Annotated in this window: 49 protein-coding genes (2 of these 49 cut by a window edge); 26 read left to right on the forward strand and 23 right to left on the reverse strand. The window is 68.4% G+C overall.

Going from position 1 to position 56,804, the window contains the following annotated elements; translation table 11 throughout:
- Nucleotides 1-957, forward strand: the 3' portion of a protein-coding gene (locus ASD79_RS22205) for a trans-acting enoyl reductase family protein (RefSeq protein ID WP_056725727.1). 72 nt of this gene lie to the left of the window's left edge; 957 of the gene's 1,029 nt are visible here — the last part of the coding sequence; the start codon falls outside the window, past its left edge; it ends in the stop codon at nucleotides 955-957.
- Between the two features lie 43 nt (nucleotides 958-1,000).
- Here ASD79_RS22205 and ASD79_RS22210 read toward each other — a convergent pair whose 3' ends face one another.
- Nucleotides 1,001-1,720: a SprT family zinc-dependent metalloprotease gene (locus ASD79_RS22210; RefSeq protein ID WP_056725729.1), complete on the reverse strand. Its 720-nt coding sequence runs from the start codon at nucleotides 1,718-1,720 to the stop codon at nucleotides 1,001-1,003.
- 106 nt (nucleotides 1,721-1,826) lie between these two features.
- Between ASD79_RS22210 and ASD79_RS22215 the strand changes: the two genes are divergently transcribed.
- Nucleotides 1,827-2,138 carry a hypothetical protein gene (locus ASD79_RS22215; RefSeq protein ID WP_056725731.1) on the forward strand — a complete coding sequence of 104 codons (312 nt, stop codon included), beginning with the start codon at nucleotides 1,827-1,829 and terminating at the stop codon, nucleotides 2,136-2,138.
- A 10-nt stretch (nucleotides 2,139-2,148) separates the two neighbouring features.
- Here the strand turns inward: ASD79_RS22215 and ASD79_RS22220 are convergent, their stop codons facing one another.
- The gene (locus ASD79_RS22220; protein WP_056725733.1) at nucleotides 2,149-3,405 is read right to left on the reverse strand and encodes a polyhydroxyalkanoate depolymerase; all 1,257 of its coding nucleotides are present in this window, start codon (nucleotides 3,403-3,405) and stop codon (nucleotides 2,149-2,151) included.
- A gap of 88 nt (nucleotides 3,406-3,493) precedes the next feature.
- Nucleotides 3,494-4,087: an SCO family protein gene (locus ASD79_RS22225; protein ID WP_056725735.1), complete on the reverse strand. Its 594-nt coding sequence runs from the start codon at nucleotides 4,085-4,087 to the stop codon at nucleotides 3,494-3,496.
- A 54-nt stretch (nucleotides 4,088-4,141) separates the two neighbouring features.
- Between ASD79_RS22225 and ASD79_RS22230 the strand changes: the two genes are divergently transcribed.
- Complete coding sequence (locus ASD79_RS22230) at nucleotides 4,142-5,542, forward strand: ActS/PrrB/RegB family redox-sensitive histidine kinase (RefSeq protein WP_056725737.1); 1,401 nt, start codon at nucleotides 4,142-4,144, stop codon at nucleotides 5,540-5,542.
- An 89-nt stretch (nucleotides 5,543-5,631) separates the two neighbouring features.
- On the forward strand, nucleotides 5,632-6,189 hold the full coding sequence (locus ASD79_RS22235; protein WP_007671868.1) for an ActR/PrrA/RegA family redox response regulator transcription factor: 558 nt from the start codon (nucleotides 5,632-5,634) through the stop codon (nucleotides 6,187-6,189).
- Between the two features lie 158 nt (nucleotides 6,190-6,347).
- Here ASD79_RS22235 and ASD79_RS22240 read toward each other — a convergent pair whose 3' ends face one another.
- From ASD79_RS22240 to ASD79_RS22250, 3 genes are all read right to left on the reverse strand, one after another.
- Nucleotides 6,348-7,133, reverse strand: coding sequence for an SDR family oxidoreductase (locus ASD79_RS22240; RefSeq protein WP_056725739.1), 786 nt, complete (start codon nucleotides 7,131-7,133; stop codon nucleotides 6,348-6,350).
- A 278-nt stretch (nucleotides 7,134-7,411) separates the two neighbouring features.
- Nucleotides 7,412-7,696 (reverse strand): 4a-hydroxytetrahydrobiopterin dehydratase, encoded by a 285-nt coding sequence (locus tag ASD79_RS22245; protein ID WP_056725742.1) that lies wholly within the window; start codon nucleotides 7,694-7,696, stop codon nucleotides 7,412-7,414.
- A 29-nt stretch (nucleotides 7,697-7,725) separates the two neighbouring features.
- Nucleotides 7,726-8,367 (reverse strand): HAD-IA family hydrolase, encoded by a 642-nt coding sequence (locus ASD79_RS22250; protein WP_056725744.1) that lies wholly within the window; start codon nucleotides 8,365-8,367, stop codon nucleotides 7,726-7,728.
- A 130-nt stretch (nucleotides 8,368-8,497) separates the two neighbouring features.
- On the opposite strand from ASD79_RS22250, the gene ASD79_RS22255 reads away from it, so the two are divergent.
- The 4 genes from ASD79_RS22255 to ASD79_RS22265 all read left to right on the forward strand — a co-directional run bounded on the left by ASD79_RS22255 (nucleotide 8,498) and on the right by ASD79_RS22265 (nucleotide 11,948).
- Nucleotides 8,498-8,911: a hypothetical protein gene (locus tag ASD79_RS22255; RefSeq protein WP_056725746.1), complete on the forward strand. Its 414-nt coding sequence runs from the start codon at nucleotides 8,498-8,500 to the stop codon at nucleotides 8,909-8,911.
- An 82-nt stretch (nucleotides 8,912-8,993) separates the two neighbouring features.
- On the forward strand, nucleotides 8,994-9,098 hold the full coding sequence (locus tag ASD79_RS25260; RefSeq protein ID WP_235524556.1) for a hypothetical protein: 105 nt from the start codon (nucleotides 8,994-8,996) through the stop codon (nucleotides 9,096-9,098).
- Nucleotides 9,099-9,320: 222 nt separating this feature from the next.
- On the forward strand, nucleotides 9,321-11,324 hold the full coding sequence (locus ASD79_RS22260) for an AsmA family protein (protein ID WP_056725748.1): 2,004 nt from the start codon (nucleotides 9,321-9,323) through the stop codon (nucleotides 11,322-11,324).
- A 348-nt stretch (nucleotides 11,325-11,672) separates the two neighbouring features.
- Nucleotides 11,673-11,948: a YjhX family toxin gene (locus ASD79_RS22265; protein WP_056725751.1), complete on the forward strand. Its 276-nt coding sequence runs from the start codon at nucleotides 11,673-11,675 to the stop codon at nucleotides 11,946-11,948.
- A gap of 168 nt (nucleotides 11,949-12,116) precedes the next feature.
- On the opposite strand, the gene ybaK is transcribed toward ASD79_RS22265, so the two are convergent.
- From ybaK to ASD79_RS22300, 7 genes are all read right to left on the reverse strand, one after another.
- Nucleotides 12,117-12,596 carry a Cys-tRNA(Pro) deacylase gene (gene ybaK / locus ASD79_RS22270; protein WP_056725753.1) on the reverse strand — a complete coding sequence of 160 codons (480 nt, stop codon included), beginning with the start codon at nucleotides 12,594-12,596 and terminating at the stop codon, nucleotides 12,117-12,119.
- A 46-nt stretch (nucleotides 12,597-12,642) separates the two neighbouring features.
- Nucleotides 12,643-15,111, reverse strand: a complete 2,469-nt coding sequence (locus tag ASD79_RS22275) for an exo 1,3/1,4-beta-D-glucan glucohydrolase (RefSeq protein WP_056725754.1) — start codon at nucleotides 15,109-15,111, stop codon at nucleotides 12,643-12,645.
- A gap of 371 nt (nucleotides 15,112-15,482) precedes the next feature.
- Nucleotides 15,483-16,985, reverse strand: a complete 1,503-nt coding sequence (locus ASD79_RS22280) for a tryptophan halogenase family protein (protein WP_056725756.1) — start codon at nucleotides 16,983-16,985, stop codon at nucleotides 15,483-15,485.
- A 65-nt stretch (nucleotides 16,986-17,050) separates the two neighbouring features.
- Entirely contained in the window at nucleotides 17,051-20,017 is a 2,967-nt protein-coding gene (locus tag ASD79_RS22285) for a TonB-dependent receptor (RefSeq protein ID WP_056725758.1), read from the reverse strand.
- Nucleotides 20,018-20,228: 211 nt separating this feature from the next.
- Complete coding sequence (locus tag ASD79_RS22290) at nucleotides 20,229-21,011, reverse strand: SGNH/GDSL hydrolase family protein (RefSeq protein WP_235524557.1); 783 nt, start codon at nucleotides 21,009-21,011, stop codon at nucleotides 20,229-20,231.
- Nucleotides 21,008-24,469 carry a glycoside hydrolase family 2 gene (locus ASD79_RS22295; protein ID WP_056725761.1) on the reverse strand — a complete coding sequence of 1,154 codons (3,462 nt, stop codon included), beginning with the start codon at nucleotides 24,467-24,469 and terminating at the stop codon, nucleotides 21,008-21,010. The genes ASD79_RS22290 and ASD79_RS22295 overlap by 4 nt, the downstream gene beginning before the upstream one ends.
- 57 nt (nucleotides 24,470-24,526) lie before the next feature.
- Nucleotides 24,527-25,450: an ROK family protein gene (locus tag ASD79_RS22300; RefSeq protein WP_056725764.1), complete on the reverse strand. Its 924-nt coding sequence runs from the start codon at nucleotides 25,448-25,450 to the stop codon at nucleotides 24,527-24,529.
- A gap of 170 nt (nucleotides 25,451-25,620) precedes the next feature.
- On the opposite strand from ASD79_RS22300, the gene ASD79_RS22305 reads away from it, so the two are divergent.
- Nucleotides 25,621-26,844: an ROK family transcriptional regulator gene (locus ASD79_RS22305; RefSeq protein ID WP_056725766.1), complete on the forward strand. Its 1,224-nt coding sequence runs from the start codon at nucleotides 25,621-25,623 to the stop codon at nucleotides 26,842-26,844.
- Between the two features lie 192 nt (nucleotides 26,845-27,036).
- Here the strand turns inward: ASD79_RS22305 and ASD79_RS22310 are convergent, their stop codons facing one another.
- The 3 genes from ASD79_RS22310 to ASD79_RS22320 all read right to left on the reverse strand — a co-directional run bounded on the left by ASD79_RS22310 (nucleotide 27,037) and on the right by ASD79_RS22320 (nucleotide 31,155).
- Entirely contained in the window at nucleotides 27,037-28,632 is a 1,596-nt protein-coding gene (locus ASD79_RS22310) for an FAD-dependent oxidoreductase (RefSeq protein ID WP_056725767.1), read from the reverse strand.
- Nucleotides 28,633-28,829: 197 nt separating this feature from the next.
- Nucleotides 28,830-29,864: an aldo/keto reductase gene (locus ASD79_RS22315; protein WP_056725769.1), complete on the reverse strand. Its 1,035-nt coding sequence runs from the start codon at nucleotides 29,862-29,864 to the stop codon at nucleotides 28,830-28,832.
- 127 nt (nucleotides 29,865-29,991) lie between these two features.
- Entirely contained in the window at nucleotides 29,992-31,155 is a 1,164-nt protein-coding gene (locus tag ASD79_RS22320; RefSeq protein WP_056725771.1) for an MFS transporter, read from the reverse strand.
- A 100-nt stretch (nucleotides 31,156-31,255) separates the two neighbouring features.
- Here ASD79_RS22320 and ASD79_RS22325 point away from each other — a divergent pair, with 100 nt between their 5' ends.
- A complete protein-coding gene (locus ASD79_RS22325; protein ID WP_056725773.1) occupies nucleotides 31,256-32,185 on the forward strand; it encodes a LysR family transcriptional regulator in 930 nt (309 codons plus the stop codon).
- 16 nt (nucleotides 32,186-32,201) lie between these two features.
- On the opposite strand, the gene ASD79_RS22330 is transcribed toward ASD79_RS22325, so the two are convergent.
- A complete protein-coding gene (locus ASD79_RS22330) occupies nucleotides 32,202-33,119 on the reverse strand; it encodes an alpha/beta fold hydrolase (RefSeq protein WP_056725777.1) in 918 nt (305 codons plus the stop codon).
- A gap of 237 nt (nucleotides 33,120-33,356) precedes the next feature.
- On the opposite strand from ASD79_RS22330, the gene ASD79_RS22335 reads away from it, so the two are divergent.
- A complete protein-coding gene (locus ASD79_RS22335) occupies nucleotides 33,357-34,727 on the forward strand; it encodes an FAD/NAD(P)-binding protein (RefSeq protein ID WP_082585079.1) in 1,371 nt (456 codons plus the stop codon).
- Here the strand turns inward: ASD79_RS22335 and ASD79_RS22340 are convergent.
- Complete coding sequence (locus tag ASD79_RS22340) at nucleotides 34,699-35,532, reverse strand: LysR substrate-binding domain-containing protein (protein ID WP_056725780.1); 834 nt, start codon at nucleotides 35,530-35,532, stop codon at nucleotides 34,699-34,701. The two genes, ASD79_RS22335 and ASD79_RS22340, sit on opposite strands and share 29 nt — an antisense overlap.
- A 214-nt stretch (nucleotides 35,533-35,746) precedes the next feature.
- Between ASD79_RS22340 and ASD79_RS22345 the strand changes: the two genes are divergently transcribed.
- The 12 genes from ASD79_RS22345 (at nucleotide 35,747) to ASD79_RS22400 (ending at nucleotide 48,322) form a co-directional block, all read left to right on the forward strand.
- Nucleotides 35,747-36,472, forward strand: coding sequence for an ABC transporter permease (locus ASD79_RS22345; protein ID WP_235524559.1), 726 nt, complete (start codon nucleotides 35,747-35,749; stop codon nucleotides 36,470-36,472).
- Nucleotides 36,469-37,323, forward strand: a complete 855-nt coding sequence (locus ASD79_RS22350) for an ABC transporter ATP-binding protein (protein WP_056725786.1) — start codon at nucleotides 36,469-36,471, stop codon at nucleotides 37,321-37,323. The genes ASD79_RS22345 and ASD79_RS22350 overlap by 4 nt, the downstream gene beginning before the upstream one ends.
- Nucleotides 37,320-38,531, forward strand: coding sequence for an acyl-CoA dehydrogenase family protein (locus ASD79_RS22355; protein WP_056725790.1), 1,212 nt, complete (start codon nucleotides 37,320-37,322; stop codon nucleotides 38,529-38,531). Before ASD79_RS22350 ends, ASD79_RS22355 begins: the two co-directional genes overlap by 4 nt.
- Nucleotides 38,528-39,478 (forward strand): D-isomer specific 2-hydroxyacid dehydrogenase family protein, encoded by a 951-nt coding sequence (locus tag ASD79_RS22360; protein WP_056725793.1) that lies wholly within the window; start codon nucleotides 38,528-38,530, stop codon nucleotides 39,476-39,478. Before ASD79_RS22355 ends, ASD79_RS22360 begins: the two co-directional genes overlap by 4 nt.
- 11 nt (nucleotides 39,479-39,489) lie before the next feature.
- Entirely contained in the window at nucleotides 39,490-40,347 is an 858-nt protein-coding gene (locus ASD79_RS22365) for a class II aldolase/adducin family protein (RefSeq protein WP_056725797.1), read from the forward strand.
- Entirely contained in the window at nucleotides 40,347-41,351 is a 1,005-nt protein-coding gene (locus ASD79_RS22370; RefSeq protein ID WP_056725800.1) for an ABC transporter substrate-binding protein, read from the forward strand. The genes ASD79_RS22365 and ASD79_RS22370 overlap by 1 nt, the downstream gene beginning before the upstream one ends.
- Before the next feature lie 123 nt (nucleotides 41,352-41,474).
- Nucleotides 41,475-43,658 (forward strand): TonB-dependent receptor, encoded by a 2,184-nt coding sequence (locus ASD79_RS22375; protein ID WP_056725803.1) that lies wholly within the window; start codon nucleotides 41,475-41,477, stop codon nucleotides 43,656-43,658.
- A gap of 4 nt (nucleotides 43,659-43,662) precedes the next feature.
- Nucleotides 43,663-44,289 (forward strand): cysteine dioxygenase, encoded by a 627-nt coding sequence (locus tag ASD79_RS22380; RefSeq protein WP_056725805.1) that lies wholly within the window; start codon nucleotides 43,663-43,665, stop codon nucleotides 44,287-44,289.
- On the forward strand, nucleotides 44,286-45,878 hold the full coding sequence (locus ASD79_RS22385) for a rhodanese-like domain-containing protein (protein ID WP_056725807.1): 1,593 nt from the start codon (nucleotides 44,286-44,288) through the stop codon (nucleotides 45,876-45,878). Before ASD79_RS22380 ends, ASD79_RS22385 begins: the two co-directional genes overlap by 4 nt.
- A gap of 8 nt (nucleotides 45,879-45,886) precedes the next feature.
- Nucleotides 45,887-46,528, forward strand: a complete 642-nt coding sequence (locus ASD79_RS22390; protein ID WP_056725808.1) for a glutathione S-transferase family protein — start codon at nucleotides 45,887-45,889, stop codon at nucleotides 46,526-46,528.
- A 92-nt stretch (nucleotides 46,529-46,620) separates the two neighbouring features.
- Nucleotides 46,621-47,715 (forward strand): LLM class flavin-dependent oxidoreductase, encoded by a 1,095-nt coding sequence (locus ASD79_RS22395; RefSeq protein WP_056725810.1) that lies wholly within the window; start codon nucleotides 46,621-46,623, stop codon nucleotides 47,713-47,715.
- Nucleotides 47,716-47,719: 4 nt separating this feature from the next.
- Nucleotides 47,720-48,322 (forward strand): flavin reductase family protein, encoded by a 603-nt coding sequence (locus tag ASD79_RS22400; RefSeq protein WP_056725812.1) that lies wholly within the window; start codon nucleotides 47,720-47,722, stop codon nucleotides 48,320-48,322.
- Nucleotides 48,323-48,499: 177 nt separating this feature from the next.
- Here ASD79_RS22400 and ASD79_RS22405 read toward each other — a convergent pair whose 3' ends face one another.
- Both ASD79_RS22405 and ASD79_RS22410 read right to left on the reverse strand, forming a co-directional pair.
- Nucleotides 48,500-49,423: a hypothetical protein gene (locus tag ASD79_RS22405; protein ID WP_056725814.1), complete on the reverse strand. Its 924-nt coding sequence runs from the start codon at nucleotides 49,421-49,423 to the stop codon at nucleotides 48,500-48,502.
- Nucleotides 49,424-49,707: 284 nt separating this feature from the next.
- Nucleotides 49,708-50,490 (reverse strand): hypothetical protein, encoded by a 783-nt coding sequence (locus ASD79_RS22410; protein WP_156400630.1) that lies wholly within the window; start codon nucleotides 50,488-50,490, stop codon nucleotides 49,708-49,710.
- A 183-nt stretch (nucleotides 50,491-50,673) separates the two neighbouring features.
- Here ASD79_RS22410 and ASD79_RS22415 point away from each other — a divergent pair, with 183 nt between their 5' ends.
- Both ASD79_RS22415 and ASD79_RS22420 read left to right on the forward strand, forming a co-directional pair.
- Nucleotides 50,674-51,255, forward strand: coding sequence for a hypothetical protein (locus ASD79_RS22415; RefSeq protein ID WP_056725820.1), 582 nt, complete (start codon nucleotides 50,674-50,676; stop codon nucleotides 51,253-51,255).
- Between the two features lie 201 nt (nucleotides 51,256-51,456).
- Entirely contained in the window at nucleotides 51,457-52,758 is a 1,302-nt protein-coding gene (locus ASD79_RS22420) for a site-specific integrase (RefSeq protein ID WP_056725821.1), read from the forward strand.
- A 482-nt stretch (nucleotides 52,759-53,240) separates the two neighbouring features.
- On the opposite strand, the gene ASD79_RS22425 is transcribed toward ASD79_RS22420, so the two are convergent.
- Entirely contained in the window at nucleotides 53,241-54,689 is a 1,449-nt protein-coding gene (locus ASD79_RS22425) for an ATP-binding protein (RefSeq protein WP_056725824.1), read from the reverse strand.
- A gap of 117 nt (nucleotides 54,690-54,806) precedes the next feature.
- The gene (locus ASD79_RS22430; protein WP_200952346.1) at nucleotides 54,807-55,460 is read right to left on the reverse strand and encodes a hypothetical protein; all 654 of its coding nucleotides are present in this window, start codon (nucleotides 55,458-55,460) and stop codon (nucleotides 54,807-54,809) included.
- Between the two features lie 56 nt (nucleotides 55,461-55,516).
- On the opposite strand from ASD79_RS22430, the gene ASD79_RS22435 reads away from it, so the two are divergent.
- The gene (locus ASD79_RS22435) at nucleotides 55,517-55,759 is read left to right on the forward strand and encodes a hypothetical protein (RefSeq protein WP_056725828.1); all 243 of its coding nucleotides are present in this window, start codon (nucleotides 55,517-55,519) and stop codon (nucleotides 55,757-55,759) included.
- A 539-nt stretch (nucleotides 55,760-56,298) separates the two neighbouring features.
- Here the strand turns inward: ASD79_RS22435 and ASD79_RS24155 are convergent.
- On the reverse strand, nucleotides 56,299-56,804 hold the 3' portion of the coding sequence (locus tag ASD79_RS24155; protein ID WP_156400631.1) for a hypothetical protein. The gene runs 127 nt beyond the window's last position; 506 of the gene's 633 nt are visible here — the last part of the coding sequence; its start codon lies off the right edge, out of view — the gene reads right to left on this strand; the stop codon is at nucleotides 56,299-56,301.

Here is a 56,804-nt window from a genome sequence, read left to right on the forward strand (position 1 = left end):
GGCCGCTTCGTGGTTGCGGAGCTGTCGCGACGCGGTTTCGCGGTCATCGCGATCGGGCGCGACGCGGCGAAGCTGGCGGGGGCGGACTTTCCGGCGGACGTCAGGCAAGAGGTCGCCGACCTCGAGGACGCCGCCGCGCTGGCTCGCGCCCTCGACGGGGCCGGCGCGGTCATAAACTGCGCCGGGCCGTTCCTCGACACGGCCGAACCCCTGGCCTCGGCGGCGCTGCGGGCGCGCATCCATTATCTCGACGTGACGGCGGAGCAGGGCAGCGCCCAGGCGGTCTTCGAGCGATATTCGGCGGCCGCGGAAGAGGCCGGCGTCGTCGTCATTCCCGCCATGGGCTTCTACGGCGGCCTGGGCGACCTGCTGGCGACGGCCGCGATGGGCGACTGGACCCGCGCCGACGAGGTCCGTGTCGGGATCGCCCTGGACAGCTGGCAGCCGACCGAGGGGACGCGCGTCACGGGGCGGCGCAACACGGCCCGCCGGCTGACGCTCTCCGAGGGGGAACTGCGGCCGCTGGCCGATCCGGCCCCGAACACCGTCTGGTCGTTCGCCGGATCCTTCGGCGCGCAAGAGATGATCGAGTTGCCGTTCACCGAGACAATCCTGATCGGCCGCCATCTCCAGGTGTCCGAGCTCCACAGCTATTTGAACACCGCGCCGCTGCGCGATCTTCGCGACGCCGCCACGCCGCCGCCGGTCCCGGCCGATGCGTCCCGGCGCTCGGCGCAAACGTTCCGCGTCGAGGTCGAAGTCCGCCAGGGCGGCACGGTGCGTCGGGCGGCGGCCCGCGGGCAGGACATCTATGCGGTCACCGCGCCCCTGGTGGTCGAGGCCGTGGAGAGAATCCTGAACGATCCGACGGCGCGAGGCGGCGTCTTCGCGCCGGGCGCGCTTTTCGACGCCCAGGATTTCCTGGCGGCGCTGGCCCCCGATATCCTGTTGGCCTGATCGGCCGCCCGCGCTTCCGCCCGCCGGAAGGGGCGGCGCCATCTCAGGCGGAGATGGCGTGCAGTTCGGCCGCGTGGGCCCGCAGCCAGGCCCGGTGCGGGGCCGGGTCGCCAGCCAGCCGCTCGCACAGCGCCCAGAACCTTGGCCCATGGTTGGCCTCGATGAGGTGGGCGCATTCGTGGGCCGCGACATAGTCGGCGACCGCGTAGGGCGCGAGCACCAGCCGCCAACTGTAGCGGATCGCCGCCGGCGCGCCGGCGCGGGCCGGGCGGCAGGAGCCCCAGCGGGCCTTGGGGTCGGCGATGGCCACTGACGGCGTCGGACGGTCCAGGGCGGCGGCGTGGTGGGCGGTGCGTTCGGTCAGGCTGGCCAGGGCCTCGCGCTTGGCCAGTCGCAGAATCCGCAAGCTCCAGGCCGCGTCGTCGGGAGCGATCAGCGCCTCGTCGGTCATCCTGGGCCGGCCAGGGCCGACCTCCAGGCGGTAGGGCTGGCCCAGCAGGCGCAGGGTTCCACCGGGGGCGATGACCTGGCGGCCGGGCAGGGCGGCCAGCTGGCCGGCGATCCATTCGGCCTTCTCGTGGGCGAAGGCCACGGCCTCGGTCAGGCGACGCGGGGTGGGGGCCAGGGCCACCACCTCGGACTTGGCGCGGTCGACCCGCAGCGAGATCCGCCGGGCCCGGCCGTCGACCTTCAGCCGCACCGCGCAGCCGCGCACGTCCAACCGGTCACCGTCGGCATAGCGCTGCGGGCGGAAGAGATTCATGTGCTCTAGATCGCCCCTTGCCGTGCGTCGCGCAAGACGCGCGACCTTGACCAGGCCCCAGGATGCCCGATGATCCGTCCCGCGATGCCAGGCCGTGGAGACGAGGATGGCGGCGATCGATCCCGATAGCGCCAGGGCGCGCGCCAGGCGCTGGCGGTTGACGGTCTGGTATCTGGCCTGCGCCCTCGGCGCATTGCACGTCTATTTGCATTGGATCGACTGGCCGTCCCGTCCGATCTGGGAGCCGCAGGCCCCGCTTTGGCGCTCCCAGCTGATCGTCAGCCTCTGCCTGGCCGCCGCCGGCGCCGGGCTCAGGCCCGGGCTCGGCGGCTTCCTGGCCGGCCTGGCGCTGAACCTCCTGCTGGCCGGCGCCATGCTGTTGGCGCTGGGCGCGGCGATCGTGGCGGGGTTCAGCTGAGCCGCGAGCCTCAGCTCTGGAAGTTCGGGTCGTTCTTGCGGATGAAGTCGCGGACGCGCGGATAGATCTCCTCGCGGAACCGGCGGCCGTTGAACACCCCGTAGTGGCCGACGTCCGGCTGCACGTAGTCCTCCTTCATGGCCTCGGGCAGGCTCGAGCACAGGCCGTGGGCGGCCTGGGTCTGGCCGATGCCGGAGATGTCGTCGTTCTCGCCCTCGACCGTCATCAGGCCGATGTCGGTGATCGCCTCGGGGTTCACCAGTCGGCCACGATGGGTCAGCTCGCCCTTCGGCAGCAGATGCTGCTGGAAGACGATGTCGATGGTCTGCAGGTAGAATTCCTCGGTCAGGTCCAGCACCGACAGGTACTCGTCGTAGAATTCCAGGTGCTTGTCGGCGCTGTCGCCGTCGCCCTTCACCAGATCCTGGAAGTAGCGGCGGTGGGCATCCTGGTGCTTCTCGGCGTTCATGCTCATGAAGCTGGCCAGTTGCACGAAGCCCGGATAGACGCGCCGGCCCATGCCCGGATAGGGCGCGGGCACGGTGTAGATCATGTTGCTCTGGAACCAGGCGAAGGGCTTTTCCTCGGCCAGGTTATTGGTCACGGTCGGCGACAGGCGCGCGTCGATCGGCGAGCCCATGAAGGTCATGCTGGCCGGGCGCGAGGGGTCGTTGTCCTCCGCCATCAGGGCGGCGGCGGCCAGGACCGGCGGGCCAGGCTGGCAGACGGCCACGACGTTGGGGCGCGGGCCCATGACGGCCAGCATCTGGCGGATGTGGTCGATATAGTCGTGGAAGTCGAAGCGGCCCTCGAGCACCGAGACCTCGCGGGCGTTGACCCAGTCGACGATGAACACCGCGTGGTCGGGCAGGAAGGCCTCGACCGTACCACGCAACAGGGTCGCGTAGTGACCTGAAAGGGGCGCGACGATCAGCACGGCGGGGTCCAGCGAGAACTTGCCGGCCCGGCGCATGTCGGACATGTCGCGGTCGAACTGGATCAACCGCGCCCACGGGCTTTCCCAGACCACGGTCGGGCGCACCCGCACGTCGACCTGGCCGACCTTGACGGTGTCGATGTTCCAGGCCGGCTTGCCGTAGCGGCGAGTGACGTTCGAGAACAGGTCGGCGCCAGCGTGCATGCGGCGGCCCAGATCGCTGCTGGCGGCCGGGTTCAGGGGCGAGCCCCAGAAGTCACGGGCGGCGCGGGCCGCCAGGCGAAGGGGCGTGGAGGCGTAGAAACTCGCCTCGTGCAGGGCGTACAGCATGGAAGATCCAATATGTTGCGGCGCAACATAACATGCCGCAGCGCCAGAAAGTACCGCCTTCCGGTAGAGCTGTGAGGTCGTCTCCCGGCTACCGCCCCGCCATCGCGTCCTTGATCTGCCGGGCAATCTCCTCGGGCGGCAGATTGTAGGCGATCACCCGGTCGAAGCGACCCTTGGGATCGACCAGATAGACCGCCGTGGAGTGGTCCATGCTGTAGTCGGGGCCGTCGCCGACCTTCTTGGCGTAGACGCGATAGGCCTTGGCGGCGGCGGCCGTCTGTTCGGGCGTGCCGGTCAGGCCCAAGGTATTTTTGGGCAGGTAGTCGCCCGACAGGTAGGTCTTCATCTGGGCGGGGGTGTCGCGGCCCGGATCGATCGAGATCATGACGATCTTCAGGTCCTTGGCCTTGGGGCCCAGCTGGTCGCTGGCGGCGGCCAGGGCCTGCAGGGTGCCGGGGCAGACGTCCGGGCAGTAGGTGAACCCGAAGAACACCGCGTTCCACTGGCCTTTCAGCGCCGCCTCGGTGGTCGGGCGTCCGTCCTGGTCGACCAGCGAGAAGGGTCCGCCGACCGCGGCCGGTGGCGGGGCGGGATCGAAAATGCCCGCCTTGAAGATCAGGCCGCCGGCCAGGAGCACGGCCACCAGGCCGGCCAGAATGGCGATTACGCGATGACGCGGCATGGCCTTGAACCTTTCGCTCTCGCCAGACGGGAAAATCTGGCTCTATGGTGCGACATGGCAGACGCTTCTTCCAGGAATGCGCCGCATGACTCGTCTCGGACGGGGCTCGATAGGCCCGACGCGGAGACGGCGCAAGACGAGGACTGGTCGTGGGCGGGACCGGGGCTGCGCCGTGGCCGTCTGAGGGTCCGCACCCTGATCGCCCAGCGCTGGCTGATGGTGGCTGGCCAGACCATCGCGGTGCTGTTCGCCGGCGTGGTGCTGGATCTCAAGGTGCCCTACGCCCTGTGCTTCAGCCTGATCGCCCTGTCGGGCTGGCTGAACGTGCTGATCGGCCTGGCGTTCGGCGGCCAGCGCATGGCCCGCGAGGGCGAGGCCACCGCCCAGATCACCTTCGACGTCCTGCAGCTGGCCGGGATGCTCTACCTGACAGGCGGGATCATCAATCCGTTCTCGCTGCTGCTGATCGCCCCGGTGACCCTGGCGGCCGCCACCCTGCCGGCCCGGTTCGCCGCCGCGCTGGGCGTCCTGGCCGTGGCGGTCTGCGTGATCCTGGCCTTCGTCCACATGCCGCTGCCCTATCGCCCTTCGGCGGGTCCCGGACCGCCGCTCGGCGTGCTGACCCAGATGACGATCGTGCTGTCGCGGGTGCTGGGCATCGCCCTGACCGGCGCCTATGCCTGGCAGGCGGCGACGGAATCGGCGCGAATGGAGCTGGCGCTCAACGTCACCGAGACGGTGCTGGCCCGCGAACAGCGGCTGTCGGCCCTGGGCGCCCTGGCCGCCGCCGCCGCCCACGAACTGGGCACGCCCCTGGCCACCATCTCGGTCGTCGCCCGCGAGATGGTCCGCAACGCCCCCGACGCGCAGACCCGTGAGGACGCCGAGCTGATGATCGGCCAGGCCGCCCGCTGCCGCGAGATCCTGCAACGCCTGACCGAGATGCCCGAGGCCAAGGACGCCGTGCACGAGCGGATGAGCCTGGTCCAGCTGGTCCACGAGACGATCGAACCGCACATGATCCATGGGATCCGGGTCGAGGCGGTGGTCAACGGCCCGTCCGGCGAGCCGGCTCCCGACATCTGGCGGCGGGCCGAGATCATCCACGCCCTGACCTCGATCGTCGAGAACGCCGTCGATTTCGCCCGCGCCGAGGTCATCGTCATCGCCCGGTTCGACGCCCGAGCGGTGGTGATCGAGGTGCGTGACGACGGTCCCGGCTTCTCGCCGGAGGTGCTGGCCAAGCTGGGCGAGCCCTATGTCACCTCCCGTCCGGGGGCGGAGGGATCCAGGACGGGCCACATCGGCATGGGCCTGGGATTCTTCATCGCCAAGACGCTGTTGGAACGAACTGGCGCCACCGTGGATTTCAAGAACGGTCGACGTGGCGGCGCGGTGGTCGCGGCGCGTTGGCCACGATCGGCGCTTGAAGCGCCGGGCTTTGTGGGTGCGTGACATGAAAGACTTGCAGCGATCTGGAATCGGGCGACAAGATGCCCAGTACGACACCCGGTTGAGTATTGGCGCGGGGAGGCGCTGAATTCATGGCGGACATCGGTGAACTGGTTTCGGCCCTGCCGGACAAGAGCTTGCTTTTGCTCGACGACGACGCACCCCTCCGGACCCGTCTGGGCCGGGCGCTCGAACAACGAGGGTTTTCGGTGACGCTCTGTGCTTCGGTCGCCGAAGCGATGAGCTCCCTGCGAAGTCACGCCCCGGCCCATGCCGTGCTCGACATGCGTCTCGAGGACGGCACCGGCCTGAAGGTCGTCGAGGCGGTGCGCGACGCCCGCGCCGACGCCAAGATCATCATGCTGACCGGTTACGGCAACATCGCCACGGCGGTGGCGGCCGTGAAGGCGGGGGTGGTCGATTATCTCTCCAAGCCGGCGGACGCCGACGAGGTGGCTCGCGCCCTGCTGGCCGCCAAGGACGCCGCGCCGGTCCCGCCAGAAAATCCGATGAGCGCCGACCGCGTACGGTGGGAGCATATTCAGCGGGTCTACGAGATGTGCGGCCACAACGTTTCGGAGACGGCGCGCCGGCTCAACATGCACCGACGGACGCTACAGCGGATCCTGGCCAAGCGGGCGCCGCGGTAGCGTTTTCCGAGGTCCTCCCCCTATGGGGGAGGCGGTCGCGAAGCGACCGGTGGGGGGAGTTCGCGACGGTCGAGCCAGGCTTGGCTGATCCCGCGAACTCCCCTCTCCGTCGGCTTCGCCGACACCTCTCCCACGGGGAGAGGATTTTTCTTACTTCCTCACATCGCCGAGATGCCGCCGTCGACCTTGATCTCGGCGCCGGTCATGAACTTGCTCTCGTCGCTGGCCAGGTAGAGCACGGCGTTGGCGATATCCAGGGGCTCGCCGATGCGGCCCAGCGGGACCTGCCGAGCCAGCTTGGCGTGGGCCTCCTCCTTGCCGAATCGCGCCGTGAACCCGTCGAGGATCGGGGTGTCGATGAAGGTCGGGTGGATCGAGTTGGAGCGGATGTCCAGCTTCTGCTTGGCGCAATAGAGGGCGATGTTCTTGCTCAGCAGCCAGACCGCCGCCTTGGAGGCGTTGTAGGCCGGCGAATTGCCGTTGGCGATCAGGCCGGCGATCGAGCTGAGGTTGATGATCGAGCCCGGCTGATGGGCGCGCATGTGGGTCAGGGCGTGCTTGGCGCCCAGGAACACCGAGTCGACATTGACCGACATGACCTTTTTCCAGAGGCCGAAGTCGAGGCTCTCCAGCGGGCCGTCGCCGCCGATCCCGGCGTTGTTGACCAGCACCGACAGGCCGCCCATGGCCTCGGAAGCCTTTTCCAGCACCTCGATCCACTGCTCTTCGCTGGTGACGTCCAGTTCGAAGGCGAAGGCCGTGCCGGCTCCGTGGGCGGCGTTGATCTCGGCCGCGACGGCCTGGACCCCGGCGAAGTTGATGTCGGCCACGCAGACCTTGGCGCCTTCCTGCGCCAGCCGCCGCGCGGCCGCCGCGCCCAGGCCCTGGGCCCCACCGGTGATGAAGGCCTTCTTGCCGGCGACCCGGCCCGTGCTCTGCGCCATGCGGCGTCCTCCCGATTATAATTCAAACGATAGTTTGAACTGTACTCCTCCCTCGTGCAACGGGGGAGGTGGCGCGATGCGAATACGCATCGTGACGGAGGGGGCCGCCGGGCCCTAGATTCTGTGGGCAGTTGACGATCGCGGGCCGAATTCCTCGTCCTTCGACAAGCTCAGGATGAGGAATTCTACTGAACCGCCCTACAAGTCGTCCTCATCCTCAGCTTGTCGAAGGACGAGGGCGGCCACGCGGCGTCAAACGCCTAACGATCCACGGCGCCTTAGGCGATTCCATCCATGAACCGCGCCATCGTCACGTCCAGCTCACTGACCCCGTCGGCGTCGTGGGTGGTCAGCACCACCTCGACCCGGTTGTAGACGTTGAACCATTCGGGATGGTGGTCGAGCTTGTCGGCCATCAGGGCCACGCGGGTCATGAAGCCGAAGGCGGCGTTGAAGTCGGCGAACTTGAAGGTCTTGCCGATCGCGTCCTTCTCGGACACGGCGGCCCAGCCTTCGAGCTGGGCGAGGGCGGCGGGCGCGCCGATCTTGGCGGGACGGGACATGGCGGCTCCTGCGGAGGGGTTTTCTCCAGTCAGAACGCCAAACCGGTCGCCGCCGCAAGGTCCTCGAGCGCCTGGGCCTCGGTGGAGACCTTGATGGCGGTCATGCCCAGGGCCGCCGCCGGCTTGCAGTTGACCCCCAGGTCGTCGAGATAGACGCAAGATCCGGGCGCGACCTTCAACGCCTCGCACATCATCAGGTAGATGCGCGGATCGGGCTTGCGCACCCCGACCTTGGAGCTTTCCAGCACCACCTCGAACGCGCCGATGATCTCGGCGACGGCCGCCGCCTTCTCGGCCGAGCCCGACATGCCGGTCCCGTGGCCGGCAGCCACGTTGTTGGTGATGCAGCCGACCTTGAAACGCGCCTTGCAGGCCTTCAGCGCCGCCACGACGCGCGGCCGGATGTCGCCCGACAGCAGGGGCAGCACCTCGGCGCCGGCCAGGGGGTGGCCCAACCGGGTCGATTCTTCGAGGAACATCGCGTCGAAGCCGGCGGCGTCGATTTCCGAGCGCTCGAACAGGGCCCAGGCGTTGGTGTCGGGGTCGGTGGCGTTGACCGCGCGGATGAAGTCGGCGGGCAGGCCGCGCCGCGCCTCGAACCGCCGGAAGGCCTCGAAGGGCGAGGTGGTGAACACCCCGCCGAAGTCCCAGATCACCGCTTCGATCGCCATGGCCGCCTCAAACAACTGTTTGATTATACGCTAGGCGGGTCGGGCGAGCATGGCAACGCTCGCGTTGCGGGTGAAACCGGCGGCGAACCGAACCGGCCTCTGGTTTGTTAACCCTTCTGGAGTGCCCGCCATGGTCCGCCGTCGCCTCGCCGTTCTGGTCCTGATCCTCGCCGCCGGCCTGTCCGGCGGCGCCCTGGCCCATGACCGTCCGGGCCTCTATCTCGATCCCCAGCTGCTGCCGGCGGACACCCGTCCGGGCGAGTGCGTGGTCCGCCGGATCACCGGCCCGGGCGGCGCCTATCGCTGGGAGCGTATTGAGTGCGAGGGCGGATGGAGCGACTTCGACCGTTGGGGTCATGGCCGTCAGCCTCTCGACGTCGAGGAGGGGCCGCCGCCGCGCGGCGACCGCTACAGCGGCCGCTACGACGGCCCAGCCCATGGCGGCGAGGACCATGCGGGAGGGTACTGGCCGCCCTACGCGACCTATCGCGTGGCCGGGCGCGACGAGGCTGGCTTCCTGGTCTGGCCGGGCAAGCGGCCGTAGAGCGTTTTCGAGCAAGTTTTTGGCCTGGAGATTGCGGCGAGCGGGGGCTTACGCATCAAATCGGGACGGGGGGACTACCAGCATGCGATCGCCCAATGGGCCACTTTTCAAGATCTATGAAATCGTCGCCATCGTGGCCTTTGTGCTGGCGGCGGCGGCCGTCGGCAGCCTGAGGCTCGTCTACTAGAGCCTTCGTCGGAGTGAGCGGAAGTGTGAGCCGGGTTGAACAACGAATGCCCAACCGGTCGACCGGGTTCGGAACATAGGGACCCCATCCGCGCGTTGTGGATGGGTACCTGGAGGTTCCATCCTGTCGCCGCAGCCGCCAACGTCAGCACTCGCCGCCGCGCCCTGGCATCGCAGGGCCGTGACGCACTGGCGCGGCCTGCCGCCCAGCGCGCGCAGGGGGATGATCGGCGCCACGCTGCTGTTCGCGGCGATCATCGTCTTTCTGGTCGTCTTCGACTGGAACTGGTTCCGCGGACCGGTGGGCCGTCTGGCCTCGGTGCGTCTGAACCGCGAGGTGGTGATCGCCGGCGACCTGAGGGTTCATCCCTGGTCGTTGTCGCCCGGCGCCGAGGCCTATGGCGTCCGCATCGCCCAACCCGACTGGGTGTCCAAGACCGGCGACCCCAAGGCCGGCGAGGGCGCCGGCAAGCCCATGGCGACGGTCGACCGCATCTCGGTGCGGATCAAGGCGCCGCCCCTGCTCAAGGGCGAGGTGGTCCTGCCGCTGCTGATCGTCGACAAGCCCGACGTGCGCCTGCTGCGCGAGGCCTCGGGTCGCGCCAACTGGGTGTTCGGCGATCCCAAGGCGCCGCCAAGGCCGCTGAAGCTGCCGGCCATCCAGCACTTCGTGATCAATGACGGCGCGCTGCGCTACGAGGATCGGCGGCGCGACGTCTTCTTCCTCGGCACGGTCAGTTCCAACGAGCACGCCACCGGCGACGGGCGGGGCAGGTTCGTGCTGGAGGGCAAGGGCCAACTGAACCGCGCGCCGTTCACCGCCGTCGTCACCGGCGGCCCGCTGCTGAACATCTCGCCGCGCCGGCCCTATCCGTTCGACGCCCGGGTCGAGGCCGGCTCGACCCGGGTTCTGGCCAAGGGCCAGGTCACCAAGCCGTTCGACCTTGGCCGCTTCGACGCCCAGGTGACCGTCTCGGGCGCCGACCTGAACCGCCTCTACACCCTGACCGGCCTGGCCTTGCCCAACACCCCGCCCTACCGGATTAACGGCCACCTGACCCGCGAGGGCCAGCGTTTCGACTTCCGGAAACTGACCGGCCGGGTCGGCGACAGCGACGTTTCAGGCGACCTGTTCGTACTGATGGGGCGCGAGCGGCCCTATCTCGAGGCCGACCTGCAGTCACGCCGCCTCGACTTCGACGACATGGGCAGCCTGGTCGGCGCGGCCCCGGCCACCGGGCGCGGCGAGACCGCCTCGGCTGGCCAGAAGATCGAGGCCGTTCAGCGCGACGCCACCCAGCGCCTGCTGCCCGACGCCACCCTGCAGGTCGAACGGGTGCGGGCCATGGACGCCAAGGTCCAGTACCGCGCCCTGGCGGTCAACGCCCCCAACCTGCCGCTGAAGAAGGTGCGCGTGGACCTGACGCTCGACAAGGGCGTGCTGATCCTGGACCCGATCGCCTTCACCTTCTCGCGCGGCGACCTGGCCGGAAAGGTGCGGCTGGACGCCAACCCCAAGGTTCCGCGCACCGACCTCGACCTGCGCCTGACCAACGCCAAGCTGGAGGACTTCATCCCGATCCGCAGCGGCGGCCAGCCGGCGATCGAGGGCGGGGTGATGGCGCGCGCCAGGCTGACCGGCTACGGCAATTCGATGCACCGGGCCGCCTCCAGCGCCAACGGCCAGGTGACGATCGTCTCGCCCAAGGGCGAGATCCGCCAGGCCTTCGCCGAACTGCTGGGCGTCAACGCCTCCAAGGGCCTGATCCTGCTGCTCAGCAAGGACAACCGCCAGACCAGCGTCCGCTGCGCCGTGGCCGACTTCAGCGTCAGGGATGGGGTGATGCGCGCCAACCGGATCGTCGCCGACACCGGGGTGGTGCTGGCCAAGGGCAAGGGATCGATCGATCTCCAGAATGAGAAGCTGGATCTGCGGATCGAGGGCGACAGCAAGAAGCCGCGCCTGGTGCGGCTGTTCATCCCGATCACCATCAGGGGGCCGCTCCTGGCGCCGAAGGTCGGGCTCGACACCGGCTCCGCAGTGGCCCAGGGCGGGGTGGCCGTGGCGCTGGGGACGCTGCTCTCGCCCCTGGCCGCCATCCTGCCGTTCGTCACCGGCGGCGAGGCCAAGAACGCCGACTGCGCCAGCCTGATCGCCGAGGCGCGCGGCGACGGCGCCCCGGTCAAGGTCGCCCAGACCACGCCGGCCAAGGTGAAGAAGAAATAGGTTTTCCCCCCAACGGTCGTCATCCCCCGACGAGTTCGGGGGACCCAGGCGGCGTTGCCGTGGAGACACAGGCCGGCTCGGCTTGGGTCCCCCGCATAAAGCGGGGGATGACGGACGAGAGCGATGCGCTAAACTTGCTCCGTCATCTCTCCAACGGTGGTTTTATGTCCGAGATTGTGTGTGAGGCCCGGGCCTAAGGCTCCGAACCTCGGTTCGTAAGTCGATCAGGCCCCGATCCGTCCGCGTGCCGCGCCCGGACGCGCCTTTGGTGTGTCCAGACTTGAGGGCCGGAGCCTCGTAGAGGCTCCAGAGCGCGCGTTCCCACGCCTCGATCCTCGGACCATTTCCTTGAACATTTCCAAGCCGCAGCAACGCACGCTGCACGCGCTGGCGCAGGGCGCCCGCATCGAACTCCTGCGCGACGACCACGGCCGCGTCGTCGGCGTCGACTGCCTCACTCGCGAGGGCTGGCGCCTGTCCGATTGCAGCCTGAGCGTCTTCAAGGCCCTGAAGAAGCGCCGGTTCATCGCCAGTTCCGGCGGCGCGCCTTACCGCATTACCCGGGCGGGGGCGGTCAACCTGCGCTCCCAGCTCGACAACCGGGTGACCGCGCGCGGCTGGTAGCGTCCTGCGTCCTTCGAGGCCCTCCGTTGGAGGGCGCCTCAGGATGAGGAGCGTTGTGCTGTTTTCCTCATCCTGAGGTGCGCACCCCGGACTTGATCCGGGGGAAGCCTCGAAGGACGCAAGGCGCTCGCCGAAAGCAGCCCGGCAATGCATGCTGTCTAGAGCGCCTCAGGACGCGGTCGAGACCTCGGCGGCCACGGCCTTGAGCACGGCCACGGCCGCGTTCGGGTCCAGCCGCACCTGCAGGCCGCGCTGGCCGCCGTTGATATAGACATAGGGCTGCGCCAGGGCGTCGGCCTCGATCACCACCGGCAGCGGCTTGCGCTGGCCGAACGGGCTGATGCCGCCGACCTTGTAGCCGCTGATCCGTTCGGCGTCGGCGGGCTTCATCATCGTCGCCGACTTGCCGCCGACCGCCGCCGCCAGCCGCTTCATCGCGACCTCGCGGTCCGAGGGCGCGACCACCAGCACCGGCTTGCCGTCGACCAGCGCCATCAGGGTCTTGAGCACCCGGCCGGGGTCCTCGCCCAGCGCTTCCGCCGCCGCGAGGCCGATGCTCGCCGCGTCGGGGTCATAGTCGTAGGCGTGGACCGTGAAATCGACCCCGGCCTTGGTCAGGGCGAGCGTCGCGGGCGTGGTGCGGGACATGGCTCACTATAGCCAGGCCCGCACCGGTTCGTCACTTCGGCCGTTCCTATCGGGGACAGACCGCGTCGCCCTCGTTGGACGCCAACTTCACCTCGGCGACCGACAGGGCGAACGGCCCATCCGTGCCGACCACGAACGGCGCGGTGACGTGGTCCATCTTGGCGCCCGCCGCCTGGAAGCAGGACAGCTTGATCTTGACGCTGCGCCACTCAGGTCCGGCGGACATCACCATCAGCGGCGTGACGTCCAGCGTTCCGCCGCAGGCGGCGGCGTCGCTGCAGCCGATGCTCATCGTCACCGGCTTGGCGGGGCCGGCGTCGACGCGATAGCGGACCTGGACCGCCATGTCCCCCGTCGTCTGCCGCGACAGGTCGACCGGCGGTCCATGGATGGCCAGCATGCCCTGACCGGTCCAGACGGCCTGGCGGGCGTTCTCCTGCGCTCCGGCGTCGATGGCCTTGACGCTGCCCGAGCCCTGGAAATCGATCATCCACGGGGCTGGGGCACGACCGGCGACGAAGTAGCGGTCGACGCTGCCGGCGGTCGCCACCTGGCCCGGATCCTCCGGCAAGGCCGCGACCTTGCCGCCGTGGGCGTAGGACAGGCCGTAGCCATAGGCGAACTGCGGGTCATAGCCCGGCTGGCCGCGGTTCAGCGGGCCCTGGTCGGCGCGCTTGGGCCAGGAGAAGCCCAGCTTGCCCTGGAAGTCGCGCCTGGGCTTGCCGTCCTTGCCGGCCACCAGCACGTCGGCCACCCCGCCGCCCTCGCTGCCCGGCAGCCAGGCGGCGACGAAGGCGTCCGAGGCGTTGATCTCGGGATTGGTCCACAGCGGCCGGCCCGACAGAAACACCGAGACGACGGGGATGCCCTGGGCCTTGAGCGCCTTGAGCAGGGCCAGGTCGGTCTTGTCGGCCAGCTGGTAGCCCAGGTTGGCGACGTCGCCCTGGAACTCGGCATAGGGGTCCTCGCCGAACACCACGATGGCGACGTCCGGCCGGGTCTTGAACTTGCCGTCCGGCGCCAGCTCGGCCTGGCCGCCGCTGGCCGCCACCGCCTCCGACAGGCCGGCCCAGATCGACTGGCCATGCGGGAAGTCGCTGTTCTTGTTGCCGGTCCCCTGCCAGGTCAGGGTCCAGCCGCCGGCCGCCTTGCCGATGTCGTCGGCGGCTCCGGCCACCAGCACCCGGGCGCCGGGCTTGATCGGCAGCACGCCCTGGTTCTTCAGCAGCACCAGCGACTTGGCCACCGCCTCGCGGGCCAGGGCGCGGTGGTCGGGGGCGCCGAGACGGTCGAACCGGCCCTGCGTCGTCGGGGCGACCCGTTCGAACAGCCCGGCCTTGACCTTGACCCGCAGGATGCGGCGCACGGCGTCGTCCAGCCGCGCCATCGGGATCTCGCCCGACTTCACCTGGGCCAGGGTGCTGACATAGAGCGGCTTCCAGCTGTCGGGCGCCATGTACATGTCCAGGCCGGCGTTCATCGCCTGCGGGCAACTGGCGTTGGTGCAATCCGAAAGCTGTCCGTGGGCGTTCCAGTCGCTGACCACGAAACCCTCGAAGCCCATCCGGCCCTTCAAGACGTCGGTGATCAGGCTCTTGTTGCCGGTGATCTTCTGGCCGTTCCAGCTGGAGAACGAGGCCATGACCGTCAGGATGCCGGCGTCGATGCTGGGCGGGTAGCCCTGGGCGTGGACCCGGATCAGCTCTTCTTCCGGAATCCGCGCGTCGCCCTGGTCACGGCCGCCTTCCGTGCCGCCGTCGGCCAGGAAGTGCTTGGCCGAGCCGGCGATATGACCGCTGCCCAGGGTCTGGCCGGCCTTCAGTTCGCCCTGCAGGCCCAGGGTCATCGGACCGGCATAGGACTTCACGACCTCGGGGTCCTCGGCATAGCCCTCGTAGCTGCGACCCCAGCGGTCGTCGCGCGGCACGGCCACCGTGGGACCGAAGGTCCAGTCGCCGCCGACCGCCGCCACCTCCTCGGCCGTGGCGACGCCGATGCGGCGGATCAGGTCGGGGTCGCGGGCCGCGCCCAGGCCGATATTGTGCGGGAAGATGGTCGCGCCGACGATGTTGTTGTGACCGTGCACGGCGTCGATGCCGAACAGGAGGGGGATCGGCGTGTGGCCAGGCCGCGCCGCCAGCGACTCCGCGCGATAGGCGTCGATCAGGTCGGTCCAGGCTTTGGGCGGCGCGCGATCGTCGCCGCCGGGCGCCGAGTTGCCGCCGGCCAGGATCGAGCCCAACGGATAGGTCCGAAGGTCTTCCGGCGTCATCGAGGCGATGTCGCCCTGGATGGTCTGGCCGACCTTTTCCTCCAATGTCATCTTGCTCATCAGGTCACGGACGAAAGCCTCGGTCCTGGCGTCGGTGATCGCCGCCGGGCTGTGGGCCTGGGGCCAGCGAGCGGGCGTGGCCACGGGCGAGGCGGTCTGGGCCGAGGCCGCGACCCCAGCCAGGGCGGTCGAGGCCGCGAGGGTCACAAGCAGGACGCGACGGAGCGGACGGCGGACGATCATTCAACACCTTCGAGAGAGCAGCGCGACGGTCAGCGCCGTGGCGAAAAAATCGGCGCGGCGAGGAGAACTTCGCCGCGCCGAAGGTTGGAGAGCCCCCGATGACAAGGGGTCCAGCCGCTTGCCCGCCGAGATCGGCCGGACAGGCGTCATCCCCGCCGAGTGGCGGCGCTGGAGCGGGATGAAAGTCGATCCTGAACGCGCCCGCGACGCGCCATGCGGGCGCGACACGGGAGGCGTGAGTGGTTTCCTTCCCTGTTCGACGGGGCCTCTCGGTCCTCTCGTTGCGTAAAGCTCATCACACGTTGACAGCGCTGTCCATTTAAAAGGTACCGGTATCTTCGGGCGAGGTGAATTCGGCGCTTCCTTTGGGACTAGGCCGCGACGGATCGGCCCGCGCCGAGCGCCGCCTGATGGGTGGGACTTTGCGCCACGACGGTGGCGACCTGCTGGGCCAGGCGCGGCAGGATCGCGCGGACCTGGCGGAAGTCGGAGGCGTCGACCAGCGGGTCGTGGGCCCGCGGTCGCAGACCCATGCCCTCGAGCACGTAGAACCAGGACAGGTCGGTGAAGAGCTCGCCGGGCCGGGTGTCGATCCGTCCGCAGGCCCGGTAGAGTTCCATCCGTTCGGCCAGGCTGTCGGGGATCGACGCCTCGGCCCGATCACGCCAGAACGGAGTGTCGTCGCGCGCGGTGGCGCAATAGTGCAGCACGATGAAGTCGCGGAAGGTCTCGTACTCGGCGACCAGCGCCCGGTTGTAGGCGGCGATGTTGGACGGCGCGAAGTCCCGATCGGGGAAATGGTCCAGCAGCTTGTAGAGACCGCTGCACACCAGGTGGATGCTGGTCGATTCCAGCGGCTCCAGGAAGCCCGAGGCCAGGCCCAGCGCCACGCAGTTGCGGTTCCAGAACGCCTTGCGCCGGCCGGTGGTGAACCGCAGCTTGCGGGGCTCGGCCAGGGGCTCGCCGATCGCCGCCAGCAGTTCGCTCAAGGCCGTCTCGTCGTCGATCGCCTGGCTGGCATAGACATAGCCGTTGCCCACCCGGTGTCGCAGCGGGATCTTCCAGCGCCAGCCGGCGTCCTGGGCCACGGCCAGGGTGTAGGGCGCGGGCGGGCCGGCGTGGGCGGTCGGCGCGGCGATGGCCCGATCGCAGGGCAGCCACCGTGTCCAGTCCTCGTAGCCGGTTTCCAGCGCCTGCTCGATCAGCAGGCCGCGAAGGCCGCTGCAGTCGATGTAGAAGTCGGCCTTGACCTGCTCGCCGTCGGTCAGGGTCAGGGCGTCGATGAAGCCGTCGTCGCGCAGGACGGCGCGGGCGACCTCGCGTTCCAGCCGCCGCACGCCGCGGCGCTCGGCGTGGTCGCGCAGGAACTTCGCCACCAGAGCGGCGTCGAAATGCAGGGCGTGGCGCAGGCCGGCCAGCGGGCCGCCGGCCCTTGGGTCGGGAGGGGCGAAGCGCCCGGCCTCGCCCAGGGCGGCGGCCAGGCTGAAGTCCGGCACGGCCATGTCCAGACCCTCGGTCCGCGCCTTGTGCCAGACATGGTGGAAGGGACGGCGGTCGATCGACACGCCGAACGATCCGAACGGGTGCCAGTAGCTTTCGCCGACCCGGCTCCAATCCTGGAACTTGATACCCAGCTTGAACGTGGCCTGGGTGGCCTGGAGGAAGGCGTCGAGGTCGACCTCGATCAGCTTCAGGAAGTCGAGGATCGGCGGGATGGTCGCCTCGCCCACCCCGACGATGCCGATGTCCGGCGACTCGATCAGGGTGATGGCGCAACCCGTTCCCCGCAGCGTCTGGGCCAGCAGGGACGCGGCCATCCAGCCGGCCGTGCCGCCGCCGACGATGGCGATGGACTTGATGGCTCTGTCGGTCATGACGCTCTCCGCGACGACGACGAGATCGGCGTGGCGACGGACGAGCCGTCGCCACGCCAGCCCTGCTACATGCCGAACTTGAACCGCGCGCCCAGCACGATCCGGCGGTCGCCGGTGGCGTAGCGGAACGGCAGGTTTTCCCACTGCAGGTAGCGGCCGGTCTCTTCCTTGGTCAGGTTGATGCCTTCCAGCACCACCTTGATCTGGTCGTTGATCGCGTAGCCGATCTGACCGTCGAGCTGGCCATAGGCCCGCTCCCAGGTCCCCAGCTTGTGGGCGTCGTCGACGCCGCCGCCGGCGCTGTTGTCGACGCCGAAGCCGAAGTTGCCCTGGAAGCTCTTGTCACGCCAGGCGTAGGACAGGCGCGCCTCGAAGCCGTGGCCCTCGTAGTAGCCCTGGACGTTGAAGGCGTTCTTGGCCACGCCGGGGATCGGCAGGTGGTCGTCATAGTCGTTGGAGATCGAGGTCTTGGAGTCCGAGTAGGTGTAGTTGGCGGTGAAGCCGAACCCATTGTCGAAGGCGTACTGCGCGGCCAGTTCGAGGCCCTTGATCGTGCCGCCCTCGCCATTGATCGGCTGGTTGAAGATGCCGGTCGTCGCGCCCGCCACGGAACCGTCGGCCACCGTCCGCGAGACCGTCTCGGTCTGGATGAACGAGTCGACGTTCTTGTAGAACAGCGCGGCCGAGAACAGGCCCTGCGAGCCCATGTAGCGCTCGTAGGCGACGTCGAATTGCGAGGCGCGATAGGGATCGAGTTCCGCGTTGCCGCCGCTGCCGTTGGTGTAGAGGAAGCGGTTGAGGTTGGGGCCCGGCGTCGAGCTGCGGGTGAAGTTGTAGCTAGAGCCCGTGGCCAGCTGGAACAGGTTCTGGCGCGACACCACGCGAGCCGCCGAGACGCGGACCTTGTCGGTGTCGTTGATGTTGAACACGCCGCTGACGCTGGGCAGGACGTCGGTATAGGAGCGCGACGTCGTGATGTTCTCCGGATTGGAGATCACGCCGTTCCAGCTGTCGGTCCCGTAGAAGTTGGGCACGGTCGGGGTGGCGCTGGCGTCGATGGTCAGCTCGGTCTTCACCACCCGCACGCCGCCGTTCAGGTGATAGCCGTCATCCGCGCCGCCCGCATCGGCCATCATGTAGCCGGTGGTGGTCTTTTCCTTGACCTTGAACGACTGGATCGGGTCCCGATAGTACTTGAACGGCGTCGAGGGATAGAGCGCCGACAGCCAGCCGACCGGGTTCTTCATCTGGTCGCGGTTCTGGAACAGGGCCGTGATCCCGCCGACGGTCAGGGTCTCGAAGCGTTCCGGGTTGCTCGCCGCCGTCTGGTACGGGGTGATCAGGGCCGGCGAGGCGCCGAAGCGGCCGTCGTCGGTCGCGGTCTGGCCGCAGTTGGGACGACCCGGCGTGCCGGCCGGCAGGCCGCACGACTTGAAGCCGATGGCCCCGTCCTGGAAGTAGCCGAGCGGCGTCCAGTCCTGGCCCAGCGCCTGGCCGTTCAACTCGCCCTTGCCGGAATAGTCGGCCAGCAGGAGCAGGAAGTCGGAATCGACCTTGCGCTCGGCGTAGCGGGCGCCGGCGCTGAGCGTCAGATTGCCGTTTTCACCGAACTCCGGACGATACTTGAAGTCGGCGCGGACCGAGGTGTTCTCGATGCCGGTGCGCTCGCCGAACACCCAGTGCGACTTGGCGAAGACGCTGCTGGGGGTGGTGAACTGGCTGGGATTGGCCGGGGTGAAGGTCGGGTTGTCGCCGTTCGTGTAGGTGTAGATGAAGGTCGCCGGGGCGGTGGCGTTGGGGATCAGCCCGGCCGCCGTGCCGTTGCGCACGCCGTACTGGGTGTAGCGGACGTCGTTGTTGGCGCTGTCGCTGGTGTAGTCGCTCTTCGAATAGGCGCCACGAACGCTGCCGGTCAGGCGACCGCCGTTGTCCCAGTTGGCGGCCAGCTGGAAGTTGTCGGTCTTGGCCTCGGCATTCTGCACATAGGAGGTGCCTTCGGCCGAATTGGCGGTGACCGTGCCGGTTTGCAGGACGCCGTTGGTGTCCTTCGAGAACCCCGCCGCCGAATAGTTGGCGCCCTCGTTGGCGAACGGGAACTTGATCGAGGCTTCGCTGGTCAGGATCTTCAGGTCGGAGTGGAACCAGTCGGCCGTCAGCTGCACGGAATCGGTCAGGGCAAAGTCGACATTGATCGAGGCGCCCAGGCGCTTGCGTTCCTGGTCGCGATAGGTGGCGTAGCGGTATTCCGGCGACCAGACGTCGACCGTGCCGGCGCCTTGAGGACGGTCCTCATAGGCCCAGCCGCCGCGGTTCTCGCCGGCCAGCACGTCGGTGTGGCTGTCGGTCTTGTCATAGGACACCGTGCCCAGCACGGCGAAGCGGTCGCTGAACTTGTGGCCCAGGACCAGCGAGCCGGTCGGGGTCCAGTCGCCGCCCGTGCCCTTCTGGCCGCGGATGTCGCCGGCGATCGTCGTGTCGTCCCGCAGGCTGAGCGCGTTGCGGGTCTTCAGGTTGATGATGCCGCCCAGGCCGCCTTCCAGCAGCGAGGCGTCCGGCGACTTGTAGACGTCGACGCCGCCGATCAGCTGCGAGGGGATGCCTTCCAGCGAGTTATCCTGGGCGATCTTGCCTTCGTAGAGGCGGAACAGCTCCAGGCCGCTGACGAAGATGTCGTTGTTCAGGACCGTGACGTTCTGGTCCAGGCCGCGGATGCGGACCTTGGTGCCCTGGCCGTTCTCGCGGTCGATCTGCACGCCGGGCATGCGCTGCAGGGACTCGGCGATGTTCTGATCCGGGAACTTGCCCATGTCCTCGGCGGTGACCGACTCGATGATCAGGTTCGAGTTCTTCTTGAGGTTCAGGGCGTTGGCGAGCGAAGCCCGGAAACCGGTGACGATGACCGCTTCAACCTCAGCGGGTTTTTCGGCGGGCGCCGGCGCGGTCTGCGCCGCGGCCTGGCCGGCGGCGAGCAGCACCAAGACCGAGGCGGCCGATAGCAAGGCCGCGCGTGATCGATAAGACGTTGTGGTCATTATGCATTCCCCTGATTTGCGGCAGCAGTTCTCGTTCTCGATCAGCGGAGCCGAGCGAGCCAAGACGCGGAGATTGAGGGATGCCTGCGCATCCTCCCGTGGAAGTCCGGCTTTTTTGGCATGCCGGTAATTTGAACCTAGGGGTGTAAGACAGCGCTGTCAACACGGCGACGTCTTTCCTAAACTCATTTTAATTTATGGCGCTTTGGGATCACACATTCGTCAGCGCGGTCAGGGTCACGGGCTCCATGGCGGCGTAGCCTTCGGCGGTCGGATGCACCCCGTCATAGGCCAGGCCCGGCCGCATGCCGCCCGCGCCGTCGTCCAGGACCCGGGTGTAGTCGGCCAAGCCGGCGCCGCTTCGCGCCGCGAAGGCTCTGAGCCAGTCATTAAGGGCGGCGACCTTGGCCGGCGGCGCCAGTCCCGGCCGCCACGGGAAATCGAGGGCCGGGGTGACGGCGGCCAGCACGACATGCACGCCATTGGCCTGGGCCAGCACGGTCATGGCCTGGAGATTGGCCTGGGTGGCGACCGGGTCGTAGGGCCCGGCGTTTTCGGCGATGTCGTTGATCCCGGCCAGGATGTGCACCGCCCGGGGCTTCAGGGCGATCACGTCCGGCCAGAACCGCACCAGCATCTGGGCCGTCACCTGGCCGCTGATCCCGCGGCCGAGGAAGCCGTGGTCGACGAAGAAGGCGGGACGGGCGGTCCGCCAGCCCTCGGTGATCGAGTCGCCCATGAACACCACCCGCCGCCGCTCGGCGGGCAGGTCGCGGTCGACGGCGTTCTCGGCGGCGTAGCGCTGGAGGTAGGGCCAATCGGTGCGAAGCCGCGCCTCCTGTGGGCTCATCGGAGCCAGGGGCGGGACTTGCGGCGGGATCTGGGACGGGGTCGTGAGCGGGGCCTGGGCCTGGGCCTGGGCCGCGCGGGCCGTCAGGGCCAAGCCCAGGCCGCCGGCCATGATCGCCCGCCGGTCCAGGCGCGCGCGGCTCACCGCACCACCGCCACGGCCGGCGTCACGTTCCAGCCGCGCAGCGCGACCTTGGCCCCGGCGACCGGACCGGCGGGATAGCGGATCTGCACCGCCCGTTGTTCGCCGGGCAGCAGCGAGACGTAGTTGTCGGCGTAGTAGGCCGGCAGGATCCGCCGGCCCTTGTCGTCGACCAGGGTCAGCTTGCCGTTCAGGGCCGGGGCCGCGCCGGTGTTGGTCAGCGACACGGTGACCACCGTCTCGTCGCCCGCCTTGGTCGAGCTGGCCGCGATCGACACCGGCTGGGCGGCCATGGCCGACAGCTGACGGCTGCCGGCCGCGTCGCGCGCCAGCCAGTAGAGGTTGCTCGACAGCGGCGTTCCGTCGGCGGCGGTCAGGTCCAGCCGCACGATTACCGCGCCCTGGACGGCCAATGAACCGGCCAAGTCCAGGACCTCGCCCTGGGCGACGCCATTGGCGGCGGCGTCGATCCGGCTCGAGCGCTCGGCCAACGGCTTGCCGTCCAGGCCCAGGACCCGGGCCCGCAGGGTCGCTCCGGTGATCGCGGCGGCGCCGTTGTTGACCAGTTCCAGCCGGTGGTCGGGGAAGTTCATCTGGACGTGGACGATCTCCGAGCCCTTCTGGGTCCCGTAGTACGAGGCGTGGGTGTCGTAGTCGTGGCTGAGGATCTGCCACATGGTGCTGGGCCAGGCTGGCTGGGTCATCCACAACAGACGGCCCGACGACTTGGTCCACAGCTCGGCGTTCATGCCCTCGAAGATCGCCCGGTGGGTCTCGTAGTTCATCAGCTGGGCCTTGCGCTCGAAGTCCTCGAGGCTGGTGGGCGCGCCCAGCTTGGCGGTCATGGCGTCCATGAAGGTCTTGGTCGCGCCGTTCCCGGTCGGGTGCCAGTCGTGATAGGCCCAGACGTCGCTGATCGGCCAGCGGTCGGGGGCCGGAACGGCGGCCTCGAAGGCCTCCAGGGTCGGGAAGGATGGCGTGCCGACCTCGACCGAGAAGCCCTTGGCGTGCTCGGTGTAGTAGGTCTCCGGCTCGCGGTAGTTATAGGGCCCGCTGTTCTGCAGGTTCACCCGGTTGGAGCTGCCGGTGTACCAGCGCGTGCCGTCCAGCTCGTGGACCAGCGCCTCCAGGCCCTCGTTGAGGATCGGCTGCGGAATGCCCTCGTTGCGGCCGAACCACAGGGCGATCGAGGGGTGGTTGCGGTAGCGGGCGATGACGTCGGCGGCGTTCTTCAGGAACAGCGGCACGTCCTGCGGCTCCAGCTGGTAGTCCTGGGTCGAGGCCCAGAAGTCGTTGAGCACCAGCAGGCCGTACTCGTCGGCCAGGTCGAAGAACACGTCCTCGGTGTTCTGCCCCACCCAGTTGCGGATGGTGTTGAGGTGGGCTTCCTTGTGCAGGCGGAAATAGGGCTCCAGCCGTTCGCGCGACACCCGCTTGCGCCAGTCGTCCGTGCCCCAGTTGCCGCCCTTGGCGGCGATCTTCACGCCGTTGACCTTGATGACCAGGTAGGGCGTCAGGCCGGTGTCGGGCACGTCGCGTACCGCGGGCGAGGTTTCGCCGACCTTGGTCAAGGAGGTGGCCCAGCCGTCGGCGACCTTGCGGACGCCCTCGTGGCTGCCGTCGGTGACGTCCTGACCCAGCTGGCGGGCCTTGGAAAAATCGACCTCGACCCGCCGCAGGTCGCCGCCTTCTTCCATCAGCGACAGCTCGTAGGTCATCTGGCGGATGCCGAAACGGCTGTCCTGCCGGTCGGACGCCTTGCCGTTGGCCAGGGCCGACAGCCGCAACCCGTGCAGGGCCGGCTCGCCGTAGCCGTTGGGCCACCAGAGTTTGGGGTTCTGGACCGACAACTGCTGGAACTCGGCGGGCGCGAAACGGACCTCGCCCGCGCCGGGGGCCAGGGTCACGACCTTCTCGACGGCCACGGTGTCGAAGGCGGCGCGGACCGTGGCCTGGACCGGGGTGTCAGTCAGGTTCTCGACCGGCACGGTGATCTCGATGTCGGCGACGCTGTTGTCCGGCTTGCCCGCCACCTGGGGAAGCGTGGTGACCACATGGCTGTCGCCGATCCGCACCGGGCCGGTCGAGCGCAGCACCACGTCCTGCCACAGGCCGGTGTTGCGGTCGCGGACGCTAGGAATCCAGTCCCAGCCCTCGCTGGCGATGAAGGTCGGGCCGTCCAGGGCCTGCAGGCCGCCGTTCTCGCCGACCCCGGCGGTCAGCGACTCCTCGTGGGCGAGGCCCGGATGCGGCGGCGGCGAGATCTTGACGGCGATGGCGTTGCGCGCCCCGGGCCTCAGCTTGCCGGTGACGTCGAACTGGCCACGGATGAAGGCGCCCTTCAGCTCGCCCAGCTTCTCGCCGTTCAGCCAGATCTCGGCGGCGTAGTTGATCCCCTTGAAGATCAGTTGCTGGTGGCGGCCGTCCTGGCCGCCGGGGGCGTCGAACTCGGCGCGGTACCAGTAGTCCTGCTTGTTCAGCGATTCCGGGATGGCGGTGTTGTTGAGGGCGTAGTCCGGGTCCGGATAGACGCCGCGGTCGACCAGGGTGGTCAGCACCGTGCCGGGCACGGTGGCGCGATACCAGGTCCGGGTGTCGAACCCTGGCTTGGACAGCGCTGTCTTTTCGGCGGTGACTTTCGGGGCCTCGGCCAGCGACCAACTGGCCACGACCCAGGCCTGGTCGCCGCCGAACTCCGGGGCGGGGCGCAGGGCGGGGCCGGCATAGGCCGGGATGGCGACCGGCTTGGGGACTGGCCCCTGGCTCTTGGGCCGCGTCCATGCATCCTGCGGCGCGACCTGACCGTACATCTGGCGCACCTGCACCGGCCAGGACGGGCTGCCGGTCTCGAACACCGTCAGGCCTGGATCGGGGCGGGCGGCGGCTAGGGTCTTGAGTTCGGCGGGGCTCCGCGCCCGGCCCTCGGCCGTGAACCCGGCGATCTGGCCGCCGAACGGCTGGGTTCCGGCCAGCTTGCGCGGGCCCAGCTGCAGCACCCCCGCCGGGCCGACGGGAGCCGCCCGGCCTTCGCCCACCTTGGCGCCATCCAGATAGAGCGAGACCTTGGTCCCGTCCGACACCGCCGCGACATGGCGCCAGACGCCGGGCTTCAGCGCCCCTTGGCCCTTCACCACCGACCCACCGGCCGTCACGGCCGGCGCGCCGTCGTCCAGCATCAGGAAGCGGCCTGTGGCCGTGTCGCCGACCCCGGCCACCACGACCCGTCCGGCCGTCGCCGTCATCGCCTTCACCCAGCCTTGCAGCGTCCACGGCCCTTCGGCGGGCAAGGGTGCGGGAGACGGGCCGGCCAGGGGCTTGGTCAAGCCGTCGCCGCCGCGCGGCAGGTCGGCGTTGTAAGGTCCGTAGACGGAGGAGGTCTGGGCCTGGACCGGGGTCGTCAGGAGCAAGGCGCAGGAGGCCAGCAGGGACAGGCGTGAGATCCGGCGGGCGAAGGTGGTCATGACGGGGTGTCCTCCTCGGGCCGGCCTCTGTGGACCGCTTGTCTTCAGGTGGTCTGATCAGGCGTCGACGGCGGCTTGCGCCTCCGCGGTGGTCCACAGACGCGCGGCGCCTCGCACGCCCGACGAGTCGCCCCAATGGGCGGGCGCCAGCCTGGCGCGCCAGCCGTCGGAGAACACGTGCGGTTCGATGAGGCCCGGCAGCCGCTCATAGAGCTCGCCGACATTGGAAAGCCCGCCGCCGAACACGAAGGCGTCGGGATCGGCGATGTCGCAGATCACCGCCAGGCCGCGAGCCAGGCGATCGAGATAACGGTCGAAGCTGATCACGGCCTCGGCCTCGCCGGCCCGGGCGGCGGCGATGATCGCCTCGCCGGTCAGCTCCTGGCCGGTGCGCGCGGCATGGTCGCGGCGCAGGCCGGTGCCGGAGATCCAGGTCTCCAGGCAGCCATGCCGGCCGCACCAGCAGGCCGGCCCCGGCGTCTCATGGGTCTTCGGCCAGGGCAGGGGCGTGTGGCCCCACTCGCCGGCCACGCCGTTGGCGCCCTCGACCAGCTTGCCGTCGACCACCAGCCCGCCGCCGCAGCCGGTGCCGATGATCACCGCGAAGGTCACCTTCAGGCCCGCCGCCGCGCCGTCGACGGCCTCGGACAGGGCCAGGCAGTTGGCGTCGTTGGCCAGCCGAACGGGACGGCCCAGGCCGGTTTCCAGGTCCTCGCGGAAGCGGCGGCCGTTCAGCCAGGTGGAGTTGGCGTTGCGCATGACGCCGGTGCGCGGCGACACCGACCCGGGCGCGCCGACCCCGATCGAACCGCGCGCGCCGGCCTGCCGTTCGACCTGGGCGACCAGGTCGCGGACCGTCGCGATGGCGGCGTCGTAGGATCCGGGATTGGGCGCGCGGACGCGGGCCAGGAAGTCGCCGTTCGGGGCCAGGGCGGCGGCCTCGATTTTCGTGCCGCCAAAATCAACGCCGACCTGAATCAACCCGTCGTCCTCCGCCCTTCCGGCGCGCGTGCTGTGGCGCGCTGCCAATTTCGCTCATAGCCAGGGATGGCGAATAAAGAAAGTAATTTAAATAATCCAATGCGCCGCCGGTCGCTATCGCCGCCCGCCAAGGCGATGCTACTAGGAACGCTCTTGCTCAGGATCACCGGATGCCGCCCTTGGAAGCCTCGCGGAAGTCGAACCGGAAGCGCACCGCCGGCGCCAGCCTTTCGGGCGCCAACCTGGAGCGGGTCGGCGACCACAATCAGCGGGTCATCCTGCAGGCGATCCGGGTCGGCGGGCCGATCACCCGCGTGGCCCTGGCCCAGATCAGCGGCCTGACGCCGCCGGCCGTCGCCAACATCACCAAGCGGTTGCTCGACGACGGACTGATCCTCGAGGCCGGACGGGTTCAGGGCGCGCGCGGCCAGCCAGCCATGAACCTGATGATCAATCCGGACGGCTGTCTGTCGATCGGGGTCAATATCGACCGCGATCACATCACCGTCGTCATGCTCGACCTGCTGGGGGCGGTGCGGGCCCGCGCCAGCCAAGAGATCGAATTCCCGCTGCCGGAAGACGTGGCCCGGTTCTGCAAGATCCAGATCCGCAAGATGCTGGTGGCATGGAAGGATCGGCCGCCTCGCCTGGCGGGCATCGGCGTGGCCCTGCCCGACGACTTGGGCCGCGTGGACCTGCCGCATCGCCCGGAAAACTACGACGTCTGGAGTTCGGCCGACGTCAGCCAACTGCTGGCCGACGTCCTGCCGTTGCCGGTGTTTCTCGAGAATGACGCCGCCGCCGCCGCCCTGGGCGAGCTGCAGTTCGGTCATGGCCTGCGCAAGCCCAGCTTCTTCTATGTGCTGATCTCGTCCGGTCTGGGCGGCGGCCTGGTGGTCGAGGGTAACTATTTCCGGGGCGCGCAAGGGCGCAGCGGCGAGATCGGCTTTCTGCCCGTCCGCTCGCCCAAGACCACGGCGCGGTCGTTGCAGGCGGTGGTGTCGCTGTCGGCTCTCTACGCGCATCTGGAAGCCGGCGGCGTCACGGTCGGCCGCCCCGATCAGTTGGCCGACCTGCCGCCGAAGGGCCAGGCCTTGGTCGAGGAGTGGATCGCCCTCAGCGCCAAACTGCTGGTCCAGCCGTTCGTGGGGATCAGCTGCGTGGTCAATCCCGAGGCCATCTATATCGGCGGCCGCCTGCCCACCGACCTGATCGACCGGCTGGTGACGGCGGTCAACGCCCGCCTGGCCCGGCTCGAGGACGTGCCCGCCCTGGCCCCGGTCGAGCGCGCCGCGACCTCGGCCGACGGCCCGGCGGTCGGCGCCGCCCTGCTGCCATTCATGGACCAGCTGCTGCCGTCCCGCGCCGCCCTGATGAAGACCAGCCAGGGCTGAGGGTTACCAGCCGGGACTCCATTGAAGTCCCCCTGTTGTTGTCATCCCGGCCAAGGGCCGCATAGCGGACCGCGGAGCCGGGACCCAGGGCAATCGCATTGCGCCGGCCCCTGGGTCCCGGCTCTCCGCTTCGCGGAGGCCGGGATGACAACCACAAAGGGCCAGCGGCCTAGGGGGCGCTGCTCGTCTGTATCAGATCACCCGCTGGGCCGTCACCGGCTGGGCCTTGCGGTGCTGGGCGTCGAGCATGACGATGGCGCGGTGGGCCGCGCGGATCGCGCCCTCCTGCCAGGCGCCGACATGACTGAGATACTCGCCGGCGAAGTGGATCGGACCATCTGGCTGACCCAGCAGGTGGTAGTCGGGCTCGTCGTCGCTGGCCCAGCCCACGCCGATGCCCAGGGTATGGGGCACCGCTGCCCACTGCACCTGCAGAGGCTTTTCCAGCAGCTGGCCACAACCGGGGTGCATGGCCTCGATGACCTTGCGGGTGTGCTCGATCTGGGCGGGGCGCGACATCTTCATCATCTCGGCGGCGCCGGGTCCGCCGGTGTAGCAGCCCAGGATCACCCCGGTCTTCGAGTGCAGGCCATAGCTGGGGTACCAGACCATGTTGCTGGGCCCCTTCACGAACGAGAGGCCGCCATAGATCTGGTACTTGGGCCCTTCCCAGAAGCGCGGGGCCTGCCAGGCGATCTTGATGCTGTCGCGATAGGGCGTGCGGGCGATCGCGGCCTTGTAGGCGGGGCTGAAGTCGGCGTCGATCTTGGCCAGCACCGGCAGCGGGATGGTCGAGATGCAGTAGTCGGCCTCGATCGTCATGTCGGCCTTGGCGACCATGTCGCGATAGACGACCTTGACGCCTTTTCCGGTCTTGCGGATCTGGCGCACCTCGCAGCGGCGCTTGATGATCCTGGGTCCCAGGGCCTTGGCGAAGGCATGGGGGATGGCGTCCATGCCGCCCTTGGGCTGGAACATGGTGGCCTGCATGTCGATGACCTCCTCGAACAGCACGCCGTTCCAGAGGTTCTCGTCGAGCAGCACGCTCATATCCAGCGGGTCGTGAGGCGTGCCGACCTCGCGGCCGGCGCCGGGTTCGGTTTTCAGGCCGGCCCGCTCGGAGCCCTTGTAGAAGAGGTCCGGCGACAGGTCGCCATAGGTCTTGAGGAACGCGACCATCCGCTCCTTGTCCTGCGGGGTCAGGTCCTGGTCGAGGGCGCCGGTGTTGATCGCCTTGGCCAGCAGTTCGGAGACGTGGCCGCGGGTGTCGTTGATCGCCGTGCGCATCTGGATCGGCTTGCCACCATTGGCCTCGGGATTGAGCAGCAGGGCGCTGCGGCTGGAATTGACCTCGACCTCCAGTTCGACGCCCAGCTCGCGGCAATAGCCCAGAACGATCTGGTGGTGGCTGGGCAGGCGCGCGGCGCCGGCGTTCATGTACTGGCCTTCGTCGAACTGGCAGACTTGGCGCGAGCCGTCGGTCATCTCGATCGCGTCGTCCTTGCGCACGGTCCAGACGCGCCCGCCGGTGCGGGCCCGGGCTTCGAGGATCGTGCAGTCGTAGCCGGCCTTGCCCAGTTCCCAGGCCGCCGCCATGCCCGCCACGCCGGCCCCGAGGATCACCACCTTGGCGCCCTTGCCGCCGCCGCCCTTGGCCAGGTCCGGCGGCGCGCCGGCGAACGCCGTGCTCGGCGTCAGCAGGCCCAGGGCTTGCATCGCCGTGAAGGCGGCGCTGTAGCCGCCGGCCGCGCCGATGGCGTGAATGAAATTGCGACGGCTGACCGGCATGCCTACCCCTGGGCTCGATGAACTGGGCGGTATGCGAAAGGTCTGGTTCCGGGGCGTCAATCAAAGACGGCGGCGCCGCGCGATTGCCCGCGAGGCGCCGCTGACGCTTGCAGCCCGCGCCGCATTTCGCGGCGACGGGGTCCGGAGGCGTGCACGCTCTGGTAAGCCGCGTGCGCCTCCGGACAAGTTTGGAGCGCCTAGACCGGCGGCGGATTGACCGCCTTGAATCCCCCTTCGCGCCAGTAGGGATAGTGAGGATAGGCCGGGGTCACGGCGCTGGCGGCGTCGAGGCGGGCCACCTGCTCGGGGGTCAGGGTCCAGCCGACCGCGCCGAGGTTCTGGCGCAGCTGCGCCTCGTCGCGGGCCCCGACGATCACGCTGGAGACGGTGGGCCGGCGCAGCAGCCAGTTGATGGCGATCTGCGGCAGGGTCTTGCCGGTCTCGGCGGCGATCGCATCGAGGGCGTCGACCACGGCGTAGAGCTTTTCGTCGTCGACCGGCGGGCCGATGTCGGCGGTCTCGTGCAGGCGGCTGACGGCGGGCAGGGGTTGGCCGCGACGGATCTTGCCGGTCAGGCGACCCCAGCCCAGCGGGCTCCAGACCATGGCCCCGACGCCCTGGTCGATCCCCAGCGGCATCAGTTCGTGCTCGTAGTCGCGGCCGACCAGCGAATAGTAGGTCTGGTTGGCGACGTAGCGCGGCCAGCCGTGACGGTCGGCGGCGGCCAGTGACTTCATCAACTGCCAGCCGGAGAAGTTGCTGGCCCCGACATAGAGCACCTTGCCGGATCTCACGAGGTCGTCGAGCGTCGACAGGGTTTCCTCCACCGGTGTGAAGGCGTCGAAGGCGTGCAGTTGCAGCAGGTCGATGCGGTCGGTGCGCAGGCGCTTGAGCGCCGCCTCGACGCCGCGCGTCAGGCGCAGGCGCGAGGTCCCGGCGTCCAGCGGCCCGTCGCCCATCGGCAGGCCCAGCTTGGTGGAGATCAGCGCCTGGTCGCGGCGGCCTTGCAGGGCCTCGCCGAGAATCTCTTCCGAAGCGCCGTTCGAATAGACGTCGGCGGTGTCAAACAGGGTGACGCCGGCCTCCAGGCAGATGTCGATCAGCCGTCGGGCCTGGGCGACGTCGGTGTCGCCCCAGGCGCTGAACAACGGGCCCTGGCCGCCGAAGGTGCCCGCGCCGAAGCTGAGGGCAGGGACCCTGAGGCCCGATTTTCCGAGTTGGCGATATTCCATGGGGTTGTCCTCTTCTTGAAATCCAACCCACCTCCGCTTTCCCGGCGAAGGCCGGGACCCAGATTCATCCGGGGCAGCTCGTGGGTTTCATCTGGGCCCCGGCCTGCGCCGGGGAAATGGAGAAAAGTCAGGCAGCCTTGAGCTCACGCCGCTCGATCGACAAACTCAACGCCGCCAACCCCAGGGCCGACAACGGCACGGCGGCGGCGATCAGGGGCACGGCGGACAGGCCGGGTCCATGGGCGATCACCGCGCCGCCCAGCCAGGCGCCGAAGGCGTTGCCGAGGTTGAAGGCGGCGATGTTGAGGCTGGAGGCCAGGCCCTGGCCCGCGCCGCCGGCCTGCTGCAGCACCCGCATCTGCAGCGGGGCGACGGTGGCGAAGGCGGCCGCGCCGAGCGCGAAGGCGGCGACCACCGCCCCGCCCCTGTCGTGGAAGCCGAAGGCCGAAGCCACCAGCACCAGGGTCAGCAGGCCCAGCGATCCCAGCAGGGCCGGAGCCAGGGCTTTGTCGGCCCAGCGCCCACCGACCAGGTTGCCGCCGACCAGGCCGGCCCCGAACACCAGCAGGATCGGCGACACCGCCTCCTTGGAGAAGCCGGCCAGTTGCGTGAGGATCGGCTGGATGTAGGTGAAGACCGCGAACACGCCGCCGAAGCCCAGGACGGTCATCAGCAGGCCCATCTGCACCTGCGGCCGGGCCAGCACGGCGAACTCCTCGCGCAGCGGACCAGGTTCGGCCGCTACCTTGTCGCGCGGAACCAGGACGGTCAGCACGACGAGGGCGACCAGGCCGATCGCGCCCACCGCCCAGAAGGTCGAGCGCCAGCCGAAGGCCAGGCCCAGCCAGGAGCCGAACGGCACGCCCAGCAGGGTGGCCAGGGTCAGGCCGGTGAACATGATGGCGATGGCCGACGCCTTGCGCTCGGGCGCGACCAGGCTCATCGCCACCATCGACCCGACCCCGAAGAACGTGCCGTGAGCCAGGGCCGTGACGATCCGGGCGACCATCAGCAGGCCGTAGTTCGGGGCCAGGGCTGCGGCGACGTTGCCGACGGTGAAGATCGCCATCAGCACCAGCAGGGTGGTCTTGCGGGGCAGGCGGCGGGTGGCGATGGTCAGGATCGGGGCGCCCACGAAAACGCCGAGCGCGTAGCCGGTCATCAGCAGGCCGGCCTGGGGGATGGAGACGCCGAGATCGGCCGAGACCTGCAGCAGCAGGCCCATGATCACGAACTCGGTGACGCCGATGCCGAAGGCGCCGACGGTCAGGGCGTAGAGGGCGAGGGGCAAGGTAAGGCTCCGCTGGCGATGTCGAGCAGCGAAGATGGTGTGATCTCATCCCATGAATTAGACTGTCGGAAAGATGCACACCTGTGAGCTGAGATCATAGATGGCCCGACTGGACGTCAATCGCTCCGGCGAAATGGAAGTGTTCGCCCGCGCGGTGGAACTGGGCGGCTTCTCGCCGGCCGCGCGGGCCCTGAAGATGACCCCGTCGGCGGTCAGCAAGCTGATCAGCCGGCTGGAAGCCCGCCTGGGCGCCCGGCTTCTCAACCGCTCGACCCGCAAGCTGCTGCTGACCGCCGAGGGCGAGGCGTTCCACGAGCGGGCGCTGCGGGTGCTGGCCGACATCGACGAGGCCGAGTGCGCGGTCGCCGCCAGCCAGGCCCCGCGCGGCCGGGTGCGGATCAATTCCAACGTGCCGTTCGGCCTGCACCACCTGCTGCCGCTGGTTCCGCGCTTTTCCGCCGCCTATCCCCAGGTCACGCTCGACATCGTGCTCAGCGACACGGTCGTGGACCTGATGGACGCCCGCACCGACGTGGCCATCCGCGTCGGACCGATGCGCGCCTCGCAACTGATGGCCCGCAAGCTGGGCGAAAGCGCCATGGCCGTGGTGGCCTCACCCGCCTATCTGGCCCGCCACGGCGCGCCGAAGACGCCGCGCGACCTGGCCGGCCACAACTGCATCGGCTTCAACTTCGCCCGCCATTGCGACAAGTGGCCGTTCGTCTTCGAGGGCGAGCGGCTGTCGCTGCCGATCCACGGCGACGCCACCGCCGGCGACGGCGAGACCTCGCGCCAGCTGGTGCTGGTCGGCCAGGGCCTGGCCCGGCTGTCGCATTTCCACATCGGCGGCGACATCGCCGCCGGCCGGTTGGTCCCGGTGCTGGAGGCCTGCAATCCCGGCGACGTCGAGGAGATCCACGCCGTCTATGTCGGCCACGGCGGTCAACTTCCGATGCGTGTGCGGGCGGTGATCGACTTCCTGGTCGGGGAGGTCGACCTGACGCGGCCGCCGGCTATCGCCGTCCTCTAGGCGAACGCCGGGCTGTTCAGACCGGCTTGTCGAGAAAGGCCCGCACCAAGGCCACCGTGGCCTTGGGGTTCTCCTCCATGATCCAGTGGCCGGAGTCCGGCACGACCCCGGTCTCGACGTTGCTGGCCGCGAAGGCCATCACCTGGCCCATGGTCGTGCCGAACGACTTTTCGCCACCGAGACCGAGCACCGGCATGGCCAGCTTGCCCTGAGCGAGGAAGGCCTTGTTGTCGATGGCGTCCTGGTCGAAGGCGGCGAACTGGGCGAAGCCCGAATGCATGGCGCCTGGCTGGGCGTAGAGCTTGGCGTAGTGCTGGCGCGAGGCCTCCGTGAAGCGGGCCGGGGTGGCCGAGAACTCGTTCCAGAAGCGGTCGAGATAGATCCGCTCGCGGCCGGCCACCAGGCGTTCCATGTCGGGGCCGCCGAACCGGAAGTGCCACAGCAGCGGGTTCTTGAGGATTTCTTCCCACGGCCCGACGCCCGGCAGCGGCGCGTCGATCAGCACGAAGCGGGTGACCCGGTCGCGGTGCTCGGCGGCGAAGGCGTAGCCGACCATGTTGCCGATGTCGTGGGTGACCAGGTCGGCCTTGTCGATCTTCAGGGCGTCCAGCACCCCGGCCACGTCGCTGCCTTGGGTCTTCTTGTCGAAGCCGCCGGCCGGCCTGGAGGACAGCCCCATGCCGCGCAGGTCGGGCACGACGACGGTGTGGTCGCGGGCCAGGTCGGTGGCCATCGCGCCCCACATGTCGCCGGTCTCGCCATAGCCGTGCAGCAGCACGACCGCCGGCCCGTGGCCGCCGACCCGGACGTGGATCGTCGCGCCGTTGGTGGTGATCTCCTGGGTGCGGAAATCCTTGGGAAAGGGCGCGATCTGGGCGAGGGCTGGCGAACCCAGCCACAGCACCGCGAACGCCAGGGCGATCGATCTGAACATGGTCGGTCTCCGACAGGACCCCGAGAGGATCGGGCTCTGATCCCGCGCACTGGCGCCCCGCGCCCGCGCGCCGTCAAGCGCGGGGCGCCGATCGGGCAAAGGATTGAGCGGGTTCATGAAAACCGCGGCCGATCCGAACAAGAACCCGGGTCGGCGGAATCCTGTCGCCCTTATCGCTTGCGTGACCCCCGTGCGCCGCGCGATGAACTCCTACTCATTGTGTAGGGTTTGGTCGTCGTGAGTTCCTCCCCGCCCGTGATCGCCATGATCGGCGCCGGCTTCAGCGGCGTCATGACCGCCCTGCACCTGCTGCGCCAGCCGTCGCCGGTGAAGGTGGTGCTGGTCGAGCGGCGCGCTCCGATCGGGCTGGGCGCGGCCTACGCCACCGACGACCCCGCCCACCGCCTCAACGTACGGGCCGGCAACATGAGCGCCTGGCCGGATCGGCCCGACGATTTCGTGGACTGGCTGGCCGGCCGGGGCCGCGAGGTCGGTTCGGGCGGGTTCGCGACGCGCGGCGACTATGGGCGCTATCTGCAAGGCCTGCTGACGGCGTTGGCCGAGGGGCCGGCCGCCGTCGGCCGCCTGGTGATCACGCCCGACGAGATCACCGCGATCACCCGCGCCGGCCAGGGCTGGACCCTGACCTGCGGCATGGGCCGGGCGTTCGAGGCCGACGCCGTGGTCCTGGCCCTGGGCAATCCGCCGCCCCGGCCGCCCGAGGCGATCGGCGCGGACCTGGCCGGCTCAAGCGCCTATGTCGCCGATCCCTGGCGCTGGGACCCGGCCGCCCTGCCGCCCGGCGAGGGGCCGATCCTGCTGCTGGGAACCGGTCTGACGATGATCGACGCGGCCCTGTCCCTGGCCCGGACCGCGCCCGGACGGCCGCTGATCGCCCTGTCGCGCCGAGGGCTGACCCCGCGCGAACACCAGGGCGCTCCGCCTTCGCCCTTGCCCGATCCGCCTTCGCCGTCCCTGACCCCGGTCGGCGCGCTGGCCTGGCTGCGGACGGCCACGGAACGTCACGGCTGGCGCACGGCGATCGACGCCCTGCGGCCGGCGACCCAGGCGCTCTGGCGCGGTTGGAGCGTCAGGCAGCGCGGCGCCTTCCTGCGCCATGCCCGGGCTTTCTGGGACGTTCACCGCCACCGGCTGTCGCCGCAGGTCGCCGAGCAGGCGGCCCGGATGCGGGCGTCGGGCGAGCTGCGGATCCTGGCGGGGAACCTGCGGCGGGCGGACCTGCTGGAGGACCGGACGGTCGACGTGGCGTGGCGACCGCGCGGAACGCGCGAAACGCGGCGATTGCGGGCCGACCTGATCGTCAACTGCACCGGCCCCTCGGCCGACGTCGAGCGGTCCGTCGAACCGCTGATCGCGTCCCTGGCCGGTCAGGGCCTGATCCGCGCCGATCCGCTGCGTCTGGGCCTCGACGTCGGCGCCGGCCATCGGGTGCTCGACGTGCAGGGTCGCGCGCACCCGACGCTGCTGGCCGTCGGGCCGATCACCCGCGGGGCGCTGTGGGAGATCAACGCCGTGCCCGACATCCGCGTCCAGGCCGCCGAGGCCGCGGCGCAAATCCTCAGAGCTCTAGCGCCGCGGCGTGCATGAGGTCCGACAGCTTGGCGATCGACGGATGCGGGGCCGGACCGACCCGGCGCACATAGGCCACCTGCGGCACCACCGGCAGGCCCGCCTCGATCGGCGTGCTCAGCGGCCGGAACAGCGCCGTGCGGCAGGTGACCGCCAGGCCCGCCTCGACCGCCGCCCGCAGCGCCGACAGGCTGGGGGTCTCCAGGGCGACGCGGTAGGGCCGGCCGTCGCGGTCAAGCGCCGCCAGGGCCGCGTCGCGGAACCGGCACGGCGGCTCGAGGATGGCCAGGGGCAGCACCGACCGCTTGGCCAGTTCGGGATCGCCATGCCAGACCATCGGCGCCACGCGGACGGCGGCGGCGTCCTCCGGCGCGCCCATGCACAGCACCACGTCCAGCCGGTCGCCGTTCAGCAGGTCCAGCAGTTCCGGCGATCCGGCCACCCTGACCTGCAGCTGGACCTCGGGATTGAGCTGGGTGAACCGGGCCAGCACCCCCGACAGCAGGGTCTCGGCGAAATCCTGCACCAGTCCCACTCGCACCGGCCCGACCAGGGCGTCGCCGGTCAGGGCCACCACCGCGCGGTCGTTGAGGGCCAGGATCTCGCGGGCATGGCCCAGCAGGGCCGTACCGGAGGCCGTCAGGGTCAGGCGGCGGCCGTCGCGGTGGAACAGCGGCGTCAGCACCGTCTCCTCCAGGCGCTTCATCTGCAGGCTCAGCGCCGACTGGGTGACGAACACCCGCTCGGTCGCCTTCAGCATCGAGCCGGAGTCGACGATGGCGACGAAGCTGCGTAGCAATTCGGTCGGCAGGTTGGTGGCCATGAGGCATGCCTATAAGAAACTCTGATATGACCCCTGAGGATAAGTCTATTGATCCAGTAGGGTTTCAACGCCTTTCTCTGTGGAGCAAAGGCGCTCGCGCCGCAACGGTTCACGGGACGGCACACCCTCAATGTCTCTGGCGGTCACCCACAGAATTTCTCAAGCATCGCCATGGCGTTGGCCACGCTGGTCGAGCGCGCGATGGCTGTCGCCGGTGGCGCTGCTGCTGCTCTGGGAGCTGGGCTCGCGACTTGGCGTGATCCCTGAGCGCATCCTGGCGGCGCCCTCGACGGTGGCCGAAACCTTCTGGTCGATGATCCTGTCGGGCGAGCTTCCGGGAAACCTGGCGATCTCGCTGGGACGGGCGGCGACCGGGCTTTCCATCGCCCTGGTCGTCGCCGTGACCCTGGGCCTGGTCTCGGGCCTGTCGCGCTGGGGCGAGACGCTGGTCGACCCGCTGATGCAGATCAAGCGCACCTTGCCCGTCGTCGCCCTGACCCCGCTGTTCATCGTCTGGTTCGGCATCGGCGAGACGCCGAAGATCGCCCTGATCGCCACGGCGGCGGTGTTCCCGCTCTATCTGAACCTGTTCGCCGGCATCCGCGGCGTCGACGTGCGGTTGGTTGAGGCCGCCCGCAGTTTCGGCCTGCGCGGTCGCGAACTGATCCTGAACGTCATCCTGCCCGGGGCCCTGCCATCGTTCTTCGTCGGCCTGCGCTACGCGCTGAGCATCAGCGTGATCATGCTGGTCATCGCCGAGCAGATCAACGCCCAGGCGGGCCTGGGTCACCTGATCAACAACGCCCGCGACTTCATGCGCACCGACATCATCGTCGTCTGCCTGCTCGTCTACGCTCTGCTCGGCCTCGCCGCCGACGCCCTCGTTCGCACGCTGGAGCGCAAGGCGCTGGCGTGGCGACCCAGCCTCGTGGAGCAATGACCATGGCCCAGCCCCGTGTCCGCAACCGGGCCTTCGTCGCCTCGTCCGAAGCGTCGGCGTCCGAAACCCCCACCGTCCGGCTGAACGGCTTCACCCGCCGGTTCGGCGACAACGTGGTGATCGACGACCTGGACCTGACCATCGCACCGGGCGAGTTCGTCGCCCTGCTGGGGGCCAGCGGTTCGGGCAAGACCACCCTGTTGCGCACCCTGGCGGGCCTGGACTCCGCCGCCGGCCAGGACGTCACCACGCCCGCCGCCCGCGCCGTGGTGTTCCAGGACGCCCGCCTGCTGCCGTGGAAGAAGGTCTGGCGCAACGTCGCGCTGGGCCTGAAGGACAACTCTGGGAAAGAGGGGCCCAAGAAAGAGGGGGATGTCCGGGCCCGCGCCGAGGCGGCGTTGGAGGAGGTGGGCCTGGGCCATCGCCTCGACGCCTGGCCCTCCACCCTGTCCGGCGGCGAGGCCCAGCGCACAGCCCTGGCCCGGGCCCTGGTCCGCGAGCCGGCCCTGCTGCTGCTGGACGAGCCGTTCGCGGCCGTCGACGCCCTGACCCGGTTGAAGATGCACGACCTGGTGCTGACGCTGTGGCGCGAACACCGGCCGGCCGTGCTGCTGGTCACCCACGACGTCGACGAGGCCATCGCCCTGGCCGACCGGGTGCTGGTGCTCGACCGGGGCAAGATCGCCGCCGAGGAGCGGATCGCCCTCGAGCGCCCGCGCCAGCCCGACGCCCGATTCCACGCCCTCCGCCGTCGCTTGCTGGCGCATCTGGGCGTCGATGCGCCCGCGCCGCAACCCGCGCCGGTGGAGCGGGCTCTGGTCGCCTTCCCGACCGGCGAGGTGGTGCTGTGACCGCCGCCGCCCTGCGCCTGGAGCCGGCGCCCCAACCCTCGGCGCCTCTGCTGCCCGACCTCGACGCGATCCTGCCGCGCCTGACCGCCGCCTTCGCCGCCACCGCCGGCCAGCACGACCGCGAGGCCAGTTTCCCGTTCGCCAATTTCGAGGTCCTGCGCGAGGCCAACCTGCTGGCCCTGACCGCGCCCCGCCGGCTGGGCGGGCTGGAGGCCGACCTGCCGACCGCCCTGAAGGTGGTCTCGGCCGTCGCCCGGGGCGAGCCGGCCACGGCGCTGGTCCTGGTCATGCAGTACCTGTTCCACGCCTCGGTGGAGGGCCGTTCCGGCTGGCCCGAGCACCTCAAGTCGCGGGTGATCAGCGAGGCCATCGACCAGGGAGCCCTGATCAACGCCCTGCGGGTCGAGCCCGACCTGGGCACGCCGGCCCGCGGCGGCCTGCCGAGCACGGTCGCCCGCCGCACGCCGGAAGGCTGGCGGATCAGCGGCCGCAAGATCTACTCCACCGGCTCCACCGCCCTGACCTGGTTCGTGGTCTGGGCCCGCTCCGACGACGGACCAGATCAAGGTGGGCCGCTGGTCGGCGGCTGGCTGGTGCGGGCCGACACCCCCGGCGTGGTCATCGAGGAAAGCTGGGACCATCTGGGTCTGCGGGCCAGCGCCAGCCACGACGTGGTCTTCGAAGACGTGCTGGTCCCGCTCGACCACGCCCTGGACCCGCAACCGGTCGGCGCGCCACCGCCCTATCCGGCCAGTTTCGCCGCCTGGTCGGCGGTGCTGACCTCGGCGATCTACGACGCCGTGGCCCGCGCCGCCCGCGATTGGCTGGTCGAGTTCCTGTCGAACCGCAAGCCGGCCAACCTGGGCGCGGCGCTGTCGACCCTGCCCCGTTTCCAGGAGGCGGTCGGCGACATCGACGGCCTGCTGCTGTCCAACCGCGTCCTGCTCGACACGGCCGCGCGCGGCGAGGTGGGCGGGGTCGAGGCGGGCCTGGTCAAGCAGCTGGTCACCGAGAATGCCATCAGCGTGGTCGAGAAGGCCCTGAAACTGACCGGCAATCCCGGCCTGACCCGTCACAACCCGCTGGAGCGCCATCACCGCGACGTGCTGTGCGGCCGGGTCCACACGCCGCAGTCCGACGTGGTGCTGAGCAGCGCCGGCAAGGCGGCGTTCGCGGCTTATGCAAGCGAGATCGGGGCCGGCAGATGAGCCGCCTGGTCGTCGCCAGCCAGCTTCCCGAACTGTTCAACAGCGTCTTCGCCCAGCATGTCGGCGACGCCGAGATCATCGCCGTGCCGCCGGGCCTGACGACGCCCTTGCCCGACGACGCCAAGGTCCTGGTCGCCGCGCCGTTCCGCAAGGCGGGCGGGGTGCTGCCCGCCAAGGCGCCGGCCGGCTGGCCCTACGACGTCCAGTGGGTGCAGCTGGTCTCGGTCGGCATCGACTTCTATCCCGACTGGCTGTTCGACGGCCCGGTCGTCACTTCGGCGCGCGGCTCCTCGGCCGTGGCCCTGGCCGAGTTCGCCCTGGCGGCGATCCTTTCCGAAGCCAAGCGCCTGCCGGAAATCTGGATCGACAAGGCCGAGCGCTGGGCGCCCCAGCCGTTGAAGCTGATCGCCGGCACGACCCTGGGCCTGGTCGGGTTCGGGGCGATCGGCGAGGCCCTGGCCCCGCGCGCCCAGGCCCTGGGCCTCAACGTCATCGCCACCCGCCGCTCCGACAAGCCGATCCCGACCCCGGGCGTCGAGCGGGTCGCCGACCTGGCGACCCTGTTCGCCCGCAGCGACCACGTGGTGCTGGCGGCCCCGGCCACGCCCGAGACCCGCCAGATGATCGGCCGCGAGGTGCTGGCCGCCGCCAAGCCCGGCCTGCACCTGATCAACGTCGCCCGCGGGGCGCTGATCGACGACGACGCCTTGCTGGCGGCGCTGGACGACGGCCGCGTGGCCCGCGCCAGTCTCGACGTCACTCACCCGGAGCCGCTGACCGAGGGCCACCCCTATTATAGCCATCCCAAGGTCCGGCTGTCGCCGCACACCTCGGTCCACACTCCCGACACCCGCATCAACCTGGCGACCCGCTTCGCCGAGAACCTGGCCCGGTTCCGGTCCGGCGCGCCCCTGGCCGACGTCGTCGACCTGTCGCGCGGCTACTGAAGGACATCCCAATGACCGCCATCAGCCCCGCCAAAGCCTTCACAGAGGGCGCCTTCACGACCCAGGGTCCGCACCCCGCCAAGATCGAGACCGTGCTGCCGGAGTTTGGCGCCAAGGTGCTGCCCGTCCAGCCGACCCACGAACAGGAGCGGCTCTATCGCAAGCAGCGCCTGGCGGCCTCGTACCGATTGTTCGGCCGCCACGGCTTCGACATGGGCGGGGCGGGCCACATCACCGCCCGCGACCCGGAACTGACCGACCATTTCTGGGTCAATCCGTTCGGCGTGCACTTCTCGCGCATCAAGGTCTCGGACCTGATGCTGGTCAGCCACGCCGGCGAGATCGTCGAGCCGCCGGCCAGGGTTCCGGCCCGTCTGAACCGCGCCGCCTTCGCCATCCATTCCCAGTTGCACGAGGCCCGGCCCGACGTGGTGGCCGCCGCCCATTCGCACTCACTGTACGGCAAGGCCTGGTCGGCGCTGGGCCGGCTGCTGGACCCCCTGACCCAGGACTCGGCGGCCTTCTACGGCGACCACGCCCTGTTCGAGGAGTTCTCGGGCGTGGTGCTCGACACCAGCGAGGGCCAGAAGATCGCCAAGGCCCTGGGTTCGAAGAAGGCGGTGATCCTGCAGAACCACGGCATCCTGACCGTCGGCCAGTCGGTGGAGGCCGCCGTCTGGCGTTACCTGGCGCTGGAGAACGCCTGCCAGACCCAGCTGCTGGCCGAGGCGGCCGGTCCGACCAAGCCGATGCCGCCCGAGGTCGCCGCGCATACGGCCAGCCAGGTGGGCGGCGAGGCTGGCGGCTTCTGGGCCTTCCAGCCCTATTGGGAGGTGATCACCGAAGAAGAGCCGGACCTGTTCGACTGATGATCCTTTCCCGTCGTCATCTGCTGGCGGGCGGCCTCCCCGTCGCTGGCTTGGCCGTCGCCGGCTTCTCGGCGCTCGCCGCCTGCTCCCCCGCCAAGCCCGCCGGACCCAGGGCGCTCAGCGACCTGACGCTGCGCGCGGCCACCTATCGCGGCAATCTGGAGACCTTCTTCCAGGCGGCCGGCGTGGCCGACACGCCCTACAAGCTGGCCAAGTCGGAGTTCGTCGGCGGCAACCTGATCGCCGAGGCGATCAACGCCGGGGCGTTGGACGTCGGCGGCATGAGCGAGATCCCGCCGATCTTCGTGGCCGGCGCGCCGGGCAACCAGGTCCGGATCGTCGCGGTGCTGCAGGGCGACGTGAACAACCAGGTCGTGCTGGTCCCCAAGGACAGCGCGGCCAAGAGCTTCGCCGACCTGAAGGGCAAGCGCATCGGCTATGTGAAGGCCACCACCTCGCACTACATCCTGCTGCGGCTGCTGGCCGAGGCCGGGCTGACCTGGGCCGACATCAAGCCCGTCGCCTTGTCGCCCCAGGATGGGTTGGCGGCGTTCTCCAGCGGGGCGATCGACGCCTGGGTGATCTACGGCGTCATCGTCCAGCAGGCCCGCCAAGCCGGAGCGCGAGTGCTGCGCACGGCTCTGGGCATATTGTCGGGCAACTATTTGATCGCCGCCGCCAAGTCGGCGCTGGACGACGAGCTCAAGCGCCAGGCCCTGGGCGACTATCTGGGCCGCTACGCCAAGGTCACCGATTGGGTGAATGCGGACGGCGCGCGCTGGGCCCAGGCCCGCGCCGCCGCAACCGGCGTGCCCGCGGCGCTCTATCTGCGCGAATTTCAGGAGCGCAGCGGCCCGACCCGGCTGCTGAAGGTCAGCGACGCCGCCATCGCTTCGCAGCAAGGCGTCGCCGACACTTTCGCGGTCGCCGGCCTGATCCCTGGCAAGGTCGATGTCAGACCCCTTTGGGACGATCGTCTGAACAGCGCGCTTCGCGATGGCTAGAAATATTCATAGCTCATATTTCAGATCTCGATATGAGTTATCCTGCACGTCGTTAGATTTAATGTGCATTGAGACTATGCTTGAAAGCACGACATATCCCCAACAACAAGAACGGGGATAATCATGTCGCGACGCTTTGTTTCTCTTTACTGGCTTTCCGGGGTTTCCGCCCTGGCGTTGGCTGGCGCGGCCCATGCCGAGGCGCCGTCGACGTCGGGCGAAGCCGACACCGCCGCCCCGGCCGTCGAGCAGGTGGTGGTCACCGCCGAGCGCCGGGTCACCGACCTGCAGAAGACCGCCATCGCCATCTCGGCGTTTAGCGAGAAGCTGCTGGCCGACCGCAAGATCGACAGCATTCGCGACCTGTCTGGCCAGATCCCCAATTTCAGCATCAGCCGCGTCACCATCAGCCACACCACCCAGACCTACGCCCTGCGCGGCGTGGGCGAGGCCGATCCGATCCAGGAGCCGGTGCTGGCGGTCTATGTCGACGACGTCTACATCCCGCGCCAGATCGGCTCGATGGTCGAGTTCAACGACCTGGAGCGCATCGAGGTGCTGCGTGGCCCGCAGGGCACGCTGTATGGCCGCAACTCCAGCGCCGGCGCCCTGCGGATCATCACCCGCGACCCGGGCGAGGCGTTCCGCGCCAAGGCCGAGGTGGGCCTGGGCAATTACGACGCGGTCGACGTGCGCGCCCTGATCGAGGGGCCGCTGGTCGAGGGCAAGCTGGCCGGCAGCCTGTCGTACATCCATCACGAGCGCGACGGCGTCACCTTCGACCCGACCTTGAACCACGACGTCAACCGCATCGACCTGGACGCCTGGCGCGCCAAGCTGCGCTGGACCCCGACCGACCGGCTGGACGTGCTGCTGACGGTCAACGCCCTGAGGGATCGCAGCGACACCCGCAGCTATGTCCCGGTCAACCAGCCGAATGGCGAGCACCGCACGGACCGTTCCTATTCCGAGGTCGAGCCGGTTCAGGACCTCGACCAGATCAGCGGCGCCCTGCGGGTGCGGTACACGCTGAACGACAATCTGAAGCTCAAGTCAGTGAGCTCGTACGGCGGCTTCAACCTCAATCCCGTCGCCTATGACAACGACGGCGTGGCGGCGCTGATTCAGAAGAACCTGATCCACTACAACGACCAGTACGTGACCCAGGAAGTCCAGCTGAACGGCGACTACGGCCGGCTGACCTTCACCAGCGGCGCCTTCTATCTGCACGAGCGGTTCTTCGTTCAGCGCGACGGTTACAGCCGCCGAAACGCGCTGCCGAGCGATCCTGTTACGGCCCCTGGAAGTTACGGCTTCGCCCGCGCCCACAACATCACCAACACCGACGCCTACGCCCTGTTCGGCGAGGCGACCTATGCGCTCAGCGACCGCTTCAGCGTCACCGGCGGCCTGCGCTGGACCAACGAGAAGAAGGACTTCGTCTTCGACAACAAGGTGCTGAACCTGGCGGGCCAGGTGGTCGGCCAGTCGATCGCCGGCCAGGCCGACAAGATCTTCTCGTCGATCACCCCCAAGCTGTCGGCCCAGGTCCAGTGGACGCCGGACGTCCTGCAGTACGTGACCTGGTCGAAGGGCTTCAAGTCGGGCGGCTTCGACAATCGCGCCACGCGGCTGGACCTGGCGACCCGGCCGTTCGCGCCGGAGAACGTCGACACCTACGAGACCGGCCTGAAGACCGAGCTGCTGGACCACCGGGCCCGGGTCAACCTCGCGGTGTTCTACAACGACTACAAGGACCTACAGGTCAGCTACAGCGACCCGGCCTATCCGGGCAATTCGGTGCGCGCCAACGCCGGCAAGGCCCACACCTACGGCGTCGAGCTGGAAAGCGACGTGCGGGCCACCGAGCGTCTGTCGCTGCAGGCCTCGGCCGGCTACCTGTTCGCGGTCTACGACAAGTACAAGAACGCCGGCGGGATCGGCGTCGACGCCGACGGCCACCGGCTGCTGAACTCGCCACGCTGGAGCCTGTCGGGCGGCCTGACCTACGACGTGCCCGTCGAGATCCCCGGCTCGATCCGGGTCGGCGTGAACGCTCAGTACCAGACCAAGACCTATTTCAACGCCCTGCAACGGCCGCAGGACCAGGCTCCCGCCCAGACCTTCGTCAACGGCACGGTGACCTGGCTGACGCCGGACCCGCGCTGGAGCGTGGTGCTGTCGGGCCGCAACCTGCTGGATTCCGACAAGCCGGTGAGCGCCACCTACACCCCCGCGACCGGCGTCTACATCCAGAACTTCCCGGACCCCCGGACGGTTCTGGTCACCCTCAAATACGCGCTGTGATCCGATGACCCTGCCCCGTCTTCACCGCCCCAATCTTCTCAGGCTGGCCGACTTCGTCGGCGCCCTGGGAGTCCTGGTCGACCAGACCACGGACGAGGACTTGATCCTCGCCGAGGGCGGGCGGTTGCTGGCGGGGCTGATCGCCCGCGACGACTGGCTGCCGGACGCCTACGCCCAGCCCGACCCTGAGCGCTACCAACAGTACCTGCTGCATTGCGACAGCCGCGAGCGGTTCAGCGTCGTCAGCTTTGTCTGGGGCCCAGGCCAGGCGACGCCCGTCCACGATCACACCGTCTGGGGCCTGGTCGGGGTGCTGCGCGGGGCCGAGCTGTCGCAACGCTTCGAGCGTCGGGGCGGGAGCTTGGCGGCGGTCGGCCCGGTCCACCGCCTGGAGCGCGGCGAGGTCGAGGCCGTCTCGCCGACGGTCGGCGACGTCCACCAGGTGACCAACGCCTTCGACGACCGGGTCTCGATCAGCATCCACGTCTACGGGGCCAATATCGGCGCCGTGGAGCGATCGACCTACGACCGCGACGGCAAGTCCAAGCGGTTCGTCTCCGGTTACGCCAACACCACCCTGCCCAACCTCTGGGACCGCTCCAAACCCGTGCTCGCCGAGGCAAGCTCATGACCCTGCTGACCGTCACCCCGCGCGAAGTCCGTCAGGACTGGATCGCCCGCCGCGAGATCGCCCTGCTCGACCTGCGCGAGGAGGACCCGTTCGCCCGGGCTCATCCGCTGTTCGCCTCGCAACTGCCGCTCAGCCGGCTGGAGCTGGAGATCCTCGACCGGGTCCCGCGCAAGGACGTCAAGATCGTCCTCTACGACAACGGCGAAGGCCTGGTCTCGCCGGCCGGCAAGCGGCTGGCGGCGCTGGGCTACACCCAGGTGCGGGCGCTGGAAGGCGGGCTCGAGGGGTGGCGAAAAGCCGGCTACGAGCTGTTCCAGGACGTCAATTCCTACAGCAAGGCGTTCGGCGAACTGGTCGAGGCGCGGCGTCACACGCCGTCCCTGCCGGCCCCGGACGTCCAGAAGCTGATCGACGCCAAGGCCAACCACGTGATTCTCGACAGCCGGCGGTTCGAGGAATACGCCACCATGAGCATCCCGGGCGGGATCAGCACGCCAGGCGCCGAGCTGGTCCTACGGGTCCGGGAGATCGCGCCCGACCCGGCCACCACCATCATCGTCAACTGCGCGGGACGGACCCGCAGCCTGATCGGCGCGCAATCCCTCGTGAACGCCGGCCTCCCCAACCCGGTCTTCGCCCTGCGCAACGGCACCATCGGTTGGACCCTGGCCCAGCAGAGCCTGGAGCACGGCCAGGGCCGCCGTTTCCCCGCCGTCTCCGACCAGACCTTGGCCGAGGCCCGGGCCAAGGCCCGCGACGTCGCCTACCGGGCCGGGGTGCGCCGCATCGACGCCGAGGGGCTGGCGGATCTCGCCACCGACCGCAAGCGCACCCTCTACCGCTTCGACGTCCGCACGCCGGAGGAATACGCCGCCGGCCATCTGCCCGGCTTCCGCTCCGCGCCGGGCGGCCAGCTGGTGCAGGAGACCGACGTCTTCGCCCCGGTGCGCGGCGGCCGCGTCGTCCTGGCCGACGACCTGGGCCCGCGCGCCGACATGAGCGCCTCCTGGCTGGCCCAACTGGGCTGGGACGTCTATGTGCTGGACGGCGGCTTCGACGGCGAGCTGGAGGCCGGCCCCTGGCGGGCCGCCGCGCCGGCGATCCCGACCGTCGAGACCATCAGTCCCGCCGACCTGGCCGTGGCCCTGGGAAATCGTGGGGAGGCCGACGCCGGCGTGGTGGTGCTGGACCTCGCGCCCAGCCCCCTGCACCGCAAGGGCCACGTTCCCGGCGCCTGGTTCACGATCCGCGCCCGCCTGGCCGAGGCCTTCGAGCGCATCCCCGAGGGCCTGCCGATCGTCCTGACCTCGCCCGACGGCCGCCTGGCCCGGCTGGCGGCGGCCGAGGTCGAGGAGATCTCCGACCACGCGGTGCGGGTGCTGGACGGCGGCGCCGAGGCCTGGGCCGCCAGCGGTCGGAGGCTCGACACCGGCCTGGTGCGCGCCGCCTCCGATCCGGAGGACGTCTACAAGCGCCCCTACGAGGGCACGGACAACGCCGCCGAGGCCATGCAGGCCTATCTCGACTGGGAATATGGCCTGGTCGACCAGCTGGCCCGTGACGGCTCGCACGGCTTCTTCGTCATCTGAGGCCGGTCATGTCGCTCAAGCTCTATTTCGCCCCCGGATCCTCCGCCTTCGCGCCGCTGATCGCCCTGGAGGAACTGGGCGTTCCCTACGAGACCCATCACGTCGACCTGGCGGCCGGCGACCAGCGCAAGCCGGACTATCTGCGGGTCAATCCGCGCGGCCGGGTGCCGACCCTGGCGGTCGACGGCGAACCGGTCACCGAGGTCCTGGCGATCCTGACCTACCTGGCCCAGGCCTATCCGCACAGCGAGCTGCTGCCCCTGGCCGACCCGCTGAGGCTGGCCCACGCCTACGAGGTGATGAGCTGGTTCGCCAGCACCGTGCACGTGGCCTTCTCGCAGATCGCCCGTCCGGAACGCTTCGCCGACGACGACGGCGTCAAGGCCGCTCTGGCCACGCCCGGCGAGGCCCGTTTCCACCGCACCCTGTCGGATATCGAGCGCCTGGCCCAGGGCCCAGGTCCGTGGCTGCTGGGCGAGAGCTTCAGCGCCGTCGACGCCTACGCCCTGGTGATCTGGCGCTGGGCCGAGCGGCGAGCGATCGACACCGCCGGCTATCCCGCCTGGAGCGCCAAGGCGGCCCGGGCCCTGGCTCGACCCTCGGTCAAGCGCGCTCTGCGCCGGGAGGCCTTGGCCAAGGTGGCCGCCTGATGAGCCGCCCTGATCAAACCCTTGAGAAAGCCTCGCTTTTCTAGCCCCACCCCGTCCCTAGAGTTTCCTTCAACCCACGATCGGAGACCGTCATGTCTGTCGAATTCATCGGCTATATCGGCACCCAGCATCAATCCGAGATCCATCCGCCCAGCGGCCCGGTCATCGACCGCGACTATGTCGAGCGTGTCGCCCGGGCTCATGACGAGGGCGGTTTCGACCGCGCCCTGGTCGCCTTCGGCTCGACCTCGCCGGAAAGCCAGCTGGTCGTCGCCCACGCCGCCTCGGTGACCCAGCGCCTGGGCTTCATGATCGCCCACCGTCCCGGCTTCACCGCCCCGACCGTCGCCGCCCGGCAGCTGGCCACCCTGGACCAGTTCACCGGTGGCCGCGTCGCCGTGCACATCATCACCGGCGGCTCGGACGACGAACTGGCCAAGGACGGCGACCACCTGACCAAGGACGAGCGCTACGCCCGCACCAGCGAATATCTCGACATCGTCCGCCAGGAGTGGATCAGCGACAAGCCGTTCGACTACGAGGGCGTCTACTACAAGGTGAAGCAGGCGTTCGGCGGGGTGAAGCCGCTGCAGAAGCCGCACATCCCGGTCTATTTCGGCGGTTCGTCCGACGCGGCCATTCCGGTGGCCGGCAAACACGCCGACATCTTCGCCCTGTGGGGCGAAACCCAGGCCCAGGTCGCCGAGACCATCGCCCGGGTGCGCCACGCCGCCGCCAAGCACGGCCGGCAGGTGAAGTTCTCGCTGTCGCTGCGGCCGGTGATCGCCGCCACGGAAGAAGCCGCCTGGAAACGCGCCGACGACATCGTCGCCCAGACCCGGGCCCTGCGCGAGAAGGCCGGCCTGCCGACCAGCGGCCACGTGCCGCCCAACGCCGGCTCGCAGCGCCTGCTCGACGCCGCCAACCAGGGCTCGCGCCTCGACAAGCGCCTGTGGACCGGCGTCGCCGCCGTCACCGGCGCGGCCGGCAACTCCACCGGCCTGGTCGGCACGCCCGAGCAGGTGGCCGAGGGCCTGCTCGACTATTACGACCTGGGCGTCTCGACCTTCCTGATCCGCGGCTTCGATCCGCTGGACGACGCGATCGCCTATGGCCGCGACCTGATCCCACTGGTCCGCGAGCTGGTGGCCCAGCGCGACGCCAGGCCAGCCGTCGCCGCGGGCTAGGGCGATGGCCTTCGACGCCGATCCGCGCTGGCTGGGCGACGCCATCTGGCCAGCGGGCTCCGAGCCAGTGGACGCCTCGTCCGGCGCGGAGCCGCCCTATGCCGTCCATGCGCCGCCGGTCGATCCGGGGACGTTCAAGGACGCCTTGGCCCGGCTGGCCAGTGGTGTGGCGATCATTTCGTGCTGGGATGGCCCCCACGAAAAGAGGACCCCGCGCGGTTTGCTGGTCAGTTCGATCACCGGCCTGTCGGTCGATCCGCCGCGCTTTCTGTTCTGCGTCCGCAAGGAGGCCTCCAGCCACGACGCCCTGCTGGCGGCAGGGGCCTGCGGGGTGGCGATCCTCTCGGCGCGGGACGAGGACGAAGCCCTGCGCTTCGCCTCGCCGGCCCGTGCGGCCGAGCGCTTCACCGACCCCCGCTGGGACCTGGCCCTGAGCGACGCGCCCCGGCTGTGGGGCGGCCTGACCTCCGCCGTCTGCGTCATCGACGCCGCGATCGACGCCGGCGGCCACACCATCGTCCTGGTCACCGCGCGGCAGTGGGGCACCCGCCCCGGCGACCCGCTGGTCGCCTTCGATCGGGGGCTTCGCACCGTCGCCAGACCCTGAGCCTCGATCGGGACGTCGCCAGGGCCCGCGACACCGGTCAGCGGCTCCGAGCTGTCCAGATCGACGCCGGCGGCGGCCGATCGCGGGGCGGCGGGCCGTGAGCGTCCAGCGGACTCGCACGACAAGTCGGCGGATCAGACAGGCATTCAGCGCGGCGGCCGCCGCCCGACCTCCCGATCAATAGCCCGGTTGCGCCACCGGACATTTGACTCTGCTCGCCGGTTTGATTTCCACGGCCTGTAGGCGATCGTTCAACCTCCAGGCGCTCGCGCGCCTTCGTGTCATCGGCTTCGCGTTTTCCTGACTGGCGATACTGATCACGACGACATCCTCGATCTTCCCATCGCTGCATTCGACCTCGAACTCGAGCCCCTGGTCGCCACGGGTCGGGGGAAGCGGAATCTCGACGAGCCCGATCGGCGGCCGGGCCAGGTTCGCGGGAGACAGCGTCCGATAGTCGCTCGTCGTGTCGACGACAAAGGCGGCCTTCGAGAAATGCTCGAGAATCTCGCCGGTCGTTCCGGAGTCGACCGGCTTGACCATGACGATCACTGCCTTTCCGGCCACGCTGCCGACATCGATGCTGGACCAGGTATCGTTCAACTGTCTGCGCGACGGCAGCCCGGTATTCGCGGGCGTCGCCGTCTGCTTGCCGAGCGCCGGGGAGGAGGCTGTGGCGGTGGCGGCGCGCGACGCCACGCCTCCCGCGCCTCCCGCGCCTTGGAGCGCGTATTTGCCATCGAAAGGCACATCGCCCCAGTCGCTGGCGCATGCCTCCACGTGCAGCTGCATGCCGCCGGCCGCGCGCCGCAGTGTCATGCTGCAGCGACCTTCCCCGTAGCGCCAGCCGCCAGGCGCATCCGTCAACACGCCTTCGCCGGAGCCGCTGCGCAGGTTGCCGGGCTTGCCTTTCTGCATCACCTCCAGCGTGAATCCGCCGTTCCTGCGGATCGTCAACAGGCGCTCGAACGCGCTGTCACTGGCGTCGTAGACGCCCGCGGGGGGAAAGGGGCTGTATTCCTCCGCCGCGACGTCGGCCGTCGCGCCCAGGATGCTCGCACACAGCAGGCCAAGCGCGACAAGGTGGTTTGATCGTTTCATGAGGAAAGGATGTCTCGCTGGAGAAGGATCCGGGCGCGCGATACGCAGCCGGGACTTTCTGGCGAACCCGAAGCGAAGATGCAACCACGTGTTGAAGCCGACCCCGAAATCGGAGTTAGGCGGCGTCCAAAAGGCGGCTCCAACGGCGAGCTTCGGCCGAGAAGCCTAGATGTCGTTTCGTCGGGACCGGAAATCGGCATCGACGCGGAAGGTGGAACTTACTCGCGGGCACAAGACCGACTGCGGTGCTGGTGGCCGGCTCCCCAACATTACCCTTCGGCCCTCTATTCGATGGGGAACGTCATTGTCAGAGGAAAGGGCTTCGAGCCAACCCGCGTCACGAACCCGTAATCGGCCTTGAGCGTCGATGCCTGCACAAATTTGATCATCGTGGCGCCAAATCCGTAGCCTGCCGGGATCTCGTCGGTAATCTTGCATTCGGTCCAGATGCGGCCATTGGGTGCGAGGATGCAGCTCACCGTGGCCGTGCCAGCAATGCCAGCCGATTTAGCCGCGTCGCTCTTTTCGCGCTGGAGCCAGCTTCTATTTGGATACGACTCCCACGGGATGTCCCACGTGTAGTTGGGTACGACGGCTGCCTGTGTCTTCGTGATCTTCTCCTCGGTCGCCTTGCGAGCTTCGGCCAGATCCTCCTTTTTGGAGGATTCGACTTTCGGCTTAGGCTGAAGCTTAGAAGGCTCATCTGGCAGACGGTCTTTTCCGATACTCAATTCGGAAGGCTTCTGGGTCGCGCTGATTTGCGGCTTCTCTACCGGGCTCGCGACGACGGTCACGGGGGCGGCCTTTTCGATTGGCGCCGGATACTTGGCCAGTACCGCAGCGATGCTCAAACTGATAACGCCGACCGTGGCGCTAGTAGCGGCCACGATGCTCGACCGGGACAAGACTGGCGTCGGCACTGACGGATTTGTTCCGGGGCGAACGCGGCGCCGAATCCAAGCCTTGATTGTTGGCCACTCCAAGGTGGCAATACCGACAATCATTGCGATGACGCTCGCTACGCTGCCGATGACCGACCATGCTTCCGTAAAGCTCAGCTTAGGCATTGGATCGTCCCCCTACATGGAGGCGACACGAACGGCCTGGGTCTTGTCAACTCCTGGGCGGCATCTGCTTCTGCGGTCTATGCGGCGGAGCCATGACCCTGCGGACCGGCAAGAACGGGGCGTATCGCTACTACACGTGCTCGAGCAAGGCCCGGATGCGGCTGCACTGGCATCACCATCCCCATGGGCCGGCTGGACGACGCCGTAGTCGGCCATCTGGAGCGCAAGCTCCTCCAGACCGATCGGCTCTGCATGCTGATGGGCAATGTCCTCGACCGACGCGAGGAGTGGATCGAGCGTCGCCGCACCCACGTCGGAGAGCTGCGCAAGCGATCGGCCGAAGCGGCCAACAAGTTGACCCGGCTCTACTCGGCCATCGAGGACGGGCTCGTCGGCCAGGGCGCCGAGGGCCTGAAGGATCGCATCAGGGAGTTGGAGGCGATCAAGGTGGAAGCCAAGGTCGACGCGGACCGCGCCGAGGCCGCGATCGAGAAGCTTGGGCCGATGATCACGCCCGAAAGCATCGAGCGCATGGCGACCGCCGCGCGGGACGGCCTACGGGACGCGGACGGCAAGTATCGCCGCGCGCACGTGCGGTCCGTCGCTCAGCGCGTGGAGGTGCCGTCCACGGCCGAGATCAAGATCATGGGGGGTAGAACTGAACTGCTTCGCACCATGGCCGCCTCAGCAGGCGAGCACTCCGTGCTAGTCGAAGTTCGCAGTTCTAAATCGAAGTGGCGCACCCGACACGATTCGAACGTGTGACCTTTGCCTTCGGAGCGCGCAAAAGGGCCTTTCCCAATTTCACGCCAGAGCCGCCGATTTCCCTACAGGTGGTTGATATAGCTGGTATTTTAGATATTATAACTTCCGCGATCTTACGCAGCTACACGCCACGATTTGCTTCCGGATGCTTCCGTGGGGCTTCCGGAAAATCGAAGGCAAAGGTCAGGAAGGAAGGCAAAGGTGAGGCTCTCCAACCGCACGATAGAGGCTCTGGAAGTCCAGGCCGCCGACTACTTCGTCTGGGACGAGGAGCTTCCCGGCTTCGGCGTCCGGGTCTACGCGTCCGGTCGCAAGGCCTATCTGGTCCAATACCGTGTCAACCGCCGCACCCGGCGCCTGACGCTCGGCATCCACGGCGCCCTAACGCCTGAGATGGCCCGCAAGGAGGCCAAGATCAGGCTGGGGGACATCGCCAAGGGCGGCGACCCGGCCGAGGAGCGCAAGACCAACCGCGAGGGCCTGACGGTGCGCGAACTGTGCGACCGCTATCTCGCCGACGCCGAGATCGGCCTGGTTCCCGGCAAGCGCCGGATGCCCAAGAAGGCTTCCACCCTGAAATCCGACCGCAGCCGCATCGACGCCCACATCGTGCCGCTGCTGGGCTCGCGGCTGGTCAAGGAAGTGACCCGGGCCGACATCCACCAGTTCATGCGAGACGTCGCCCAGGGCAAAGCACGTCGCGACCGCAAGACCAAGCCGCGCGGCCGTTCGATCGTGCGCGGCGGCCTCGGCACGGCCGGCCGCACGCTCGGGCTCCTCGGCGGTCTCTACACCTACGCCGTTCGCATCGGGATCGTGGAGACCAACCCGGTCCACGGCATCGTCAAGCCGGCGTCCAATGTGCGCCAGCGCCGGCTCACCGAAGCCGAATACCGCACCTTCGGGGAGATCCTGCGGGAAGCCGAGGCTGAGGGCCACAACGAGACTGCCCTAACGATCATCAAGGTGCTGGCGCTGACCGGCTGCCGGCGCGGCGAGATCGAGAAACTGCGATGGGAAGAGGTCGATGAGGCGGGGCGCTGCTTCCGCTTGGCCGACACCAAGGAAGGGCGCTCGATCCGCCCCATCGGGCCCGAGGTCTTCGCCCTGCTCAATCAGCGCCGGCCGGCCAAGGCCAAGGGCTACGTGTTCGAGGGCGATGTCGCCGGCAAGCCTTTCGACGGCGTGCCCAAGGTCTGGGGCAAGACCGTCCGGCTCCAGCTGGAGGATGTGACGCCCCACGCGTTGCGTCACAGCTTCGCCAGCATGGCCAACGACCTGGGGTTCACCGAGGCGACGATCGCCGCGCTCCTGGGGCACGCGGCCGGAACCACGACCAGCCGCTACGTCCATAATCTCGACGGCGTGCTGATCGCCGCCGCCGAGAAGGTGTCGGGCCATATCGCCGGCCTGATCCGCCAGATGGACGACGAGCGGCAGGGCATGCGTGCGCTGTTCGAGCAGTGGGGCACCGTCACGGAGCAGTGGGCGGACGCGGCCTGACCTGGTCGCCGGCCGGTGCGCTGATCTGGGGAGGCTTTGTGAATCCACTCGGGAGATCAGACGCAGGGCTATCGGGATATCACCCGCAGAGGTATCGGGATATCAGGCGCACGAAGTGGTCTTAGCGCTTTGATGTGATTGGGGAATTCGGGCTCTTAACTAGAGTCTAACTAAGAATCTAACTTAGGTAGTAGTTGGGCGCTGTGGATCGCGCAGGCCAGCGCGCTTGTCGAAAGCGGCTTTCACGCCCTTTCTTGTGAAAAGCTGAAAGGGCGTGTTGGCTTTAAAGCGGATGCGTACATCATTCCGTACGTGCGTCGTACTTGTCGATGCACGCGTGCAAAGCGCACAAAAAGCAAATCACGAGCAAATCACGTTAACCGTTCGTTAACCGGAAAACGGCTGCAAAATCAGCTTGTTGATAAAGGTGTTTAGAACGTTTTGCGAACAACTCGCCGCTATAGCAAATCGCGAGCAAATCTTTATGCCCACGCCGGCACGTAGCCGGACTTCGGTGCGTGCGGGTCAGCCAGACGTATTTGCTGCGCGTCCGACGCGTCTCGAATTATGCGCGAAACCGCCGCAGCGTTGGTACTGCCCAATCCGAAGCGATCGCGCAAACTCGCATTGGTCATCTTCTGTCCCGCAAGCCAGCGTAGCGCCGCGTGTTGCGCGCATGCTCGTACTCGTTCCGCCGGCGTCATGGATGCAAAACTGCGGGGGCCGTACAGCACGACGCGCACACTGTCCCCGTCCACGCGGAAATCGGGTGGCGGGAGCTGGAATAGCTCCACGGACTTGAGCGCCTTATCGACGCCGCTGCCTTGCTCCTCGCAGATACCCATTCGCCGCATCAAGGCGGCAAGGCTTTCATTTCGTGACCTGGGCGGCATGTCGACAAACCTGGCCGGCTCCACCAGCGGCTTGCCCGGGTTCGTGATCTCCACCCGATCCGTGAAGATCTCAACCATCGGGCCGGCGCCCGTAACGGTCAGATCCTGGTGGATCAGAGCGTTGGCGACCAGTTCGCGAATGGCGATGTCGGGGTAGAGCGACCGCTCCTGGCGCAGCGCCTTCCCGATCTCCTCGTTACGAGGGAGCAGGCCGTCGATGTGGTCGATGACCGCCGTGAACCCCGCAGCATACCCCCGGGTCTCCTCGTATCTTCGAAGCGTCTCCGTCCGATCGTTCCCCACATACTGGATCACCCTGACCGCTTTGCGTTCCAGGCCTTTGAAGAGAGAAAGCCGTTTGGCAAAGAGGATCGCGCCAAGATTGGTGACGTCCCATCGCTCCGCCGTCTCGCGGCGGATCAACCGATCCGCTTCAAGGCGCTCGAAAATTCCGGCCCGGTTATCCGGCAGCCTTTGCTTGGAGAGATCGAAGTAGGAGGCGTAATCGAGGTTCGTCAGGACGTCGTCGCTGGTTATGAAACTGAGCGCGACCCCCTGCTCCCAAGCGAACGGTCGCAGCTTCGCCCAAAGCGCGGCTTCGACCTCCTTGTGGTCGAGCAGCTTCGGCGTGGCGCTGCCGAGGCGAATATAGGCGACGCGATCGAAGGCGACGGGGCTGCTGGTAGCTGCTGGGATTTCGAGGACGATCAGCCGCCCGTCCGGATGCACCAGTTCCTGGAACTGAAGGTTCGGACAGGGGTCCAGCTTTTGGGCCAGCCACATCTGGAGACCCTGGTTTCCCACGGTCTCCACGTCTGGCTTGAAGGTGGTGCCCACCACTTCCCGGCTACCGTCTTCGATGCCCCAGATCATGTAGGCGGTTTCGCGGTCCGCGAGTCGGGCGCCATTTGCTAGACCGGAGACCGTAAGGGCGATCCGTTCTGGATTCGTGTTATTGGCCTTGAACTCAAACCAGTTCGCCTCAGCCTTATGGCGCCGAAGATCTTCAACGATGGCGAAGAGGCGGGCGGGGTTCAATCTGGACCTCTGGCTGGCACGGGTAGCACGGGCTCCCAAGTTCTGGTGCCTTAACATAGGGACCCACCACATTGGAGAGCACCACTCCGTCAAAGTCACGAGCACGGGCAACGGCGCCTATAGGGCCGTCCAGATCGCCGAGATCATTCGGCAGGCGCTCTCAAGGTCGTTCATCCGCCGAGTGTTGGCGTCGGGCGCCTGGAATAGTTCGCCGTGCTGCACATCAATGGACATGCAGAGACGATTAGAAACCGGCACGTTCGGCTGGAGGTTCTGATCGACGTGAAGGCGAACGAGCGTGGCGACATAAAGACCCATGTCTCGTCGCTTCGACCGTGCCGCGTCCGTATCTGCATCGTCTTGCGTTAACCTGAGGACGGCAGCGCCGGCATGTTCGACTCCGCGAATAGGCGTCCGAACGAATAGATCCGCCCTAACTGAGACTTCGACACCACCTAGATTGAGCTTCGGCTGCGCCTGTGGACCAGGCCGAAACGTGAAGGGTGAAATCTGATTAGTCATGGCCTGTATGGAGTGCAGGACCTCTATCGAGTTTCTGGCATCATCCTGGCGCAATGCGGATTCCGCTGCATCCTCCGCGCGCTGCTGAAACATTTGCTCAGCACTAGTTAACGGATTCACGCGCCTACTATCATCTGATAGGAAGCCGGTCACGACCGGGCGGACATCCCGGTAGCGGATGATCGGCGGCGCTTGTGGCGCTTTGGATCGGCGGATGATCCCTAGCCGGGCGGTGTCAGATGACACCATGTATAGGGCTAGATCGTTCGCAGTGATCCGGGGCGTCGGACGTGGAGACAAAGCCAATGGATGAAATCCTTGCGACCTCCAGCCTCGGCAACGGCTGCAACCTCCATATAGCCACGCTTTCGCGCAAGACGATAGCAAACGCGGGTTGCGACCATCTCGGGTATGGGGGCTATTTCGTCTTCGAAACCAGTGAGACGCCGGGCTCCAAGGGGATAACGGTTTTGGGCAAGGCGTCGTCTCTTGAGGCCGCGTTTCGGCTTATTGATCTCTGGAGCATCCGCCAGCCTGTCGCCGCCTAGGCGCTGCGCTTCTTGTAAGGCCCGCGCATCGACTCCCGCCCTTTCGCTGGGAGCCCGCACCTCGCTCCACGGGCGTGCGTTGACCAGAACCGACAATCGCTTTCGGCCCAAGTATGAGCCGCGAGGGTCCTGGATGCAGGGCCGTGCGACATTCCATTCCGACAAGTGCTCAGTGTGTCGGTCTGCGATCTAACGGGACAGCCCTTGAGCGTGGATGCAGCCGACTCTGCCTAGTCGGATGATCCGGCAGCTAGCCTGACGCACCTTTGTAGCCGCGCACGTAAATTACCCTGTCAGGATGTGCGGCAAACTTTTCGTGCCACGTCGCGATGGTGTCGTCATACGCGGAGCTGGGTATCCGCAACACCATCCGAGTGGGGGAGTCTTCTATGGATTCCGACGCGCGGGGGCCGCCCACGTCGATTATGAACGCTTTCCCTGCAGCAGGTTGCGGCTTGGCACCCTTTCCAAGGAACACGATCTGGACCATACCAATACGTTAGTACGGATTGGCTCCCAGCAAAAGGGTGTGGCAAACTCTATGCAGCTGAAGCGAGTTCTTGCTCGCCCATCATCTCCTCCCACTGTCGTAATTCTCGCCTCACGTCTTGAAGATCTGCCAGACGCGCTCTTAACCACTTCAACATCTGTGGGGCCGTGCATGAGGTCGTGCCCTGCCCACTACAGGCGGCAGCGACATTAGCGGCCTTCTGGGCAGAAATGATAATTGCGGGATCGAGCGGAGCCGTGGGGAAAAGGGCGATCAAGCTTTGATGTACAATTTGGCTCGCGTGGATAGTATCCTGTTGCAAACTACACATATGTTGCACGTTAGGGCTTTCGTTAAGGCGATATTGCACAAGTGCTTCTTCAGTTTCGATCGCAATTTCCACGCGGATTACAAGCGCTTCACAAGCCTTTAGGTACGCGCGGGCGCGCCTAGATTTCTCCACGCGCAGCGCCTGACGTTCGCGCCGTTCCAAATCTCTCGCGGCTTCCTTTGCCTTGGCCTCAGCGAAGTTGGCGCGTCTGCTCTCATACCAAA

It is taken from the genome of Caulobacter sp. Root655 (genome assembly GCF_001427665.1).
GTDB lineage: Bacteria > Pseudomonadota > Alphaproteobacteria > Caulobacterales > Caulobacteraceae > Caulobacter.

Coding starts and splice junctions, on each gene's coding strand:
- ASD79_RS25260 (WP_235524556.1), top strand. CDS start 8,994: ATGCGATCGCCCAATGGGCCACTTTTCAAGATCTATGAAATCGTCGCC.
- ASD79_RS22435 (WP_056725828.1), top strand. CDS start 55,517: ATGGATGAAATCCTTGCGACCTCCAGCCTCGGCAACGGCTGCAACCTC.
- ASD79_RS22305 (WP_056725766.1), top strand. CDS start 25,621: ATGCCGCCCTTGGAAGCCTCGCGGAAGTCGAACCGGAAGCGCACCGCC.
- ASD79_RS22365 (WP_056725797.1), top strand. CDS start 39,490: ATGACCGCCATCAGCCCCGCCAAAGCCTTCACAGAGGGCGCCTTCACG.
- ASD79_RS22250 (WP_056725744.1), bottom strand. CDS start 8,367: ATGGCGATCGAAGCGGTGATCTGGGACTTCGGCGGGGTGTTCACCACC.
- ASD79_RS22395 (WP_056725810.1), top strand. CDS start 46,621: ATGTCTGTCGAATTCATCGGCTATATCGGCACCCAGCATCAATCCGAG.
- ASD79_RS22235 (WP_007671868.1), top strand. CDS start 5,632: ATGGCGGACATCGGTGAACTGGTTTCGGCCCTGCCGGACAAGAGCTTG.
- ASD79_RS22370 (WP_056725800.1), top strand. CDS start 40,347: ATGATCCTTTCCCGTCGTCATCTGCTGGCGGGCGGCCTCCCCGTCGCT.
- ASD79_RS22240 (WP_056725739.1), bottom strand. CDS start 7,133: ATGGCGCAGAGCACGGGCCGGGTCGCCGGCAAGAAGGCCTTCATCACC.
- ASD79_RS22285 (WP_056725758.1), bottom strand. CDS start 20,017: ATGACCACAACGTCTTATCGATCACGCGCGGCCTTGCTATCGGCCGCC.
- ASD79_RS22400 (WP_056725812.1), top strand. CDS start 47,720: ATGGCCTTCGACGCCGATCCGCGCTGGCTGGGCGACGCCATCTGGCCA.
- ASD79_RS22230 (WP_056725737.1), top strand. CDS start 4,142: ATGGCAGACGCTTCTTCCAGGAATGCGCCGCATGACTCGTCTCGGACG.
- ASD79_RS22390 (WP_056725808.1), top strand. CDS start 45,887: ATGTCGCTCAAGCTCTATTTCGCCCCCGGATCCTCCGCCTTCGCGCCG.
- ASD79_RS22295 (WP_056725761.1), bottom strand. CDS start 24,469: ATGACCACCTTCGCCCGCCGGATCTCACGCCTGTCCCTGCTGGCCTCC.
- ASD79_RS22245 (WP_056725742.1), bottom strand. CDS start 7,696: ATGTCCCGTCCCGCCAAGATCGGCGCGCCCGCCGCCCTCGCCCAGCTC.
- ASD79_RS22315 (WP_056725769.1), bottom strand. CDS start 29,864: ATGGAATATCGCCAACTCGGAAAATCGGGCCTCAGGGTCCCTGCCCTC.
- ASD79_RS22210 (WP_056725729.1), bottom strand. CDS start 1,720: ATGAATCTCTTCCGCCCGCAGCGCTATGCCGACGGTGACCGGTTGGAC.
- ASD79_RS22225 (WP_056725735.1), bottom strand. CDS start 4,087: ATGCCGCGTCATCGCGTAATCGCCATTCTGGCCGGCCTGGTGGCCGTG.
- ASD79_RS22330 (WP_056725777.1), bottom strand. CDS start 33,119: ATGTTCAGATCGATCGCCCTGGCGTTCGCGGTGCTGTGGCTGGGTTCG.
- ASD79_RS22310 (WP_056725767.1), bottom strand. CDS start 28,632: ATGCCGGTCAGCCGTCGCAATTTCATTCACGCCATCGGCGCGGCCGGC.
- ASD79_RS22260 (WP_056725748.1), top strand. CDS start 9,321: ATGATCGGCGCCACGCTGCTGTTCGCGGCGATCATCGTCTTTCTGGTC.
- ASD79_RS22275 (WP_056725754.1), bottom strand. CDS start 15,111: ATGATCGTCCGCCGTCCGCTCCGTCGCGTCCTGCTTGTGACCCTCGCG.
- ASD79_RS22255 (WP_056725746.1), top strand. CDS start 8,498: ATGGTCCGCCGTCGCCTCGCCGTTCTGGTCCTGATCCTCGCCGCCGGC.
- ybaK (WP_056725753.1), bottom strand. CDS start 12,596: ATGTCCCGCACCACGCCCGCGACGCTCGCCCTGACCAAGGCCGGGGTC.
- ASD79_RS22280 (WP_056725756.1), bottom strand. CDS start 16,985: ATGACCGACAGAGCCATCAAGTCCATCGCCATCGTCGGCGGCGGCACG.
- ASD79_RS22325 (WP_056725773.1), top strand. CDS start 31,256: ATGGCCCGACTGGACGTCAATCGCTCCGGCGAAATGGAAGTGTTCGCC.
- ASD79_RS22215 (WP_056725731.1), top strand. CDS start 1,827: ATGGCGGCGATCGATCCCGATAGCGCCAGGGCGCGCGCCAGGCGCTGG.
- ASD79_RS22340 (WP_056725780.1), bottom strand. CDS start 35,532: ATGGCCACCAACCTGCCGACCGAATTGCTACGCAGCTTCGTCGCCATC.
- ASD79_RS22410 (WP_156400630.1), bottom strand. CDS start 50,490: ATGCCTAAGCTGAGCTTTACGGAAGCATGGTCGGTCATCGGCAGCGTA.
- ASD79_RS22385 (WP_056725807.1), top strand. CDS start 44,286: ATGACCCTGCTGACCGTCACCCCGCGCGAAGTCCGTCAGGACTGGATC.
- ASD79_RS22405 (WP_056725814.1), bottom strand. CDS start 49,423: ATGAAACGATCAAACCACCTTGTCGCGCTTGGCCTGCTGTGTGCGAGC.
- ASD79_RS22360 (WP_056725793.1), top strand. CDS start 38,528: ATGAGCCGCCTGGTCGTCGCCAGCCAGCTTCCCGAACTGTTCAACAGC.
- ASD79_RS22430 (WP_200952346.1), bottom strand. CDS start 55,460: ATGGTGTCATCTGACACCGCCCGGCTAGGGATCATCCGCCGATCCAAA.
- ASD79_RS22220 (WP_056725733.1), bottom strand. CDS start 3,405: ATGCTGTACGCCCTGCACGAGGCGAGTTTCTACGCCTCCACGCCCCTT.
- ASD79_RS22375 (WP_056725803.1), top strand. CDS start 41,475: ATGTCGCGACGCTTTGTTTCTCTTTACTGGCTTTCCGGGGTTTCCGCC.
- ASD79_RS22415 (WP_056725820.1), top strand. CDS start 50,674: ATGGGCCGGCTGGACGACGCCGTAGTCGGCCATCTGGAGCGCAAGCTC.
- ASD79_RS22380 (WP_056725805.1), top strand. CDS start 43,663: ATGACCCTGCCCCGTCTTCACCGCCCCAATCTTCTCAGGCTGGCCGAC.
- ASD79_RS22350 (WP_056725786.1), top strand. CDS start 36,469: ATGACCATGGCCCAGCCCCGTGTCCGCAACCGGGCCTTCGTCGCCTCG.